Annotated in this window: 38 protein-coding genes (1 of these 38 only partly in view); 20 read left to right on the top strand and 18 right to left on the bottom strand. The window is 70.0% G+C overall.

Annotated elements, in window-relative coordinates:
* Positions 1-171: 171 nt before the first annotated feature.
* The 5 genes from ACGTNG_RS09165 to ACGTNG_RS09145 form a co-directional block, all read right to left on the bottom strand.
* Positions 172-1,911: a hypothetical protein gene (locus ACGTNG_RS09165; protein WP_394576710.1), complete on the bottom strand. Its 1,740-nt coding sequence runs from the start codon at positions 1,909-1,911 to the stop codon at positions 172-174.
* Positions 1,912-2,062: 151 nt separating this feature from the next.
* A complete protein-coding gene (locus ACGTNG_RS09160) occupies positions 2,063-4,909 on the bottom strand; it encodes an FAD-binding and (Fe-S)-binding domain-containing protein (protein WP_394576709.1) in 2,847 nt (948 codons plus the stop codon).
* Positions 4,906-5,595: a LutC/YkgG family protein gene (locus tag ACGTNG_RS09155; RefSeq protein WP_394576708.1), complete on the bottom strand. Its 690-nt coding sequence runs from the start codon at positions 5,593-5,595 to the stop codon at positions 4,906-4,908. Before ACGTNG_RS09155 ends, ACGTNG_RS09160 begins: the two co-directional genes overlap by 4 nt.
* A complete protein-coding gene (locus ACGTNG_RS09150; protein WP_394576707.1) occupies positions 5,592-7,082 on the bottom strand; it encodes a LutB/LldF family L-lactate oxidation iron-sulfur protein in 1,491 nt (496 codons plus the stop codon). The genes ACGTNG_RS09155 and ACGTNG_RS09150 overlap by 4 nt, the downstream gene beginning before the upstream one ends.
* Entirely contained in the window at positions 7,079-7,834 is a 756-nt protein-coding gene (locus ACGTNG_RS09145) for a (Fe-S)-binding protein (RefSeq protein WP_394576706.1), read from the bottom strand. Before ACGTNG_RS09145 ends, ACGTNG_RS09150 begins: the two co-directional genes overlap by 4 nt.
* Before the next feature lie 348 nt (positions 7,835-8,182).
* Between ACGTNG_RS09145 and ACGTNG_RS09140 the strand changes: the two genes are divergently transcribed.
* From ACGTNG_RS09140 to ACGTNG_RS09130, 3 genes are read left to right on the top strand one after another with little or no spacing between them, the layout of a single operon-like run.
* Positions 8,183-8,956, top strand: a complete 774-nt coding sequence (locus ACGTNG_RS09140; protein ID WP_394576705.1) for a GntR family transcriptional regulator — start codon at positions 8,183-8,185, stop codon at positions 8,954-8,956.
* Positions 8,957-8,966: 10 nt separating this feature from the next.
* On the top strand, positions 8,967-10,880 hold the full coding sequence (locus ACGTNG_RS09135) for a sensor histidine kinase (protein WP_394576704.1): 1,914 nt from the start codon (positions 8,967-8,969) through the stop codon (positions 10,878-10,880).
* A complete protein-coding gene (locus ACGTNG_RS09130; protein WP_394576703.1) occupies positions 10,873-12,255 on the top strand; it encodes a sigma-54-dependent transcriptional regulator in 1,383 nt (460 codons plus the stop codon). The genes ACGTNG_RS09135 and ACGTNG_RS09130 overlap by 8 nt, the downstream gene beginning before the upstream one ends.
* Here ACGTNG_RS09130 and ACGTNG_RS09125 read toward each other — a convergent pair.
* From ACGTNG_RS09125 to ACGTNG_RS09115, 3 genes are all read right to left on the bottom strand, one after another.
* Positions 12,231-12,902 carry a metal-dependent hydrolase gene (locus ACGTNG_RS09125; RefSeq protein WP_394576702.1) on the bottom strand — a complete coding sequence of 224 codons (672 nt, stop codon included), beginning with the start codon at positions 12,900-12,902 and terminating at the stop codon, positions 12,231-12,233. The genes ACGTNG_RS09130 and ACGTNG_RS09125 overlap by 25 nt on opposite strands.
* Before the next feature lie 80 nt (positions 12,903-12,982).
* Positions 12,983-13,531: a gamma carbonic anhydrase family protein gene (locus ACGTNG_RS09120; RefSeq protein WP_394576701.1), complete on the bottom strand. Its 549-nt coding sequence runs from the start codon at positions 13,529-13,531 to the stop codon at positions 12,983-12,985.
* Between the two features lie 43 nt (positions 13,532-13,574).
* Complete coding sequence (locus ACGTNG_RS09115; RefSeq protein ID WP_394576700.1) at positions 13,575-14,915, bottom strand: sodium-dependent transporter; 1,341 nt, start codon at positions 14,913-14,915, stop codon at positions 13,575-13,577.
* Positions 14,916-15,021: 106 nt separating this feature from the next.
* Here ACGTNG_RS09115 and prlC point away from each other — a divergent pair, with 106 nt between their 5' ends.
* From prlC to ACGTNG_RS09090, 5 genes are all read left to right on the top strand, one after another.
* Complete coding sequence (prlC, locus tag ACGTNG_RS09110; RefSeq protein WP_394576699.1) at positions 15,022-17,070, top strand: oligopeptidase A; 2,049 nt, start codon at positions 15,022-15,024, stop codon at positions 17,068-17,070.
* Between the two features lie 250 nt (positions 17,071-17,320).
* Positions 17,321-17,566, top strand: coding sequence for a YheV family putative zinc ribbon protein (locus tag ACGTNG_RS09105; RefSeq protein WP_394576698.1), 246 nt, complete (start codon positions 17,321-17,323; stop codon positions 17,564-17,566).
* Between the two features lie 7 nt (positions 17,567-17,573).
* Entirely contained in the window at positions 17,574-19,292 is a 1,719-nt protein-coding gene (locus ACGTNG_RS09100; RefSeq protein ID WP_394576697.1) for a Na/Pi cotransporter family protein, read from the top strand.
* 306 nt (positions 19,293-19,598) lie between these two features.
* The gene (locus tag ACGTNG_RS09095) at positions 19,599-20,600 is read left to right on the top strand and encodes a TAXI family TRAP transporter solute-binding subunit (RefSeq protein ID WP_394576696.1); all 1,002 of its coding nucleotides are present in this window, start codon (positions 19,599-19,601) and stop codon (positions 20,598-20,600) included.
* Between the two features lie 91 nt (positions 20,601-20,691).
* Positions 20,692-22,878: a TRAP transporter permease gene (locus ACGTNG_RS09090; RefSeq protein WP_394576695.1), complete on the top strand. Its 2,187-nt coding sequence runs from the start codon at positions 20,692-20,694 to the stop codon at positions 22,876-22,878.
* Positions 22,879-22,999: 121 nt separating this feature from the next.
* On the opposite strand, the gene metF is transcribed toward ACGTNG_RS09090, so the two are convergent.
* The gene (gene metF, locus ACGTNG_RS09085) at positions 23,000-23,848 is read right to left on the bottom strand and encodes a methylenetetrahydrofolate reductase [NAD(P)H] (RefSeq protein WP_394576694.1); all 849 of its coding nucleotides are present in this window, start codon (positions 23,846-23,848) and stop codon (positions 23,000-23,002) included.
* Positions 23,849-23,989: 141 nt separating this feature from the next.
* Between metF and ACGTNG_RS09080 the strand changes: the two genes are divergently transcribed.
* Entirely contained in the window at positions 23,990-24,925 is a 936-nt protein-coding gene (locus ACGTNG_RS09080; protein WP_394576693.1) for an AEC family transporter, read from the top strand.
* Between the two features lie 191 nt (positions 24,926-25,116).
* Here ACGTNG_RS09080 and ahcY read toward each other — a convergent pair whose 3' ends face one another.
* The 3 genes from ahcY to metK form a co-directional block, all read right to left on the bottom strand.
* On the bottom strand, positions 25,117-26,526 hold the full coding sequence (gene ahcY / locus ACGTNG_RS09075; protein WP_394576692.1) for an adenosylhomocysteinase: 1,410 nt from the start codon (positions 26,524-26,526) through the stop codon (positions 25,117-25,119).
* A 71-nt stretch (positions 26,527-26,597) separates the two neighbouring features.
* Positions 26,598-28,295: an NAD-dependent DNA ligase LigB gene (ligB, locus tag ACGTNG_RS09070; protein WP_394576691.1), complete on the bottom strand. Its 1,698-nt coding sequence runs from the start codon at positions 28,293-28,295 to the stop codon at positions 26,598-26,600.
* A 99-nt stretch (positions 28,296-28,394) separates the two neighbouring features.
* Positions 28,395-29,615 (bottom strand): methionine adenosyltransferase, encoded by a 1,221-nt coding sequence (gene metK / locus ACGTNG_RS09065; RefSeq protein WP_394576690.1) that lies wholly within the window; start codon positions 29,613-29,615, stop codon positions 28,395-28,397.
* A gap of 230 nt (positions 29,616-29,845) precedes the next feature.
* Here metK and tkt point away from each other — a divergent pair, with 230 nt between their 5' ends.
* Complete coding sequence (gene tkt, locus ACGTNG_RS09060; protein WP_394576689.1) at positions 29,846-31,864, top strand: transketolase; 2,019 nt, start codon at positions 29,846-29,848, stop codon at positions 31,862-31,864.
* A gap of 108 nt (positions 31,865-31,972) precedes the next feature.
* On the opposite strand, the gene ACGTNG_RS09055 is transcribed toward tkt, so the two are convergent.
* On the bottom strand, positions 31,973-33,025 hold the full coding sequence (locus ACGTNG_RS09055) for a class I fructose-bisphosphate aldolase (RefSeq protein WP_394576688.1): 1,053 nt from the start codon (positions 33,023-33,025) through the stop codon (positions 31,973-31,975).
* 266 nt (positions 33,026-33,291) lie between these two features.
* On the opposite strand from ACGTNG_RS09055, the gene ACGTNG_RS09050 reads away from it, so the two are divergent.
* The 5 genes from ACGTNG_RS09050 (at position 33,292) to fba (ending at position 37,861) form a co-directional block, all read left to right on the top strand.
* Positions 33,292-33,654 (top strand): CidA/LrgA family protein, encoded by a 363-nt coding sequence (locus ACGTNG_RS09050; protein WP_394576687.1) that lies wholly within the window; start codon positions 33,292-33,294, stop codon positions 33,652-33,654.
* A complete protein-coding gene (locus ACGTNG_RS09045; protein ID WP_394576686.1) occupies positions 33,651-34,361 on the top strand; it encodes an LrgB family protein in 711 nt (236 codons plus the stop codon). The genes ACGTNG_RS09050 and ACGTNG_RS09045 overlap by 4 nt, the downstream gene beginning before the upstream one ends.
* 91 nt (positions 34,362-34,452) lie before the next feature.
* Positions 34,453-35,508: a type I glyceraldehyde-3-phosphate dehydrogenase gene (locus ACGTNG_RS09040; protein WP_394576685.1), complete on the top strand. Its 1,056-nt coding sequence runs from the start codon at positions 34,453-34,455 to the stop codon at positions 35,506-35,508.
* 37 nt (positions 35,509-35,545) lie between these two features.
* Entirely contained in the window at positions 35,546-36,709 is a 1,164-nt protein-coding gene (locus ACGTNG_RS09035) for a phosphoglycerate kinase (RefSeq protein WP_394576684.1), read from the top strand.
* 87 nt (positions 36,710-36,796) lie between these two features.
* Positions 36,797-37,861, top strand: a complete 1,065-nt coding sequence (fba, locus tag ACGTNG_RS09030) for a class II fructose-bisphosphate aldolase (RefSeq protein WP_394576683.1) — start codon at positions 36,797-36,799, stop codon at positions 37,859-37,861.
* Between the two features lie 68 nt (positions 37,862-37,929).
* Here the strand turns inward: fba and ACGTNG_RS09025 are convergent, their stop codons facing one another.
* Complete coding sequence (locus ACGTNG_RS09025) at positions 37,930-38,487, bottom strand: histidine phosphatase family protein (RefSeq protein WP_394576682.1); 558 nt, start codon at positions 38,485-38,487, stop codon at positions 37,930-37,932.
* Between the two features lie 543 nt (positions 38,488-39,030).
* Between ACGTNG_RS09025 and ACGTNG_RS09020 the strand changes: the two genes are divergently transcribed.
* The gene (locus ACGTNG_RS09020; RefSeq protein ID WP_394576681.1) at positions 39,031-39,579 is read left to right on the top strand and encodes a COG4315 family predicted lipoprotein; all 549 of its coding nucleotides are present in this window, start codon (positions 39,031-39,033) and stop codon (positions 39,577-39,579) included.
* On the opposite strand, the gene ACGTNG_RS09015 is transcribed toward ACGTNG_RS09020, so the two are convergent.
* Positions 39,576-39,863, bottom strand: a complete 288-nt coding sequence (locus ACGTNG_RS09015; RefSeq protein ID WP_394576680.1) for a DUF4235 domain-containing protein — start codon at positions 39,861-39,863, stop codon at positions 39,576-39,578. The genes ACGTNG_RS09020 and ACGTNG_RS09015 overlap by 4 nt on opposite strands.
* 186 nt (positions 39,864-40,049) lie before the next feature.
* On the opposite strand from ACGTNG_RS09015, the gene ACGTNG_RS09010 reads away from it, so the two are divergent.
* On the top strand, positions 40,050-41,078 hold the full coding sequence (locus ACGTNG_RS09010; protein WP_394576679.1) for a sodium:calcium antiporter: 1,029 nt from the start codon (positions 40,050-40,052) through the stop codon (positions 41,076-41,078).
* Positions 41,079-41,163: 85 nt separating this feature from the next.
* Here the strand turns inward: ACGTNG_RS09010 and ACGTNG_RS09005 are convergent, their stop codons facing one another.
* Entirely contained in the window at positions 41,164-42,897 is a 1,734-nt protein-coding gene (locus ACGTNG_RS09005) for a potassium channel family protein (RefSeq protein ID WP_394576678.1), read from the bottom strand.
* Between the two features lie 34 nt (positions 42,898-42,931).
* On the bottom strand, positions 42,932-43,315 hold the full coding sequence (locus tag ACGTNG_RS09000) for a DUF6394 family protein (RefSeq protein ID WP_394576677.1): 384 nt from the start codon (positions 43,313-43,315) through the stop codon (positions 42,932-42,934).
* 193 nt (positions 43,316-43,508) lie between these two features.
* On the opposite strand from ACGTNG_RS09000, the gene ACGTNG_RS08995 reads away from it, so the two are divergent.
* Complete coding sequence (locus tag ACGTNG_RS08995) at positions 43,509-44,192, top strand: HAD family hydrolase (RefSeq protein ID WP_394576676.1); 684 nt, start codon at positions 43,509-43,511, stop codon at positions 44,190-44,192.
* Positions 44,193-44,374: 182 nt separating this feature from the next.
* Positions 44,375-44,749, top strand: a complete 375-nt coding sequence (locus ACGTNG_RS08990) for a translation initiation factor Sui1 (RefSeq protein ID WP_394576675.1) — start codon at positions 44,375-44,377, stop codon at positions 44,747-44,749.
* Here the strand turns inward: ACGTNG_RS08990 and ACGTNG_RS08985 are convergent.
* Positions 44,730-45,611: an NAD-dependent protein deacetylase gene (locus tag ACGTNG_RS08985; RefSeq protein ID WP_394576674.1), complete on the bottom strand. Its 882-nt coding sequence runs from the start codon at positions 45,609-45,611 to the stop codon at positions 44,730-44,732. The two genes, ACGTNG_RS08990 and ACGTNG_RS08985, sit on opposite strands and share 20 nt — an antisense overlap.
* Before the next feature lie 113 nt (positions 45,612-45,724).
* On the opposite strand from ACGTNG_RS08985, the gene ACGTNG_RS08980 reads away from it, so the two are divergent.
* Positions 45,725-45,994, top strand: the beginning of a protein-coding gene (locus ACGTNG_RS08980; protein ID WP_394576673.1) for a nuclease-related domain-containing protein. The gene runs 630 nt beyond the window's last position; the window shows 270 of its 900 coding nt (coding positions 1-270); the start codon lies at positions 45,725-45,727; the stop codon falls past the right edge of the window.

Genomic DNA, 45,994 nt, shown 5'->3' with positions numbered 1-45,994 from the left:
AATGACGAAAGCTTATCCACAACGCCTTCGAAAGCACGGCGCGACGACCGGGTGTGGATAGCTTTCCCGCCTTCCAGAGACACGAACGCCCGCGCGAGGCGGGCGTCGTGATGGGAGAAGCATAAAGCCCAAGCGGCCTCGTGGCGAGGCCGCTCCTGGCCGGCAGTGGCCTCAGCCGCCGATGGACAGGCGCACCCGCCCCCCATTGCTACCGTAGGCACTCACCTCGATCTCGTAGGTGCCGGGCTCGAGATAGCGATGGATCCGTGACCCGTAGCCCAGGTCACCGGCGTCGTCGTTCTGTTCACTGACCCCGTTACCCGTCAGGCCGAGGACGGTATCCACCGAGCCCGAGGTGCTTTCGATGACGACGTCCTGGGCCGCCTCCAGGACCAGCTGGTAGGTCAGGCTACGACCGAGACTCAGCTGGCCATAGATCACCTCACCGGGGACCACCTCTCCCCCGTTGCCGATACGCCCCTCGAAGGCACGCTGCTCGGTGCGCAGGCGATAGGCGCCGGTGCCGCTATAGCTCTCCACGTCCAGGCGATACTCGCCGGGCTGGAGCACGGTGGTGATCAGGGAGTTGCGGTCACCGCCGCCGTCGTCGTCGCGCAGGTCGATGCCGTTGCCGTAGAGCCGCAGCACGGGATCGAAGGCGCCGGACTCCAGGGCCAGCTCCACCTCGCTGACCTCGTCGATCTCGAGGCGATAGGTGTTGCTCGTGCCGACCCCGACCAGGTTACCGCCGAGGCTCTCGCCGGGCGCCACCTCCCCGCCGTTGCGCAGCTCACCGTCGAAGGCGCCGAGGGAGACATCCAGCGCGTACTCGCCGTGCTCCTCACCGTAGCCGCTCACCTCGACGCGATACTCGCCGGGCATGAGCACGGTCTGCAGCCGCGAGTCGGTACCGTTGCCGCCGTCGTCGTCGACCAGCTCGCTGCCCTCTCCCGTCACGCGCAGCACGGTATCGAAGGCCGAGGAGCGCAGCGCCAGCGAGATGCTGCTGGGCTCATCGATCCTCAGGGTGTAGGCATTGCCGGAGGCCGACGCGAGAGTGCCGGTGATGCGATCGCCATCGCGCAGCGGCCCGGCGTTGCGACGGCCATCGGCCAGGTCATTGCGCTCGGCCTCGAGACGATGGATGCCGTCGGCGCCCAGCACGCGGCGCTCGCACGCCTCACCCGCGGCCTCGGCCGCCTTCTCGCCCCGCTCGACCTCGACGCGATACTCCCCGGCGTCGAGGTAGGCGTCCAGGCGCAACTCACCGGGGGCACAGGCGCTGGCCCGCCGGCTGACGCCGTCGCCGACCAGGCGCAGGCCCAGGTTGGCGTCACCGGAGAGGGACAGGTCGATCCAGGTGGGCGCCTCCAGGGTCAGGGGGTATTCCGCGCGACCGTCCTGCAGCCGCCCGACCAGCGGCCGACCGGCCTCGAGCTCGGTCGAGAAGGAGACCGGCTCGGCCGCCAGGCGATAGGGCCCGAAGGCGCCGCCGTCCCGGCCGCTGACGGCCACCAGGGTGCACGCCTCGGCGGAGGCCATCAGCACCGGGCGCCCACCGTCGGGCTCGCTCACGACGCTACCCAGCCACTGCCCCTGCTCGTCGAAGGCCGAGAGGCGGGCGGCGAAGGGAGCATCGAGCTCATAGCGCACCAACGAGGGCGCCGCCTCGTCGGCATCGCCGCACAGCCAGTGGGCGGCCACGCGCGTGCCGTCGCTGAGGTTGACCTCGCTCGACGAGGTGAGCTCGCCGGCGATATCGCTACCGAACGTGGCCTCGGGGGCCGAGACGAAGCGCGTCTCTTCCTCGACGCAGCCGGCCAGCAGGACCAGGCCGGCGGCGCCGACCAGCAGACGATGGGGGCGAAGCACCGCATGACCGGACGCCCTCCGGATTGCTTGAACTACCACTCGAAGTCTCCCTACGTAAGTATCACTCTCTGTCGCACCCATGCGACGAGAGGTAATACTTTAGCCGAAAACGGTAGAGAAGGGGGCGCGCCCGAGAGCGGCGAAGAGGCGCAGGGCGACGCTCCCGGCGGGTGCCCGCCGGGAGCGTCTGTCAGGGAGCGGCGCTGGCCCGGTCGAGCAGCGAGAGGATCGAGCGGTAGGGGATGCCGCCGTGCTCGGTCAGGCCGATCTCGCAGGTGCGCGAGTTGGAGTAGCCGGCGCTGCAGTCGGCCACCTGGTCGGCGAGCCCCGCCAGCGCGGAGGCATTGAGCTCCGGCGTATTGAAGCCCTTGTCACCGGCGAAGCCGCAGCAGGTGATCTCGGCCGGCACCACCACCTCCCGGGCGCAGGCCCTGGCCAGGCCGACGAACTTGTCGGCGAGCCCCATGCGGGTGCTCGAGCAGGTCACATGCACGGCGACCCGCTCGTCCACCGGCGTGACGGCGAGCCGCGGCAGCAGGTGATCGTGGGCGAAGGCGACCGGCTCCAGCATCTCGAGTCGCTCGTCGAGGTGCTCCTGCATCTGCAGGGTGCAGGGGCTGGTGTCGCAGAGCACCGGATAGCGGCCGTTGTGGCTCGCCACCAGTAGCTCGCGGTTGAGCTCGCGCCCCTTGTGGGTCGCCTCCTCGAACTGCCCCTTGGACTGGAAGGCCATGCCGCAGCAGAGATGGCCGATCATCTCGGGGAGGATGACCTCGAAGCCCGCCTTGTCGAGCAGCGCCAGGGTGATCTCCATCACCGAGCGCCGCTCGTCCTTGTCGTCATGGTCGGCGCCGAAGATGCGGGTGGCACAGGAGGGCAGGTAGACCACCTTGTCCCGGGAGGCGTCGCCCGACGACACTCGGTCGAGCACCCGAATCGACGCCGCCCTGGGCAGCGCCGGGCTCCACTGGGGCAGGCGATCGCCGCTCAGGCGGCGCGCCCCGCCGCTGGCCCTGGCCATCAGGTCGGTGCCGAGCAGGCTCCGGGCCGCGCCGGCCGCGTTGAGCCCGCCCCGGGCCACGCGGGTCGCCCCCGAGAAGTGGCGCCCGATGCGCCGCGCGACCCCGGCGGTGCCGGCGGCCCGCTCGTGGCGCATCCCGCGCACCAGGTCGCCGGTATTGATGCCCACCGGACACTGGGTGGAGCAGAGGCCGTCGGCGGCGCAGGTCTCGTCCCCCGCATAGCGATAGTCCTCGCGCAGGGTGGCCAGGCGCGCCTCGTCCTCGGCGCCGCGCGACGCGCCCAGCGCCTCGAGCCTCGCCAGCTCCCGGGCGATGACGATGCGCTGGCGCGGGGTGAGCGTCAGGTCCTTCGACGGGCAGACCGCCTCGCAGAAGCCGCACTCGATGCACTTGTCGACGATCGCATCGGCCGCCGGCAGGGGCTTGAGGTTCTCCAGGTGCAGGGTCGGGTTGCGACTGAGGATCACCTCGGGGTTGAGCAGGTTCTGCGGGTCGAAGAGCGCCTTGATCTCCCACATCAGCGCGTAGGCGTCGGGCCCCCACTCCAGCTCCACGTAGGGCGCCATGTTGCGCCCGGTGCCGTGCTCGGCCTTGAGCGAGCCGCCATACTCCACGCCGACCAGCTCGGCCACCTCGTCCATCAGCGCCTGATAGCGCTCCACCTCGCCGGGCTTCTCGAACCCCTGGGGGAAGACGAAGTGCAGGTTCCCCTCCAGGGCGTGGCCGAAGAGGATGGCGTCGCGGTAGCCGTGGCGATGGAAGATGTCGGTCAGCGCCAGCACCCCCTCGTCGAGCCGCTCGATGGGGAAGGCCACGTCCTCGATGATCACCGTGGTGCCGACCTCGCGCACCGCCCCCACCGCGGGGAAGAGTCCCTTGCGGATCTTCCAGTAGAGGGCGTAGGTGTCGGCCTCGCGGGTGAAGGTGACCGGCTCCAGGGTCTGGATGCCCTCGAGGGTCGCCTGCACCGCCTGCATGCGCGCCTCGAGCTCGGCCTCGTCGTTGCCGCGCACGTCGACCAGCAGCGCCGCGGCCCCGTCGGGCAACGTCTTCAGCACCCCGGGCATGCCCGGCTGGCCCTGCACCGAGCGCAGCGCGGCGCGGTCCATCAGCTCCACCGCGGAGACCGGCGCCTGCTTGAGCGCGATGGTCGCGCGGCAGGTCGTCCCCATGTCGGGGAAGAAGGCCAGGGCCGCGGCCTTCAGGGGCTCGTCGACCACGCTGTCGTAGGTGATGGCGCTGATGAAGCCGAGGGTGCCCTCGGAGCCGATCATCAGGTGCTTGAGGATCTCGATGCCGTCCGTGAAGTCGACCAGGCTGTTGAGGGCGTAGCCGGTGGTGTTCTTGAGCCGGTACTTGTGGCGAATCTTCTCGGCCAGCGCCGCGTGGCCCCGGGTCTCGGCAGCGAGACGCTCGAGCCCGGCCAGCAGCTCGCCGTGGGAGGCCCGGAAGTCGGCGACGCTCTCGGCATCGGCGGTGTCGAGCAGGCTGCCGTCGGCCAGGATCACGCGAATGTCACGTACCGTGCGATAGCTGTTCTGGGCGGTGCCGCAGCACATCCCCGAGGCGTTGTTGGCGGCGATGCCGCCGACCATGCAGCTGGCGATCGAGGCCGGGTCGGGGCCGATCTTGCGCCCGAACGGGGCCAGCAGCTGGTTGGCCCGGGCCCCGATCACCCCGGGCTGCAGGCGAATCGCCCGCCCCTCCTCGAGGACCTCGTGGTCGCGCCAGCCACGACCCAGCTGGATCAGCACCGAGTCGGTCACCGCCTGGCCGGAGAGCGAGGTGCCGGCGGCGCGAAAGGTCACCGGCAGCCGGCGCGCCCGGCACTCGGCCAGGGTGCGCTGCAGCTCCGCCTCGCTCTCGGGGCGCACCACGAGCCCCGGGACCAGCCGGTAGAAGCTGGCATCGGTGCCGTAGGCCAGGGTGCGCAGCGGGTCGTCGATCAGCCGCTCGGCGGGGATCGTCGCCGAGAGCGCCGACTTAAGCTCGCGCCAGGGGCTCGCCTCCGTCATGCCGTGGCCCCCGTATCTCCCGGAACAGCGCCGGCATGGCGGACCAGAACGATCAGCTCCCGCGGGCCGTGGACGCCGTAGGCCAGGGTCTGCTCGATATCCGCCGTCTTGCTCGGCCCGGAGATCAGCAGGGCGTTGGTGGGCATGCCGCCGGCCCAGCCGCGGGACTCGATGACGTCGAAGAAGGTGTCCTCGAGGGCGTCGGCCTCCAGCACGGCGATATGCACCGGCGGCACCAGGCTCAGCCGGCGCGGCTCGTCCGGGGTCGGCCAGAGCCACAGGCTGCCGGTCTCGGCGATCGCCCCGCCCACCGAGGTCAGGCCGGCATCGACCCGGTCGAACTGCTCGCGCTGCCAGGTCTCGATGTCGCGATCGACGTCCACCAGCTCGACCTCGGCATCGACCAGGGCCGCGCGCGCCTCGGCGGCCACCGGGTGCTCGCGCCCCAGCGCCAGGCGCGAGACGCCCTTGTCGACCAGCAGTCGCGCCAGCGCCCGGGTCCAGTCGTCCCGGCTGACGTGCACCACCTCGCCATGCACCGAGGTGATCAGCCGCTCGAAACGCGCCAGGCGCTCCTCGTCGCTCCAGCCGCGGCCGGTCACGACGGCGAAGTCGCTCTCGGGGGCGGTGAGCGGGCCGTCGGTGCGCTCGCGCAGCCGCTTCAGGATAGTCTCGCGCGCACTCATGAGCCTTTCTCCCCTGTCGTCGTGCCCGTCGTCTTGCCCGAGGGGTGGTCGGCGTCCTTCCCGGCGCGGTGCCGCTTCACCAGGGCGTGCAGCGAGGTGCCGGCGGGCTTGGGCGCGCTGCGGTGGTCGGTCCAGGGCCCCAGGTGCGACGGCGCCAGCGCCCGCAGCTTGCCGGCCACCGCCGTGCCGCCCCGCCAGGCGGCGGGATGGGTGGCCAGCCACTGGAAGCCCTTCCAGGCCGCGGCCTCCTTGCGGGTGCGCTTCACCCCGGCGCCGGGCACGTTGCCGCGCCCCTCGCCCACCGACTCCTGGCGCAGGCGCACCAGCAGGTCGGGAATCGGGATCTTGACCGGGCAGACCTCGCCGCAGGCGCCGCACAGGCTGGAGGCCGTGGGCAGGTCCTTGGTCTCCTCCAGGCCCATCAGGTGGGGCATCAGGATGCTGCCGATGGGGCCCGGGTAGGTGGTGCCGTAGGTGTGGCCGCCGACCCGGGTGTAGACCGGGCAGTGGTTCATGCAGGCGCCGCAGCGGATGCAGCGCAGGGTGTCGAGCAGCTCGTCGTCCTGGTAGATGTTGGAGCGGCCGTTGTCGACCAGCACCAGGTGCACCTCCTCGGGACCGTCGTGCTCGCCGGCCCGGCGCGGGCCGCTGATCATGTTGAAGTAGGTGGTCACGTGCTGGCCGGTGGCCGAGCGCGAGAGCAGGGCGTAGAGCGGCGGCACGTCGCGCAGCTGCTCGACCACCTTCTCGATGCCGGTCACGGCGATGTGCACCGGGGGCACCGTGGTGGTCATGCGGCCGTTGCCCTCGTTCTCCACCAGGCACAGGGTGCCGGTCTCGGCCACCGCGAAGTTGACCCCCGAGATGCCGACGTCCGCGGACATGAAGCGCTCGCGCAGCTGGGAGCGGGCCGCCGCGGTCATGGTGTCGACGTCCCGGGTGCGCTCGATGCCGGTCTTGTCGTGCATGATGCCGGCGATCTCGTCGGTATTGAGGTGGATCGCCGGCATGATGATGTGCGAGGGGGTCTGCTCGTTGAGCTGCACCAGGTACTCGCCGAGGTCGGACTCCAGCGCCTCGATGCCCGCCGCCTCGAGGTGGGCGTTGAGGTGCATCTCCTCGGTGACCATCGACTTGCCCTTGATCACCGCCTTGGCCTCGCGCGCCTCGCAGAGCTCGCGGATGATCCGGCAGGCCTGCTCGCCGTCCTCGGCCCAGTGCACGCGAATGCCGTTGGCCTGGCAGTTGGCCTCCAGCTGCTCGAGCAGGTCGGGCAGCTTCGAGAGCGCCCGCAGGCGGATATTGGCGCCCAGCTCGCGCAGGGTCTCCAGGTCCCAGTCGCCGAAAACGTCGCGGCGCTTGTCCATCAGCCCATCCATGGCCTTGCGGAAGTTGGCCCGGATCTGGGGGTTGCCCAGGGCATCGTGGGCCTGGCGATGGAATTCGCGGGGGCTATAGGTCTGAACACCCGGTGTCGGTACGCTCATGAGGTCCTCCGCCACAGGTAGCTGGCGATGTGCTCGCCGGTCACGGCCTTCTGCCGGTGCGCGAAGCGCCCGCCGATGTTCATCAGGCAGCCGCAGTCGGAGGTGACGAAGCGCTCGGCCCCGGCCGCCTCGATGGCCTGGGTCTTGTCCTCGACCATCGCCGCGGAGACCTCGGGATGGCGCACGGCGAAGGTGCCGCCGAAGCCGCAGCACTCGGCGGGGCGCGCCTGCTCGACCAGCTCGACCTCGCCCAGTTGGGCGAGCAACGCAGGGCCGGTCTCGGCCAGCCCCATCTCGCGCCGCGCGCTGCAGGAGGTGTGCATGGCCACCTTCTCCGGCGCGCCGCGATCAGCGAGCTTCAGATGGCAGACATGCACCAGGAACTCGGTCAGCTCGAAGACCCGCCCGGCGACCTCGTTGGCCTTCGCCTCCTCGCCGCTACCGGCAAAGAGCTGGGGGTAGTGGGTGCGCATCATGCCGCCGCAGGAGCCGGAGGGCACCACGATCGGCCAGGGCTCGGGGAAGAGGTCGAGCTGGGCCGCCGCCACGGCGCGCGCCTCGTGCTGGTAGCCGGAGGTGTAAGCCGGCTGGCCGCAGCAGGTCTGGTCCTCGGGGAAGAGCACCTCGATGCCCTCGCGTTCGAGCAGGCGAATGCCGTCGAGGCCGGCCTCAGGATAGAAGAGGTCGATCAGGCAGGTACCAAAGAAGTAGACCTTCTCGGGCTTCGGCGGGTATAGCTTGACTGGCGTCATGGGCAGGGTCCTGGGCAGCGCACGCATCGTGGCAGCGCCGCGCTGAGCTCGTTGATCCAGACGGTGGCCATCCAGACGTTGGTAAATTGGTAAAACCAATTGACTCGAAGGTACTGGCGCACAGTATGAGGCTCCGATCACAGTGTCAAACCTGACACCCCCACTGGACAGCTCAAGCCCCCTATACTTTGGTATACCCCTTTCAACGCGCGATCTAAGCCTTTGACGAAGCGCAAGAAATCTCACGCCGTCGAGATGCTTGCCGGCGACGTTGATCGCCACGTTTGGTAATACCAATTCGTCCCCTTTACCATGCCGTTTCTCGCCACGTTTCATGGAGCGCCCACCATGGCCTACCAACCCGTCCAGCAGCCGCGCCTCGCCGACGTCATCACCGAGCGTCTGGAGGCCCTGATCCTCGAGGGCAGCCTGCGGCCCGGCCAGCGCCTGCCGCCGGAGCGCGAGCTGGCCGAGCGCTTCGGCGTCTCGCGGCCCTCGCTGCGCGAGGCCATCCAGAAGCTCTCGGCCCGGGGGCTCTTGACCAGCCGACAGGGCGGCGGCACCTTCATCAGCGAGGAGCTCAACAGCGGCTACAGCGATCCGCTGCTGGAGATGCTCGCCCGTCACGGCGAGTTCCACCTCGACCTGCTGGAGTTCCGCGACGCCATGGAGGGCATCTCCGCCTACTACGCCGCGCTGCGCTCCACGCCCACCGACAAGGCGCTGTTGATCTCGCGCTTCGAGGAGCTCGAGGCCTGCTTCAAGGGCCACGACCCGGTGCTCGAGGCGCGCGCCGACGCGGCCTTCCACATGGCCATCGCCGAATCGGCCCACAATGTCCTGCTGCTGCACACCATCCGCGGGATCTTCCACCTGCTGGAGAAGAGCATCGTCGACAACCTGGCCCACCTGTTCGAGAAGGCCGAGTCGCGCCCGCGGCTGATGGAGCAGCACCGCGCCCTGCTCGACGCCATCCTCGAGGGGCGCGCCGAGGACGCCCGGGCCCGGGCCCACGAGCACCTGGTGTTCGTCGAGGAGAGCCTGCTCGAGGTCGAGCGCGCCGAGACCCGGGCCCAGCGCGCCCTGCGCCGCTCCCAGGTCATGCCCGCCGACTCCCACTGAGGCCCCGGTCATGCCGACATCGCCTCGCGGCCGCGGCGTCCGCCGCCTGCTCTGGGTGCTGGCCCCGCTGGGGCTGGTGCTCGCCATGTGGCAGGCCGCCCAGCTGGCCCGCGACCAGGCCCTAGAGCAGCTGCGCCAGGACGCCGAGAACGAGCTGCGCCTCTCCGCCGAGGGCCTGGTCGGTCACCTGTCGCGCCACGACTACCTGCCTGAGCTGCTCGCCTCCCGCGAGATGGTCAGGCGCTTCCTGGCCGCCCCCGACACCCAGGACGCGATGCCGCTCAACCGCCTGCTGGACCGCTTCCGCGCCACGGCCGGGGTCTCCGACATCTACCTGATCGACCGCCACGGCGACACCCTGGCGGCCAGCAACTGGCATCGCCCCAAGACCTTCATCGGCCAGAACTACGCCTTTCGCCGCTATTTCCAGGAGGCGATCGCCGGCCGTCCCGGGCGCTTCTATGGCCTCGGCGTGCAGTCCCGCGAGCGCGGCTACTACTTCTCGGCCCCGGTGTGGCTGGACGAGACCGATCCCGACGCCACCGCCGATGGCGTCATGGTGGTGAAGGTGCTGCTCGACACCGTGGAGGCGGGCTGGGCCGAGCAGGACGCCGAGCTGCTGGTCATCGACGGCGACGACATCATCTTCATGGCCAGCCGCCCGGAGCTGCGCATGAAGGCCCTGCGGCCGCTCTCCGGCGAGGAGCGCCAGGCGCTGCTGGCGACCCGCCGCTACGCCGACGAGCCCCTCGACGCCTCCGGCATCGCCTTCCTGGGCCCCCTCGAGGAGCACGGCCAGCGAATCGGCTTCCAGCACGGGCCGCTGGCCGATGCCGAGTACCTCGGGCTGTCGCGCGCCATGCCGGACTTCGGCTGGCGGATGCAGATCCTCACCTCGCTGGCGCCGGTGACCCAGGCCCAGTGGCTGGCCGCGCTGCTGGCCGGCGGCCTCTATGGCGTGGTGGTGCTGGCCGGCGGCATCGGCTGGCAGCGCCTGCGACTGCGCCGCGAACGCGAGCAGTTCGCCGAGCGCGAGCGCCTCACCCTGGCCCAAGCCCGGGACGAGCTGGAGCGCAACGTCCAGCGCCGCACCCGCGACCTGGTCGAGACCAATGAGCGGCTCTCCGGGGAGATCGAGGAGCGCCGGCTGGCCGAGGAGCGCCTTCGCCAGACCCGCGACGAGCTCATCCAGGCCGCCAAGCTGGCCGTGCTCGGCCAGCTCGCCGCGGGCATCAACCACGAGCTCAACCAGCCCCTGGCGGCGATCCGCGCCTATGCCGAGAACGCCAGCGCCTTCCTCGAGCGCGGCCGCACCGAGGCGACCAGCGGCAACCTGGCGCAGATCATCGAGCTCACCGAGCGCATGGCCGAGATCAGCGCCCAGCTGCGCCAGTTCTCGCGCAAGAGCGGCGACCGGCCCACCGCCGTGTCGGTCCCGGCCTGCTTCGACTACGCCCTGCGCCTCTTCCAGTCTCGGCTGCGCGAGAGTGGCGTCGCGGTCGAGCGCGACTGGCCCGAGGCCGAGGCCTGGGTGCGCGCCGACCTGGTGCGCCTGGAGCAGGTACTGGTCAACCTGATCGGCAACGCCCTGCAGGCCATGAGCCAGACGCCCGAGCCGCGCCTGGACCTGGTCATCGAGCCAGACGAGGAGACGGTGCGCATCCGGGTGGTCGACAACGGCCCCGGCATCGCGGATGAGCACCTCGGGCGAATCTTCGAGCCCTTCTTCACCACCAAGTCGCCGGGCAGCGGCCTGGGGCTGGGTCTCTCGATCTCGGCGCGTATCATCGACGACCTGGACGGCGAGCTGACGGCGGACCGAGCCCCCGGCGGTGGCGCCCGCTTCACCATTACCCTGCCCCGCGCTGCCGGCCCCGACGGCACCGGCGAGCCGCGGACCAAGGAGCACGATACCCATGCATGACCCGGCGACCCTCCCGGTGATGATCATCGACGACGAGGCGCACCTGCGCATCACCGCCGGCCAGACCCTCGAGCTGGCCGGCTACGCCCCCCAGGCCTTCGACAGTGCCGAGGCCGCCCTGGCGGCCCTCACCCCGGACTTCCACGGGGTGGTGGTCAGCGACATCCGCATGCCCGGCATGGACGGCATGGCGCTGCTGCGCGAGGTGAGAAGCCGCGACCCCGACCTGCCGGTGATCCTGATCACCGGCCACGGCGATATCTCCACCGCCGTGGAGGCGATGCGCGAGGGCGCCTGGGACTTCCTCGAGAAGCCCTTCCCCGGCGAACGGCTGGTGGAGATGGTGCGCCGCGGCGTCGACAAGCGCCGCCTGAGCCTGGAGAACCGCGCCCTCAAGGCCGAGCTCGAGGCCCAGCAGTCGGCGCCGGGGCCGCGCCTGGTGGGCCGCACCCCGGCCATCCAGCGTCTCGCCTCGATGGTCCAGCGCATCAGCCAGGTCGAGACCGACGTGCTACTGTTCGGCGAGACCGGGGCCGGCAAGGACCTGGTGGCGCGGGCCATCCACGAGCGCAGCCAGCGCGGCGGCCGCCCCTTCGTGGCCATCAACTGCGGCGCCGTGCCCGAGAGCATCATCGAGTCGGAGCTGTTCGGCCATGAGAAGGGCGCCTTCACCGGGGCCGTGGAGCGGCGCATCGGCAAGTTCGAGCACGCCGAGGGTGGCACGGTGTTCCTCGACGAGATCGAGTCGATGCCGCTGGCCCTGCAGGTCAAGCTGCTGCGCGTGCTGCAGGAGCGCTCCGTCGAGCGCCTCGGCGCCAACGTGCCGGTGCCGCTGGACCTGCGGGTGATCGCCGCCACCAAGGTCGATCTCAAGGCCGCGGCCGAGGCGGGCCGCTTCCGCGAGGACCTCTACTACCGGCTCGAGGTGGTCACCCTGCCGATCCCGCCGCTGCGCGAACGCCGCGAGGACATCCCGCTGCTGTTCCAGCATTTCGCGGTAGTGGCCGCCAACCGCAGCGGGCTGGAGGCGCCGCCGCTGGATGCCGGCGGCGTCTCGGCGCTGCTCGCCCACGACTGGCCGGGCAACGTGCGTGAGCTCAGGAACCTCGCCGAGCGCTACGTGCTGCTCGGCGCCACCTGCGACTATCGCCTCGACGCCCTGCTGCGAGGCGTGGACAACGCGAGCGGCGACCTGGCCCTGCCCCGGCAGGTGGAGCTGTTCGAGAAGAGCCTGATCGACCAGGCGCTGGCCCGCCATCGCGGCCGGGTCAGTGAGGCCTGCGAGCAGCTCGGCCTGCCGCGCAAGACCCTCTACGACAAGCTCCGCAAGTACGACCTCAAGGCCGAGGACTATCGCCAGAGCGAGGCGCTCTGACGCAGCAGCTCGCGCAGCGGCCCCCAGGGCGGCAGCCAGGGGGCGAGGCTCACCGCCACTATCAGCATCGCCAGGGAGTTGCCCGGCTCGCGCCAGTCGAAGGGCTTGAAGGCGGTGCCGAAGGAGCGCTTCAGGCGCGCGCCGGTGAGATCGACGCTGTAGAGCTCGTCGAGCAGCAGGTGGATGATGAAACCGAGCGCCACGGCGGCGCCCTGGGCCCAGGCCAGGTGGTCGGGCTGGTCGAACAGCCGGTGGCTCAGCGCGGTGGTGGAGAGCCCGCACAGCCCGGCCGCCAGCAGCGAGTGCCAGAGGCCGCGATGCACGGTGAAGCGGGCGAACAGCGCCCCGGCCAGGAAGCGCACGGCGAGGTAGATCGCCCCGCAGGCCATCAGCAGGGTGCCGACGGGCAGCCGGGCCTGCAGCAGCAGGGCGCTGACCACCACCGCGGGCACGGCCAGCAGGTGGAAGATCAGGCGGATCGCCTTGGAGCGGTCGGCGTCGATGTCGGGCAGGATGCCGCCGAGGGTCACCAGCGCCAGCAGCGGCAGGCTCTCCATGGCGCCCCACAGGCCCGCCTGCCAGCCGCCGTGGGCCAGCAGGGCGCCGCCGGCGGCGGCCACGCCGAGGTGGGTGCGAAAGTTGGCCATGCCGGGGCGCGCGCCTCGATTACTGGATAAATGACCAGATTATCGCGCGCCCCGACAATGGAAAACAATGGGTTAGAGAATCATTCCGCGGCGGCCAGGTACTCATCCTTCAACTTTACATAGTTGCCGGCGGTGTAGGGGAAGAAGGCGCGCTCCTTCTCCTTGATCGGCCGCAAGGCCTTGGCCGGGTTGCCGGCGTAGACGTGGCCGCTTTCCAGGTGCTTGCCGGGGGTCACCACGGCCCCGGCGGCGATGATCACCTCGTCCTCGACCACGGCGCCATCCATGACGATGGCCCCCATGCCGACCAGGATACGACTGCCCAGGGTGGCCCCGTGCAGGATCGCCTTGTGGCCGATGGTCACGTCATCGCCGATGGTCAGCGGGAAGCCGTCGGGATTGAAGTCGCTGGCGTGGGTGATATGCAGCACGCTGCCGTCCTGGACGCTGACCCGCGCGCCGATGCGGATGCGGTGCATGTCGCCGCGGATCACCGTCATCGGCCACACCGAGCAGTCGTCGCCCAGCACCACGTCGCCCAGCACCATGCAGGCCGGGTCGATGTAGACCCGCTCGCCCAGCTGCGGCTCATGGCCCTGCCAGGGCCGCAGGCACTTTGCCTCGCTCATCATTCACCTCTTGTTGTCGGGGCCTGTTGTCAGGTCAGGCTGGTCAGATCAGTCCCGCTCCCAATACTACCAGCGTCAGCGGGATCGACACCCAGCGCAGCAGCGCGCGCCAGAAGCGGAAGCCGTTGGGACCGGCATCCAGCGCCCGCAGGGCCTCCTGCTCGGGCATCACCCAGGCGGCGAACACCGCGATCAGCAGTCCGCCCAGCGGCAGGAAGATCTCCGGCGGGATGGTGCTGACCAGCTCGAAGGGGTTCATGCCGAACAGCACCCGGGTCTCGGCCAGGCTCGAGAAGGAGAGCACCGAGAGCATGCCCAGCCCCCAGACCGCGACTCCCACCGCGGCCGAGGCCTGGCCGCGCTTGAGCCCCCAGCCCTGCAGGGTGGCGACCATCGGCTCGGCGAGGTTGATCGAGGAGGTCCAGGTGGCCAGCAGCAGCAGCAGGAAGAACAGCGACAGCCACAGCGGGCCGCCGGGCAGCTCGGCGAAGGCCACCGGCAGCGTCACGAACATCAGCCCCGGCCCCTCGCCCGGGTCCATGCCCTGGGCGAACACCACCGAGAAGATGGCGATGCCGGCGAGCAGGGCCACCGCCACGTCGAGCACCGCCACCGCCGCGGCGGCGCGCGGCAGGCTCTGGTGGTCGGGCATGTAGGCGCCGTAGGCCATCAACGCGCAGGCGCCCACCGCCAGGGTGAAGAAGGCATGGCCCATGGCCTGCAGCATCACCAGGGGGGTGACCGCCGAGAGATCGGGCAGGAACAGCCAGGCGAGCGCCGGGCCGAAGCCCTCGGTGGTGGCGGCATAGCCCGCCAGCACCAGCAGCAGCACGTAGAGCATCGGCATCAGCAGGTTGTTGAGCTTCTCGAGCCCCTTGGTCACCCCGGCGGCGACCACCAGCATGGTCATCACCAGGAACAGGGTGTGGTTGAAGGTCAGCCGCCCGGGGTCGGCGAGGAAGGCATCGAAGGAGGCGCCGATCTCGGCCGCGCTGCGCCCGACGAAGTCGCCGTTGATGGCGGCCACCAGGAATTCGATGGACCAGCCCGACACGACCGAGTAGAAGGAGAGGATGCAGAAGACCGTGAAGGCGCCGAACAGCCCCAGCCAGCGCCAGTGACGCGAGGCACCGGCCTGGGCGGCCAGGTGGCCGATCGACTGCATGGGACTGCGCCGCCCGGCCCGGCCGACCAGGATCTCGGCCATCATCATCGGCAGCCCCAGCAGCAGCACGAAGGCCACGTAGAGCAGCAGGAAGACGGCGCCGCCGTTCTCTCCGGTGATGTAGGGGAAGCGCCAGATGTTGCCCAGCCCCACCGCCGCTCCGGTCACCGCCAGGATAAAGGCGCGCCGCGTGCCCCAGCGTTCCAGCGTCTCGTTCATCGGTCCCACCCTGCGAGCCTGAAAAGGGCGCAAGCCTAGCATATTGAAAGCCGACGCGACCGCCCGCATCTAGGACACATCCTTACATTCCCGATTCGAGGTGCGCATGCCCCGCAACCCCTTGCTCGACTCCCACGACCTGCCTCCCTTCGACGCGATCCGGCCCGAGCACGTGGTACCGGCCGTGGAGGAGCTGCTGGCCGAGAATCGCGCCGCCATCGAAGCGCTCGTGGCAGATGCCGAACAGACGCCCCCGACCTGGGAGAGCCTGGCCGCCCCGCTGGAGGCCCTCAACGACCGCCTGGCCCGCGCCTGGTCGCCGGTCTCGCACCTCAACGGCACCATGAACAGCCCCGAGCTGCGCGAGGCCTACCAGGCCTGCCTGGGCAAGCTCTCCGACTACAGCACCTGGATCGGCCAGCACGAGGGGCTCTTCCGCGCCTGGCAGGCCCTGAAGGACGGCCCGGCCTGGGCCGCGCTCGACGAGGGCCAGCGCCGCACCGTGGAGAACGCGCTGCGCGACTTCCGCCTGGCCGGCGTCGACCTCCCCGCCGAACAGAAGCAGCGCTACGGCGAGATCAAGGCGCGCCTCTCCGAGCTCTCCAACACCTTCTCCAACCAGCTGCTGGACGCCACCCAGGCCTGGCACCGGGACCTCGCCGATGACAGCCGCCTGGCCGGGCTGCCCGAGAGCGCCCTGGCGACCCTCAAGGCCAACGCCGAGGCCAAGGGGCTCGCCGGCTATCGCATCACCCTGGACTTCCCGAGCTTCTTCCCGGTGATGACCTATGCCGAGGATCGCGCGCTGCGCCGCGAGGTCTACACCGCCTTCGTCACCCGCGCATCAAACCAGGGCCCCAACGCCGGCGAATACGACAACGCCCCGGTGATGGAGGAAATCCTCGCCCTGCGTCACGAGCTCGCCGAGCTGCTGGGCTTCGCCGACTACGCCGACTACTCGCTCTCCACCAAGATGGCCGAGTCCCCCGAGCAGGTGATCACCTTCCTCGAGGACCTGGCCGCGCGCGCCGTGCCCCAGGCCCGCGAGGAGTACGCCGAGCTCGCCGCCTTCGCCCGCGACGAGCTGGGCATGGACGCGCTCGAGCCATGGGACGTGGGCTTCGCCAGCGAGAAACTGCGCGAGGCGCGCTACGCCATCTCCGACGAGCAGCTGCGTCCCTACTTCCCGGCGCCCCAGGTGGTCGACGGCCTGTTCCGGGTGGTCGAGCGGCTCTACGCGGTCAGCTTCGTGGAGGACGAGACAGCACCCCGCTATCACCCCGACGTGCGCTACTTCCAGATCCTCGAGCAGGGCACGCCCATCGCCGGCTTCTACCTCGACCTCTACGCCCGCGAGGGCAAGCGCGGCGGCGCCTGGATGGACGAGTGCCGGGTGCGGCGCCTGGAGGCCGGCGAGGTCCAGCTGCCGGTGGCCTACCTGACCTGCAACTTCACCCGACCGGTGGGCGACGCCCCGGCGCTGCTGACCCACGACGAGGTCACCACCCTCTTCCACGAGTTCGGCCACGGCCTGCACCACATGCTGACGCGCCAGACCGTCGCCGACATCTCCGGCATCAACGGGGTGGCCTGGGACGCCGTGGAGCTGCCCAGCCAGTTCATGGAGAACTTCTGCTGGGAGCGCGAGGGCCTGGACCTGATCGCCGCCCATGTCGACACCGGCGAGCCGCTGCCCGAGGCGCTGTTCGAGAAGCTGATCGCGGCCAAGAACTTCCAGTCCGCCATGGGCATGGTGCGCCAGCTGGAGTTCTCGCTGTTCGACTTCCGCCTGCACCGTGAGCATGCCGCCCCCTCGGCCGCCGAAATCCAGGCGCTGCTCGACGCGGTGCGCGACGCCGTCTCGGTGGTGCCGCGGGCCGACTTCAACCGCTTCCAGAACGGCTTCGGGCACATCTTCGCCGGCGGCTATGCGGCGGGCTACTACAGCTACAAGTGGGCCGAGGTGCTCTCGGCGGATGCCTGGAGCGCCTTCGAGGAGGCCGGCATCTTCGACCCCGAGACCGGGCGGCGTTTCCGCACCGAGATCCTCGAGCGCGGCGGCTCCCGCGACGCCGCCGAGCTGTTCCGCGCCTTCCGCGGCCGCGAGCCCAGCGTCGAGCCGCTGCTGCGCCACAGCGGCATCAGGGCTGCCTGAGAAAGCCGCTTGGGCCCACCGCCATGAACCAGTGCGCCGGGGTATCTTCCCGGCGCCCCGCGTCGAGGTAGAATGACGGCATCGCCGCGTCGTCCTGCCCCGACGCCTCAACACGCCCTACCGCATCTTTCAGGAGGCCTCATGGCCACCCCGAAACGCTGTATCGCCGGCGCCATCTGCCCGCGCTGCGCCGAGGTAGACGGGTATCGCACCCGCGCCGCCTGAACGCCCCCATCAATCGGAGCCCCTCATGACCGCCCAGAAACGCTTTATCGCCGGCGCCATCTGCCCACGCTGCGCCGAGATGGATCGCATCCGCGCCTGGGAGCAGAACGGCGTGCGCTACCGCGACTGCGTCAGCTGCGATTTCTTCGAACAGCAGCCCATCGAGGACGAGGCGCTCCCCGAGCTCGAGACCCGGGTCAACCGCGAGCGCGAGGAGCAGCAGACCTCCGACCTGCAGACCGTCAAGATCCTCGACCCCAAGGGACGCTGAGCCGCCCATGGTGCTGGGAGCGAGCGCGGCCCTCACCGCCCGGCGCCCCACGCTGGAACTGCTGGGGCTCGCCACCGCGGCGGCCCTGCTGGTCGCGCGACTGGATATCGCCACCCTGGCCGCCGGACTGGGGCTCTTCCTGTGGGGCATGACCCATTTGGAGGACGCCATCAAGCGGCTCTCGGGCGGCACCCTGGACCGTTGGCTGCATGCCGCCACCCGGCGCACCTCGCGGGCCATCGGCGTCGGCGCCCTGGCCACCGCCCTGGTACAGTCCAGCTCGCTGGTCACCCTGCTGGCGATGTCCTTCGTCGGCGCGGGCCTGGTGGCGCTGCCGGCCGGCATCGCCCTGCTGTTCGGCGCCAACCTCGGCACCACCACCGGCGCCTGGCTGATCGCCGGCTTCGGCCTCAAGGCGAGCCTCGCCCAGTACGCCATGCCGCTGCTGGCCCTGGGGCTGCTGGGCTCGCGGCTGTTGCAGGGCAGTCGTGCTGGCCTCGCCGGCCTGCTGCTCGGCGTGGGCCTGCTGCTGCTCGGCATCGACTTCATGAAGCTCGGCTTCGAGACCTGGCAGGACGGCCTGTCGCTCGACGGCCTGGCCGGCGAGCGCCTCTGGCACTGGCCGCTGCTGGTGCTGTTCGGCGTCACGGCCACCGTGGTCATGCAGTCCAGCCACGCCACCCTGCTGATCACCCTCACCGCCCTGGCCTCCGGCCAGCTGCCCTACCTGCCGGCGCTGGCCATCGCCATCGGCGCCAACATCGGCACCACCGTGACCGCGGTGATCGGCGCCTTCGGCGCCAGCACCGCCGGCCGCCGCCTGGCCGGGGCCCATGTGATCTTCAACCTGGTCACCGCGGCCGTGGCCCTGGCGCTGCTGCTGCCGATGGCCGGGCTGGTGGATCGGATCGCCCAGCTGATCGGGCTCGCTCCCGACGCCTGGCCGCTTAAGCTGGCGCTCTTTCATACGCTCTTCAACGGGCTGGGCATCGCGCTGATGCTGCCCTTCATCCCGCGGCTCGCGGCCTACCTGGAGCGCCTCTTCCCCGAACCGGCGCGACTGGCCCCGTCCCAGGCGCGCTACCTGGACACCACGGCCCTGCAGCACGCCGACACGGCGCTGTCGGCCATCGAGCAGGAGTGCCGACGCCTGGAGCGGCGCACCTACCACCTGCTCGCCTCGGCGCTGCTGGTGCCGAGCAGCGAGGTGATCGGCCATCCGCCCAGCCGCGCCGTAATCGCCGCGCCCATCGATCCCGAGGCCTGGCCGCCGGTGAACACGCGCTACCACGAGCGCATCAAGCCGCTGATGGCGGAGATCCTCGACTTCTACTCGCGCATCGACATGCCCCTCACCGACGACCAGCAGGCGCACCTCGAGGCCCTCTATGCCCGTACGCTGCGCCTGGTCGAGGCGGTGCGCTTCGGCGAGGTGCTGCAGCGCAGCCTGCTGCGCCATGCCGCGGCCGCAAGCCCCCTGCGCGAGGCCCACGACGACCTGCGCCTGGCCGTCGCCGAGGGCCTCAACCGGCTGGCCAACGACCCCACCGCCGCCGATATCGGCGCGCCCCTCGAGGAGGTGCGCCGCCACTGGCAGCACGAGATGGCGGAACGGCTGCGCCACCAGCGCCTGGATCCCTGGCTTGCCTCCTCGCTGATGAACGACCTCCACCAGGCCAGCCGCCTGACCGCGGCACTGGCCTCCCCCCCCGCCGCCGAGGCCTGACGCCCACCGCACCCCCCTCCCCCGTGCGGATATCCGCACACCCCGACCCAGGCTGCGTGCGGAACCCCGGCCCCGACACGCCTGCCTCGCTTCGACCAAGGTCGAGCAGCATCTTCGTAAAAAGCTGAATTTAAAGAAAAAAATACGTAAGGGCATGGCGCTTGCTGCTGTAGGGGCGTTGATGCCAGTACGGCCTGGATCACGGCAGGTCACCCGACCGGCGACCATACTGGGGCCGATGGCATGCAGCACCGGGACCGAGCGCCCGGGCACTCAACAAGAGCAACGCATAACAGGAGATACGCCATGCGCAACGCAACCTCAAGGATCCTCGTCGGTACACTGGCCGGCACGCTGGCCGGCACCCTGCTGGTCGCCGCCTCGGCCTCGGCCTCGGCCCAGGACCGCAGCGACTGGCCGGAGAGCTTCACCGTGGGCACCGCCAGTCAGGGCGGCACCTACTTCGTCTACGGCTCCGGCTGGGCCAACCTGATCGCCGACGAGCTCGGCATCTCCGGCGGCGGCGAGGTCACCGGCGGCCCGACCCAGAACATGGCGCTGGTGCACGGCGGCGACGTCGCCCTGGGCCTGACCACCATGGGACCGGCGGCCGAGGCGCTGGCCGGCGAGAGCCCGCTCGCCCCCGGCATGTCCATGGACAACGTCTGTGCGCTCTTCCCGATGTACGAGACGCCCTTCTCGATCACCGCCCTGGCCGACAGCGGCATCACCTCGATCGAGGAGATCCCGGACGGCGCGCGCATCGGCTTCGGCCCGGCGGCCTCGACGTCCGACACCTACTTCCCCGCCATCCTGGAGGACCTGGGGGTGGAGTTCGATCGCCGCAACGGCGGCTGGTCCGACCTCGGCGGCCAGCTGCAGGACGGCCTGATCGACGTCATCGCCTTCGCCGCCGGCATCCCGATCCCCGCCGTCAGCCAGCTCGAGGTGCAGACCGACGTGAACATCATCGAGTTCACCGAGGAGGAGCAGCAGAAGGTGCTCGAGGACTTCCCGGTCTCCGCGTTCCAGATCCCGGCCAGCACCTACCAGACCCTCGAGGAGGATGCCCGCGCCGTCTCCATGTGGAACTTCACCATCGCCAACTGCGACCTGCCGGAGGACTTCGTCTACGAGGTCACCAAGCTGAGCCTGGAGAACAACGACCGCATGCGCGACATCCACCGCAGCGCCGCGACCAGCATCCCGGAGAACATCAAGTACAACAAGGTACTGCCGTTCCACCCGGGTGCCGTGCGCTGGTACGAGGAGAACGGATACGAGATCCCGGACGATCTGAAGCTCTGATCCGTTGACCCGACCGCCCCCCGCCACGGCCAGTGGGCCCGGCGGGGGGCCGTTTCCGTGCCCCTCCGACAACCCCTCTAGGGTGCTTTCCATGTCCCATACCCCCGAATCCCGTGACGACGCGCCGCATGACGACGTCGTCGAGACGGTCAACGCCGAGGGCGTCGACGACGCCGCCGTGGAGTCCAACCGGCGACTCTATACCGGCTGGCAGTGGCTGCTCTTCGGTGCCTTGGCCATCGTCTACTCCAGCTTTCACCTGATCTCGTTGAACGTCTATCCGCTGGAGACCTGGTCGTTTCGCATCGTGCACATCGCCGGCGCGCTGATCCTCGGCTACGGCCTCTACGCCGGCACGCGCTTCGCCGACGAGGAGCATCGTCGCTCCCCCGTCTGGCTCGCCTGGGTGAGCTATGCGCTGCTGATCCCGGCCGTCTATGCCCTGGTGCGGGTGGTGATGATGTACCAGGCGATGAGCGGCGGTGCCATGCGCATCGACCCGGCGATCGAGACCTGGCACTTCGGCTACCCGCTAATCCTGGCCACCGTGGCCGGCATCCTGCTCTCCTGGAGCTATCGCCAGTACCGCCACCGCCTGTCCCCGGCCGATCTGGTGCTGATGGTCTGCTCCCTGGGCGTGGCCGGCTACCTGCTGGTGATGTTCAACAGCCCCCTGCGCGCCGCCACCGGCACCTCCTTCGCGCCCATGGGCATCTCCTACGCCGCCATCGCGGGCTCGCTGCTGATCCTCGAGCTGACCCGCCGCGTCGCCGGCCTGGCGCTGGTGGTGATCTCCGCGATCTTCCTGGTCTACGTCTTCGCCGGCCCCTGGCTGCCGGGCTTCCTCGGCTACCCCGGGCTCTCGGTGGGCCGCTTCTTCAGCCAGGTCTACACCGACGCCGGCATCCTCGGGCCGACCACCGCGGTCTCCTCGACCTACATCATCCTGTTCATCATCTTCGCCGCCTTCCTGCAGGCCTCGAAGGTCGGTGACTACTTCGTCAACTTCGCCTTCGCCGCCGCCGGGCGGGCCCGTGGCGGCCCCGCCAAGGTGTCGATCTTCGCCTCGGGGCTGATGGGCATGATCAACGGCACCAGCGCCGGCAACGTGGTCTCCACCGGCTCGCTGACCATCCCGCTGATGAAGAAGGTCGGCTACCCGGCCAGAAGCGCCGGCGCCATCGAGGCCGCCGCCTCCACCGGCGGGCAGATCATGCCGCCGATCATGGGCGCCGGCGCCTTCATCATGGCCGAGATCACCGGCATCCCCTACACCGAGATCGCCGTGGCGGCGCTGATCCCCGCCATCCTCTACTTCCTGTCGATCTACTGCATGGTCGACTTCGAGGCGGCCCGCAAGGGCATGCGCGGGATGCGCAAGGAGGAGATCCCGCTGTTCTCCAAGCTGATCAAGCAGGTCTACCTGTTCGCGCCGATCATCATCCTGATCGCCGCGCTGTTCATGGGCTACTCGGTGATCCGTGCCGGCACCCTGGCTACCGCCTCGGCCGCCGTAGTGAGCTGGTTCTCGCCCCACAAGATGGGCATCCCGGCGATCCTCAGGGCGCTGCAGCTGGCCGGCACCATGGCCATCCAGATCATCGCCGTGTGCGCCTGCGCCGGCCTGATCGTCGGCGTGATCTCGCTGACCGGGGTCGGTGCGCGCTTCTCCTCGCTGCTGCTGGGCCTCGCCGGCGTCAGCCAGCTGCTGGCGCTGGTCTTCGCGATGCTGATCTCGATCCTGCTGGGCATGGGCATGCCGACCACGGCCGCCTATGCGGTGGCCGCCTCGGTGGTCGCCCCGGGCCTGATCAACATCGGCATCCAGCCGCTGGTGGCGCACTTCTTCGTGTTCTACTTCGCGGTGGTCTCGGCGATCACCCCGCCGGTGGCACTGGCCTCCTACGCGGCGGCGGGCATCTCCGGCGACAACGCCATGGGCACCTCGGTGGCCTCGTTCAAGATCGGCCTGGCGGCCTTCATCGTGCCCTTCATGTTCTTCTACAGCCCGGCGATGCTGATGGAGGGCTCCTGGATGCAGATCCTGCGCGTGGGCGTGACCGCCACACTCGGCATCGTGATGCTGGCCGCCACCGTCCAGGCCTGGTTCTTCGGGCCGGTCAAGGCCTGGCAGCGGCTGGTGATGCTGATCGGCGCCGTCTGCATGATCTATGGCGGCATCTACTCCGACGTCGCTGGGCTGGCCATCGGCGCGCTGATGTTCTTCCTGCAGCGCGGCCGCCACGGCGGGGGCGACAAGGCCGTCGCCACCGGCTGAACACTGAGACGCAGAGCCTGGAACGCAACGGGCCCCGCCACTGGCGGGGCCCGTTGCGTTCCAGGCGGAGGACATATCGGTCGGCCGGCGTTCCGTCGGACGGCGTTCCGTCGGGCTGCGTTCAGCCAGTAATGTTATCGAGGATGCGCAGGCAGGGGGTCGCCTGGTTGAGGGTATAGAAGTGCAGGCCCGGCGCGCCGCCGTCGAGCAGCCGCTGGCAGAGCCGCGAGTTCACTTCCTCACCGAAGGCGGCGATCGCCTCGCTGTCGTCGCCGTAGGCCTCGAGCTGCTTGCGGATCCAGCGCGGGATCTCGGCGCCGCAGGCATCCGAGAAGCGCGCCAGCTTGGTATAGTTGGTGATCGGCATGATGCCCGGCACGATGGGCGCCTCGACGCCCAGGGCACGCGCCCGCTCGACGAAGTGGAAGTAGGCGTCGGCGGTGAAGAAGTACTGGGTGATGGCGAGGTTGGCGCCGGCCTTCATCTTGCGGGCGAAGTTCTCCAAGTCGCGCTCGAAGGTGGGGGCCTGGGGATGGGACTCGGGGTAGGCGGCCACGGCGATCTCGAAGTGATCGCCGGTCTCCTCGCGGATGAACTCGACCAGCTCGTTGGCATAGCGCAGCTGGCCGACGCCGCTCCCGCCCATGCCGGAGGGCAGGTCGCCACGCAGCGCCACCAGGCTGTCGATGCCGTCCTCCCGGTAGCGGGCCAGCAGCTCGCGCAGCTCACCCTTGTCGCTGCCGATGCAGGAGAGGTGCGGCGCGGTGGTGAAGCCCGACTCGCGCACCATGTGCACGGTGTTCAGGGTGCGCGCCTGGGTGGAGCCCCCGGCGCCGTAGGTGACCGAGAAGAAGCGCGGCGCGCGGGCGGCCAGGGCATCGCGGACGCCGACCAGCTTCTCGCGCCCGGCGTCGGTGTTGGGCGGAAAGAACTCGAAGCTGATCCCCAGCGGGTGTTCCTGCGTGCTCATCGGCTGACCTCATGAAAGCGGTGCATATTGCGGCTATTCTGCCCCCTGGCTTATCCGCCGACTAATGAAAGATACGCGACGCATCATCAATCCTTTTCATACAGAGACGCGCAAGCGCCCCCCCATGAGCCAAGGAAGGACATGACCCCGATCGACCCCGGCACCCTGATGGGCCCGCTCTGGACCCTGCTCGCCTATATCGGCCTGGGCTGGCTCGCCGCCCGCCGCCTGGCGGTGGACCCGCGCCCCGTCGCCACCCTGCTGATCTACCTGATCGCCCCGCTGACCTTCTTCCGCGGCCTGGTGCAGGGCGGCCCCACCCCCGACTACCTGCTGCTGACCGCGGCGCTGTTCGCGGTGGCGAGCCTGATCGCCGTGATCGTCCACCGGCTGGCGAGACACGGCTTCGCCCCCCAGGAGAGCGCCCTGCTGGCCTTCTCCTCCGGCACCGGCAACACCGGTTACTTCGGCCTGCCGGTGGCGCTGGTGCTGCTGCCGCCCCAGGGGGTGACGCTCTATCTCTTCGGCGTGCTGGGGGTGACCCTCTACGAGTTCACGGTGGGCTTCTACCTGAGCGCCCGGGGGCAGTTCTCGGTGCGCCAGAGCCTGGCCAAGATCGTCCGGCTGCCGCTGATCTACGCCTTCCTCGCCGCGCTGCTGGTGAGCGGGGCACAGATCACCCTGCCCGGCGCGGTGATGGAGGGCCTGGCGGCCTTTCCCGCGACCTACACCCTTCTTGGCATGATGATCATCGGCATGACGCTCGGTCGGGTCACCATTCGTGAGCTCGACTGGCGCTTCATCGGCGCCTGCCTGGCGATCCGCTATGCCTTCTGGCCGCTGCTGGCGCTCGCCGGGGTGCTGGGGCTCCAGGCGCTCGTCCCGCTCTCGGGCGAGCTGGCCCTGGCGCTGCTGCTGATCGGCGTGGTGCCCATGGCCGCCAACGTGGTGGTGGTGGCCATGGAGCTCGGCATCGCCCCGGAGAAGGGCGCCGTGGCGGTGCTGATCACGACCCTCGCCGCCCCGCTTGTGATCCCGCTCTACCTGACGCTGATGATGCGCGTCGCCGGGGTCTAACGAATGCAACTTGGCAATGCACAACGAGAGGCGCCGGAGGCAGGCCGAAGAGGGGGTCCTATGCCAGGGATGGCATCGGTAGCGCCCAGGGAAGGGTACACAGCGCCCCCTCGCCGGTCCGGCGCTCCGGGGCCTGTCGCCGGATCAGCCTCGAGTAATGTCCCATGCGTTAAACAAGGCTGTATCAGAAATCAGTATCGGTAGGCGTCGGGCTTGTAGGGGCCGTCGACGGGGACGCCGGTGTAGTCGGCCTGTTCCTCGGTGAGGCGGGTGACCATGCCGCCGAAGCCCTCGACCATGTAGCGCGCCACCTCCTCGTCGAGGTGGCGAGGCAGCACCGAGACACCCAGGGCATCGCGGCGATCCCCCTCGGGAAGCTCGGCGAAGCGCCCGTCGTAGAGATGGATCTGCGCCAGCACCTGATTGGCGAAGGAGCCGTCCATCACCCGTGAGGGGTGGCCGGTGGCGTTGCCCAGGTTCACCAGGCGCCCCTCGGCGAGCAGGATCAGGTAGTCGCGGCTGTCGGGATCGAAGTTCCCCGGCTTGCTGTCGCGATAGATCTGGTGCACCTGGGGCTTCACCTCCTCCCAGTGCCAGTGGCGGCGCATGTAGGCGGTATCGATCTCGCTGTCGAAGTGGCCGATGTTGCAGACCACCGCGCCTCGCTTGAGGGCCTGGAGCATGGCCGCGTCGCAGGCGTGGATATTGCCGGTGGCGGTCACCACCAGGTCGATGCGCGAGAGCAGCTCGCCATCGATGCTCGCCTCGCCCCGGTTGATCCCCTCCCGGTAGGGCGAGACCACCTCGAAGCCGTCCATGCAGGCCTGCATGGCGCAGATCGGGTCGATCTCGACGATACGCACGATCATGCCTTCCTGGCGCAGCGAGGCCGCCGAGCCCTTGCCCACGTCGCCGTAGCCCACCACCAGCGCCTGCTTGCCGGCCAGCAGGTGGTCGGTGGCGCGCTTGATGGCGTCGTTGAGGGAGTGGCGACAGCCGTACTTGTTGTCGTTCTTGGACTTGGTGACGGCATCGTTGACGTTGATCGCCGGCACCCTGAGCAGGCCGTCGCGCAGCATCTCCTGCAGGCGATGCACGCCGGTGGTGGTCTCCTCGGAGATGCCGTGGACGGCGTCCAGCAGCTCCGGGCGCTTCTCGTGGAGCAGCGCCGTCAGGTCGCCGCCGTCGTCGAGCACCAGGTTGGGCGTCCAGCCGTCGGGGCCCTCCACGGTCTGCTCGATGCACCACCAGAATTCCTCCTCGGTCTCGCCCTTCCAGGCGAACACCGGGATGCCGGCGGCGGCGATGGCGGCGGCGGCATGATCCTGGGTAGAGAAGATGTTGCACGAGGACCAGCGCACCGTGGCGCCCAGGTCGACCAGGGTCTCGATCAGCACCGCGGTCTGGATGGTCATGTGGATGCAGCCGGCGATGCGCGCGCCGGCCAGCGGCTGCCGGTCGCGGTACTGCTCGCGCAGGGTCATCAGGGCCGGCATCTCGGTCTCGGCGATGCGGATCTCGCGGCGCCCCCAGTCGGCAAGCGAAAGATCGGCGACCTTGCAGTCGGTGGCCAGCGGAGCGGATACGGCGGCTTGGTTCATGCGTCACCTCTTTCCCGGGGAAAAGCGTGACCTTCACTATAGGCAGTGGGCGCAATCCCGGACAAGCCGCCCTAGAAACCATCGATGCCGGCAGCGCCCAGCCGCCGCGCCAGCGCCCGCACCTCGCGGTGGGCGAAGAAGTCGACCAGTGCCGCGGCGCGGTCTGGGCCCACGCCAGGCAGCGCTCGCCAGTCGCGACGGCCCCGCTCGGCAAGCGTCGCCCAGTCCTCCGGCAGGGCGGCTTCGACGCCGGGCGGCGCCCCCAGCGCCTGGAGCCAGCGGGGAAACGGCGCCGCATTCGTGTCCGCGAAGGCGGCCACCAGGGCCGCGGCCCGCGCCTCGCCGATGCCGTGGGCGCGGCGCAGGGCCGGCGCCTCCAGGGCCTGCCAGTCGAGCAGGCCGGTGACGAGCCCCGCCTCGACCAAAGCGGCCCAGGTGCCGGGCCCGACGCCCGGCACGTCGAGCCCCTCGGGACCGCCGAGCCAGGCCAGGCGCTCGAGGAACTGCGCCTCGCAGCCCGGCGTGAGCCGCAGGCAGCTCAGCGCATGGAAGTCCGCCGCGGCGGGCGGGACGAGGCTCGGGCGCTTGGTGGCGCGCCACACCACGCCCTCGAGCCGGGGGATGGTCAGGCCGGCCAGGGCGATGGCCACCCGATCCCCGGGGCGGATGTCGAGCGCCTCCCAGCGCTCCAGCGAGCCGACGCTGACCCGGCGGATCGTGCGCGCCTCCAGGACGACGGGGTGCAGGTGCAGCAGCGGGGTGATGCGCCCGGTGCGCCCGATGCGAAACTCCACGCCGCGCACCTCGGCCAGGGCCTCCCGGGGCGGGTGCTTCCAGGCCGCGGCCCACTCCGGCGGCTCGGCTCGCCACTCTTCGCCCGCCGGGCGGCCGCCCTGGCGCAGCACCACTCCGTCGGTGGCGAAGGGCAGCGCCCCGCGATACCAGCGCTCGCGCCAGCGCTTCACCTCCTCAAGCGTCGCGACCCGGTGCGTCAGCGCGGCGCTGTCGGCAAACCCCAGGCGTGTGAGCCCCGCGAGGCGCCCCTCCATGGCGGGCGGCCCATCCGGCCAGTCCCAGACGAAGAGCCCGATGCGCGCCGCGGCCTGAGTGGACAGCGCCTCCCGGGCCAGCAGCCCGACCACCTCGCTGCGCGCCCCGACGCCGCCCGCCTCGGCCTGGACATGGCCCTCGAGGCGCCGATAGAGCTCGCCCTGCAGCAGCGCATCGGCCGCATCCGGCAGCCGCGCGGGCACGGCGGCCATGTGCCGTGCCGCCGCCGTCCAGTCCTGGCCCTGATGCCCATCGCCGCGGCTGATCGCCTGGACCAGCCGGCCGTCGCGGTAGACCAAGGTCACCGCCACGCCGTCCACCTTGGGCTGCACCCAGACCTCGTCGCGACGCGACAGCCAGCGGTCCACCGCGGCCGCGTCCTCGAGCTTGGCGAGCCCGGTCTGGGGGATCGGATGGCGGACCTCGCCGACGGGATGGCTCGGCACCGCGGCCTCGGGTATCCGGCCGGGAAGGCAGCGCCGCCACGCCTCGTACTGACGGCGGGCCTGATCGTAGAGGGCATCGCTGACCGGAGACTCGCCGCGGCGGTAGTAGGCGTCGTCCCACTCGGCCAGCCGCTGGGCCAGGGCATTGAGCTCGGCCTCGGCGGGTGCCTCGGCCATGGCAGGGCAAGTCGCCGCTCGAACCGGCAGGCTCGACAACAGCAGGCAGAACAGCAGGAGGAGGGCCGGCAGACCGGCCGATGCTCGAAGGGCCATGGCGGCTCCTGCGCAGGGACTGCCTTGACCATAGCACCCGAAACGCAACGGGCCCCGCCGGCAGCGCCGGCGGGGCCCGTCCTCGTCTCAGGCGATCGCCTAGAGGCCGGCGGCCTGGCGCAGGGCGGCGGCCCGGTCGGTCTTCTCCCAGGGGAAGGCCGTGAAGGTCTCGGTGTGCTCGCGGCCCTCGGTGTCGGTCCAGGTGTAGCTGGACTCGAAGGGCTCGCGGCCGAAGTGGCCGTAGGCAGCGGTCAGCTGGTACATGGGATGCAGCAGGTCGAGCATGCGGGTGATGGCATTGGGCCGCAGGTCGAAGTGCTCGCGCACCAGCTCGATGATCCGGGCGTCGTCCACCTTGCCGGTGCCGAAGGTGTTGATCGAGACCGAGGTCGGCTCGGCCACGCCGATGGCGTAGGAGACCTGGATCTCGCACTTGTCGGCGAGCCCGGCGGCGACCAGGTTCTTGGCCACGTAGCGGCCGGCATAGGCGGCGCTGCGGTCGACCTTGGAGGGGTCCTTGCCGGAGAAGGCGCCGCCGCCGTGGCGGGCCATGCCGCCGTAGGTGTCGACGATGATCTTGCGTCCGGTCAGGCCGCAGTCGCCCACCGGCCCGCCGATCACGAAGGTGCCGGTGGGGTTGATGTGGTAGCGCGTGCTCGCGGTCAGCCACTCGGCGGGGATCACCTGCTCGATGATCTCGCGCTTGACCATCTCGCGCAGCTCCTCCTGATCGACCTCCGGGTCGTGCTGGGTGGAGAGCACCACCGCGTCCACGGCGCAGGGCTTGCCCGCCTCGTCGTAGCGAAAGGTGAGCTGGCTCTTGGCGTCCGGACGCAGCCAGGGCAGCAGGCCGTGGCGGCGCAGCTCGGCCTGGCGCTCCACCAGCCGGTGGGCGTAGTGGATCGGCGCCGGCATGTAGGAGTCGGTCTCGTTGGTGGCGTAGCCGAACATCAGGCCCTGATCGCCGGCGCCCTGGTCCTCGGGCTTGGCGCGATCGACGCCCTGGGCGATGTCGACGCTCTGCTTGCCGATCAGGTTGAGCACGCCGCAGGTCATGCCGTCGAAGCCGACGTCCGACGAGGTATAGCCGATGCCGGTGATCACCTCGCGCACCAGCGCCTCGAGATCGACCCAGGCCGAGGTGGTGATCTCGCCGGCGACGATGGCCACGCCGGTCTTGACCAGCGTCTCGCAGGCCACCCGGGCGTTCTTGTCGCGGGCGATGATGGCATCGAGCACCGCGTCGGAGATCTGGTCGGCGATCTTGTCCGGATGTCCCTCGGAGACGGATTCGGAGGTGAACAGGGAGTATTCGCTCATGGCGTCCTCGACCCTCTTGGTATCGGCAATAGGCAGTCGCGGAGTCTACACGCTGCGGCCTCCCCGGGCATCCGCGATTTGATGCAGGGCGGCAAGTCGGCGACAATAGGCGCCCGAATTTGACCGCGCCGCCCCGTCCCGCGGCGTCACCAGCCAGAAGCCACGTCCGGCCACTCCCCCTGGCCCGACCGTGTCGTGGCCTTCATTCTGCCGCAGGCGAGGAGCTTCCCATGCCGTCCCGTTTCGAACTGGCCAATGCCGTACGTGCCCTGTCCATGGATGCCGTCCAGAAGGCCAATTCCGGCCACCCCGGCGCGCCCATGGGCATGGCCGACATCGCCGAGGTGCTGTGGAACGACTATCTCGTCCACAACCCGGCCGACCCGCAGTGGGCCAACCGCGACCGCTTCGTGCTCTCCAACGGCCACGGCTCGATGCTGCTCTACTCGCTGCTGCACCTGACCGGCTACGAGCTGGGCCTCGAGGAGCTGCAGAACTTCCGTCAGCTGCACGCCAAGACCGCCGGCCACCCGGAGTACGGCTATGCGCCGGGCATCGAGACCACCACCGGCCCGCTGGGCCAGGGCCTGGCCAACGCCGTGGGCATGGCGCTCGCCGAGCGCACCCTGGCGGCCCAGTTCAACCGCCCCGGCCACAGCGTCATCGACCACCACACCTGGTGCTTCGTCGGCGACGGCTGCCTGATGGAGGGCATCTCCCACGAGGTCGCCTCATTGGCCGGCACCCAGGGCCTGGGCAAGCTGATCACCTTCTATGATGACAACGGCATCTCCATCGACGGCGAGGTGGAAGGCTGGTTCACCGACGACACCGCCAAACGCTTCGAGGCCTACGGCTGGCACGTGGTGCCCAACGTCGACGGCCACAAGCCCGAGGAGATCAAGGCCGCCATCGAACTGGCCAAGAGCCACGACGACAAGCCGAGCCTGATCATCTGCAAGACCATCATCGGCTTCGGCGCGCCCAATAAGCAGGGCAAGGAGGAGTGCCACGGCGCGGCGCTCGGCGATGAGGAAGTGGCCGCCGCCCGCAAGCAGCTCGACTGGCCCCACGCGCCCTTCCACGTCCCCGAGGAGATCTACCGCGGCTGGGATGCCACCGAGAGCGGCCAGAGCCGCCAGGCCGCCTGGGACGAGCGCTTCGCACGCTATGCCGAGGCCTACCCCGAGGAGGCTCGCGAGCTGCAGCGCCGCCTCAAGGGCGAGCTGCCGGCGGAACTGACCAGCGAGGCGATGGTTGAGGAGGCCCAGGCCAAGGGCGAGAGCGTCGCCAGCCGCAAGGCCTCGCTCGCCTGCCTCAACGAGCTCGGCCCGCAGCTGCCGGAGCTGCTCGGCGGCAGCGCCGACCTCGCCCCCTCCAACCTGACCTTCTGGAAGGGCGCCCAGGCGATCAGCCCCGCCGCACCCGGCGGCAACTACCTGCACTACGGCGTGCGCGAGTTCGGCATGGCCGCGATCATGAACGGCATCGCCCTGCACGGCGGCTTCGTGCCCTACGGCGCCACCTTCCTGATCTTCTCCGAGTACATGCGCAACGCCGTGCGCATGGCCGCGCTGATGAAGCAGCAGGCCATCCACGTCTTCACCCACGACTCCATCGGCCTGGGCGAGGACGGCCCCACCCACCAGCCGATCGAGCAGCTGACCACCCTGCGCTCGACGCCCAACCTGGCCACCTGGCGTCCCTGTGACGCCGTGGAGACCGCGGCGGCCTGGAACGCCGCGCTCAAGCGTCGCTCCGGCCCCACCGCGCTGGTCTTCTCGCGCCAGGGCCTGCCCCACCAGGCGCGCAGCAAGCAGCAGCTGGCCGACATCCAGCGCGGTGGTTATGTACTGAAAGAGAGCATCCTCAAGGACGAGGTGGTGACACCTGACCTTATCCTGATCGCCACCGGCTCCGAGGTCGGCCTGGCCATGGACGCCGCCGCCCGGCTCGAGGCCGAGGGTCGCGCGGTGCGCGTGGTCTCCATGCCCTCCACCGACGCCTTCGATCGCCAGGACGCCGCCTACCGCCAGCAGGTACTGCCGGCGGAGGTGGGCAACCGCATCGCCGTCGAGGCCGGCCACCGCGACTTCTGGTACAAGTACGTGGGCCTCGAGGGTCGCATCCTCGGCATGACCACCTTCGGCGAGTCCGCCCCGGCCGGCGACCTGTTCAAGCACTTCGGCTTCACCGTGGAGAACCTGGTGGCCGAGGCCGAGCAGCTGCTGGACGACGCCGAGGACTGATCGCGGCGCCAGCGCAGGACGAGAAAAGGGCACGGCATACGCCGTGCCCTTTTTCGTGGGCTAGTCATCGCGTCTGAGCGGCCGCCCGGCCCCTCCGGGCCGGCGCCCTCAGGCGAGGGTGACGGCCTCGTCCAGGTAGACGTCCTGGATGGCATTGAGCAGCGCGATGCCCTCGTCGGTGGGCTTCTGGAAGGCCTTGCGCCCGGAGATCAGCCCCATGCCGCCGGCGCGCTTGTTGATCACCGCGGTGCGCACCGCCTCGCCGAGGTCGGAGGCGCCCTTGGACCCGCCGCCGGAGTTGATCAGCCCGGCGCGCCCCAGGTAGCAGTTGGCCACCTGGTAGCGCGCCAGGTCGATGGGATGGTCCGAGGTGAGGTCGCTGTAGACCCGCCCGTGGGTATGGCCGAAGCCGATGTCACGGTAGCCGGCGTTGGTCTCGGGCAGTTTCTGCTTGACGATGTCCGCCTTGAGCGTGGCCGCCAGGTGGTTGGCCTGGCCGGTGAGGTCGGCGGCCACGTGGTAGTCGGTCCCCTCGTGCTTGAAGGCCGGGTTGCGCAGGTAGGCCCATAGCACGGTGACCAGGCCCAGTTCATGGGCGCGCTCGAAGGCCGCGCTGATCTCCTGGATCTGGCGACGGCTCTCCGGCGAACCGAAGTAGATCGTCGCCCCCACCGCCACGCAGCCCATCTCGAAGGCCTGATCGACCTGGGCGAACGGCGTCTGGTCGTAGATCGCCGGGTAGCTCAGCGTCTCGTTGTGGTTGAGCTTGAGGATCATCGGGATCCGGTGGGCATAGCGGCGCGCCACCGAGGCGAGCCCGCCGAGGGTCGAGGCCACGGCGTTGCAGCCGCCCTCGATGGCCAGCTCGACGATGTTGGCCGGATCGAAATAGCGCGGGTTGGGCGCGAAGGAGGCCCCCGCCGAGTGCTCGATGCCCTGATCCACCGGCAGGATGCTCAGGTAGCCGGTGCCGGCCAGGCGGCCGTGGTCGAAGAGCGCCTGCATGTTGCGCAGCACGTGGGGGCGGCGATCGCCCTGGGCCATCACCCGGTCGATGAAGTCCGGGCCGGGGGGATGGATCGTCTCGGCGGGCACGCCGCGGCAGACGTGCCCCAGCAGGTCGTCGGCCTCGGCACCCAGATGCGTGATGATATCGTTCATGTCGTTCCTCTCCGTGGTACTGGAAGACGCCATTCCTAGCGTAGCGGAAGACCCTAGCGACAAGTTGCCGCGCTTGCAAAGCCCCCTCATCGCCCGGGGCAACACCGTTTCGGGGTCAGTGCCCGCTCACGCCGCCCGTTGTGACGTGGCGCGGCGGCTGACGTCGCCTCGCGAATCTGCACGGGATCTGCACAATAGGAGCGCCGGCGCACCTCGGTGCGCCTTACCCGAGCCCCTTCACGCTTCCCTTCACGAGAGGACCTGTCATGCCCGCACTGCGCGGTTTCCTGTGGCTGCTCGGCTTCCTGCTGCTCGGCGAGACCCTGGTGATGTTCACCGGCCTGCCGGTCTCCGCCGGGGTGGTCGGCCTGCTGCTGCTCACCGCCTGGCTGCGGCTTCACGGCGGGGGCCTGGCCGATATCGCCGCTGCCGCCCAGCCGCTGATCGCGGTGCTGGCGCTGCTGATCATGCCCGGGGTGGTCGGCGCCTTCTTCATCCTCGATGCGCTCGAGGGACAGTGGACGGCGATCCTCGCCGCCCTGATCGGCGGCACCCTGCTCAGCGTGCTGACGACCCTAGCGCTGATGCGTCGCCTGATGGTCGCCCCTGACGAGGGCGCCTCCCAATGACGGCGCTGCTCGATCACCTGCTGGCCACCCCGCTGCTGGCCATCGCCCTGACGCTCGCCGCCCATGCGGCCGGCGGCCGGCTGCTCAAGGCCGTCGGCGCCCCCGCCTGGTGCCCGTCGATCCTCGCCGCCGCGCTGCTGCTCGCCGGGGTGCTCGCCCTGCTCTCCATCGACTACGCGGACTACCGTCGCGGCGCCGCCTGGCTGATGCTGCTGCTGGGGCCGGCCACCGTGGCCCTCGGCCTGCCGCTGCATCAGCAGATGCCGCGGATCGTCGCCCTGTGGCGCCCGCTGCTGGCCTGCCTGCCGGTGGCGGTGGCGCTCGCCGCCGCCTATGCCGTGGGCATCGCCTGGTGGCTGGGCGCCCCGCCCGAGATCCTTGCCGCGCTCGCCCCCAAGTCGGTCACCGCGCCCATCGCGCTGGGCATCAATGCGCAGATCGGCGGTCCGGTCTCCTTGATGATGGGAGGGCTCCTGATCACCGGGGTGGCGGCCGTCGGCTTCGTGAGCCTGGGGGCCCGGCTGCTCGGCATCCGCGACGAGCGCATCATCGGCCTCGCCCTGGGGCTCAACGGGCACGCCATCGGCACCGTGCGCGCCTTCGAGATCGGCCCGGTGGCCGGCGCCTTCGCCTCGCTGGGCATGAGCCTGACCGGCATCCTGAGCGCGCTCTTCCTGCCGCTGGCCTGGCGCCTGGTGGGCGCCTGAGCGCCGGTCGGCCGGCATAGCAGACGCTCGGGGGCCAGATGCGCTAGAATCGCCGTTTCGGTTTCCCGGCTTCGGAGTCCCTCGTCCCCTCATGGCCCTTCGCATCGCCATCAACGGTTACGGCCGCATCGGCCAATGCGTGCTGCGCGCCCTGATCGAGGGGGAGGCGGCCCGCCACGACGGCCCGGCCCTGGAGGTCGTGGCGATCAACGAGCTTTCCGATCTCGCCACCATCGCCTATCTGACCCGCTACGACACCACCCACGGCCGCTTCCCGGGCAGCGTCGAGGTCGACGGCGAGCGGCTGGTGATCAACGGCCAGCCGATCCGCGTGCTCTGCGAGCCCGACCCGACGCGGCTGCCCTGGGCCGAGCTCGGCGTCGACCTGGTGCTGGAGTGCTCCGGCAGCTTCAAGGATCGCGCCACCGCCGAGGCCCACCTGACCTCCGGCGCCGGGCGGCTGCTGTTCTCGCAGCCCGCCGAGAGCGACGTCGACGCCACCATCGTCACCGGCATCAACGATGACGACCTGACGGCCGCGTGCCGCATCGTCTCCGCGGCCTCCTGCACCACCAACTGCCTGGTGCCGGTACTCACCGTGCTCGACGAGGCGCTGGGCATCGAACATGGCGTCACCACCACCATCCACTCGGCGATGAACGACCAGCCGGTGATCGACGCCTACCACCAGACCGACCTGCGCCTGACCCGCTCGGCGATGCACTCCATCGTGCCGGTCGACACCGGGCTCGCGCGCGGCATCAATCGCCTGATGCCCCACCTGGCCGGGCGCTTCGAGTGCCTGCACGTGCGGGTACCGACGATCAACGTCTCGACCATGGACCTGTCGATCTGCGTGCGCCGCGACACCTCGGCCGAGGCGGTCAACGCCCTGCTGCGCGAGGCGAGCCGCGGGCGGCTCTCGGGGCTGCTCGGCTACACCGAGGAGCCGGTGGCCTCGGTCGACTTCAACCACGATCCGCGCTCCGGTATCGTGGACGCCACCCAGACCCGGGTGGCCGGCGGCCACCTGATCAAGCTGCTGTGCTGGTTCGACAACGAGTGGGGCTTCGCCAGCCGCATGCTCGACGTCACCCGGCGGCTGGCCCGCCTTCCCCCGGTCCCGACCGGTTCCCCCGACAGATGACATCCCTTCGGCTTTTCCAGACGAGGAACCTGCTTCCATGAACGTGCGCAAGATGACCGACCTCGACCTCAGCGGCCAGCGGGTGCTGATCCGCGAGGACCTGAACGTGCCCGTCAAGCACGGCAAGGTGACCAGCGACGCCCGCCTGCGGGCCAGCCTGCCGACCATCCAGGCGGCGCTCGAGGCCGGCGCCAAGGTGCTGCTGATGAGCCACCTGGGCCGCCCCACCGAGGGCGAGCCCGCCGAGGAGTTCTCCCTGGCCCCGGTGGCCGATCACCTGGGCGAGCTGCTGGGCCGTCCGGTGCGCCTGGTCGCGGACTACCTGGACGGCGGGCTCGAGGTGGCCGACGGCGAGGTGGTGCTGCTCGAGAACGTGCGCTTCAACCGCGGCGAGAAGAAGGACGACGAGGCCCTGGCCCAGCGCTACGCCGCGCTGTGCGACGTCTTCGTGATGGACGCCTTCGGCACCGCCCACCGCGCCCAGGCCTCCACCCACGGCGTGGCGCGCTTCGCGCCGACCGCCTGTGCCGGCCCGCTGCTGGCCGCCGAGCTCGATGCCCTGGAGCAGGCGCTGGCCACACCGAAGCGGCCGATGGCGGCGATCGTCGGCGGCTCCAAGGTCTCCACCAAGCTCGAGGTGCTCAACGCCCTCTCCGAGAAGTGCGACCAGCTGATCGTCGGCGGCGGCATCGCCAACACCTTCATCGCCGCGGCCGGCTACAACGTCGGCAAGTCGCTGCACGAGGCCGACCTGCTCGAGGCGGCCAAGGCGCTGATGGCCAAGGTCGAGATCCCGCTGCCCACCGACGTGGTGGTGGCCACCGAGTTCTCCGAGCACGCCGAGGCGGTGGTCAAGCCCGTCGACCAGGTGAGCGATGACGAGATGATCCTCGACATCGGTCCCGAGACCGCCGGACGCCTGGGCGGCCTGCTCAAGGATGCCGGCACCATCCTCTGGAACGGTCCGGTCGGTGTGTTCGAGATCGACCAGTTCGGCCACGGCACCGAAGCGCTGTCGCGGGCCATCGCCGAGAGCGACGGCTTCTCCATCGCCGGCGGCGGCGACACCCTGGCGGCCATCGACAAGTACGGCATCGAGGACCGCGTCTCCTACATCTCCACCGGCGGCGGCGCCTTCCTCGAGTACGTGGAAGGCAAGACCCTGCCCGCGGTGGCCGCCCTGGAAGACGCCGCCCGCTAAGGCGCCGCCCGCTAAGGCGCCGCCCCCGCTATCCGGCGCGGTCCGAGCCGCCGCGCCGTCACGACCCGACAGACAACAGGAGCCCCCATGGCACTGATCAGCATGCGTCAGATGCTGGACCACGCCGCCGAATACGGCTACGGCGTACCGGCCTTCAACGTCAACAACCTCGAGCAGATGCGCGCCATCATGGAGGCCGCCGACGAGACCGACTCTCCGGTGATCGTCCAGGCCTCCGCCGGCGCTCGCAAGTACGCCGGCGCGCCCTTCCTGCGCCACCTGATCCTGGCCGCCGTCGAGGAGTTCCCGCATATCCCGGTGGTCATGCACCAGGACCACGGCACCAGCCCCGCGGTGTGCCAGCGCTCCATCCAGCTGGGCTTCTCCTCGGTGATGATGGACGGCTCGCTCAAGGAAGACGGCAAGACCCCGGCCGACTACGCCTACAACGTCGACGTCACCCGTCGCACCGTCGAGATGGCGCACGCCTGCGGCGTCTCCGTCGAGGGTGAGCTGGGCTGCCTGGGCAGCCTCGAGACCGGTATGGCCGGCGAGGAAGACGGCGTGGGCGCCGAGGGCAAGCTCGACATGGAGCAGCTGCTCACCGATCCGGAAGAGGCCGCCGAGTTCGTCAAGGCGACCCAGGTGGACGCCCTGGCCATCGCCATCGGCACCAGCCACGGCGCCTACAAGTTCACCCAGCCGCCCACCGGCGACACCCTCTCCATCCAGCGCATCAAGGAGATCCACGCCCGCATCCCCGAGACCCACCTGGTGATGCACGGCTCCTCCTCGGTGCCCCAGGAGTGGCTGGCGATCATCAACGAGTTCGGCGGCGCCATCCCCGAGACCTACGGCGTGCCGGTCGAGGAGATCGTCGAGGGCATCAAGCACGGCGTGCGCAAGGTCAACATCGACACCGACCTGCGCCTGGCCTCCACCGGCGCGGTGCGTCGCTTCCTGGCCGAGAACCCGGCCGAGTTCGACCCGCGCAAGTTCCTCAAGGTCAGCACCGCGGCCATGAAGGAGGTCTGCAAGGCCCGCTACGAGGCCTTCGGCACCGCCGGCAACGCCTCCAGGATCAAGCCGATCAACCTCGAGGAGATGTTCCTGCGCTACGAGCGCGGCGAGCTCGACCCGCGGGTGAAGTGATCACGGCGGAGTGATCGAAGAGGGGCGGCCACGGGCCGCCCCTGTCGTTTCCGGCGTCGGTGACGCCCTCAGCGCAGGCTGCCGACCCGTACCAGGCCCGCCTCGTCCGCACGGACCACGATGATCTCCCCGGAGCCGACGCCGCCCCCGACCAAGGCGGTGATGTTCACCTGATGGGTGACCAGTACCAGGTTGCCCTCGCCGCTCCAGCCTCGTATCAGGGCACGGGCCGCGTCGGTCTGGCGCTCGGCCGTCGAGCGATCGCGGAAGAAGGAGTCCAGCGCCGGGGTGAGGGTGACGTCGCCAAGCCCCAGCAGCCGGGCGGTCTCCCGGCAGCGGCACCAGCGGCTGGAGCGCACCTCACCGACCTCGATCCCCCGTTCGCGAAACCGCTCACCGATCCGGCGCGCCTGCTCACGCCCGGCCTCCGAGAGGTTACGCTGGGTCGTGCAGTCGCCCAGGCGGAAGTCGTCCGGGTCCCCGATGCCGGGCGCCAGGGCGTGGCGCATCAGCACGACATGACCACCTCGGGCAAGCGCCGCCCAGGCGGCGTCCTGCGCCGCGGCTGGGCGGGGGCCGGCCAGCCAGGCCACGGTCAGCAGCAGGCCGATAACCAGTGACAGCATGGATCTCCGACGAGGCATCGCCACCTCCTGGAATGGACGACACTGACGGCAATCGCACCGACTCGTTCAGCCTAGACCAGCGACAGACCGGCATGCGCTCGAGGCGCGCGGAAGTGCTAACCCTCGTCGCCGACGGCGTTGAGGCTCGCCGCGACCATTTCGGGATCGAGGGCTGACTTGTCCCCGACACATAAATCGTAGCGAGCCAGCACCGGATGCGGCCAACCATCTCGCCGAGTCCTTCTGCCCCCCGCTCGCCACTGGGCACTCGCTCGCTGCTGTCGGCCACGCCCAGCTTGAGGCCAGTAGGCCGGGAAATGAGACGCTTGAAGAGGGGGAAGATGATGGCCTGGCTGACCTCGTGGCCGCCCGGGAAGAGGCGGCCGGTCAGCAGTAGCTTCCCCCTGGCTCGCGATAGTGGCAGATCCGCCCGTCGCGCCCGAGCAGACGACAGCGTGGAAACTGTCCTAGAGTGGGGAGGGCAGAGCCCAGATACGGGAGGATGAGATGAAGGCACGAGTATCGAACCGAAACTCAGTCCGGATGACGGCCGCACTGCTGATGGCGGCCCCTCTCACCCTGCTGGCGGCAGCGGATTCGTCGACGGATGGGGCGGTGCCGGGCCAGGAAGCCGCGGAGGCCAGCAAGGACCTGGAGAGCGTGCCCGAGCCGATCGAGCAGGCCCGGGTAGAGCAGCGGCAACAGGACGACTACGGCGCCTACCTCACCGATCGCGAGGGCATGAGCCTGTACATGTTCGCCATGGACGAGCCGGGCAGTGGCAGCCACTGCGAGCAATCCTGCGCCATCGCCTGGCCGCCTTACACCTCTCGTCAGTCCCCCCAGGCCGGCGAAGGGGTCGATGCCGACCAGCTAGGCACCATCGAGCGCGAGGACGGCACCCGACAAGTGACCTATGCCGGCTGGCCGCTCTACTACTTCAGCGGCGACAAGGAGGCCGGGGACGCCCTCGGCCAGGATGTCCTGCACCTCGATGCGCCCTGGTACCTGGTCTCGCCGGCAGGCGAGAAGATCGAGCAGGGTCAGCGTCAATCGGCGCCCGGCGAGCCCGACACGGGCGCCGAGGACTAGTCCTTCAGGCGCTTCAGGACACGCCGGGAACGCTGGCGCTCCTGCCGGCGGCGCGCCTCGTCGCCCAGGCGCTGGCCGACGACCCTGGCCACCCCGACCAGGGCGCCACTCGCCGTGCCCCAGAGGAGGGCCTCGCGCCACCGGGTATCGCGGCGCCCTGGGTTCTCCGGCGGGGCGGCACCAGCCGTCTTGCGATAGGCTTCCCTGGCCGCGTGTCGCGTCAGCAGGCTGGCGCCGATGACGGCCGTGTAGCCGACCACTGACCAGAGCAGGTTCGGTTTCATGGCTTGACGACCTCCGAGTGAAGCGGTGGACTGGCGAATCGGTGTCGCCCCACCCTGAGTATCACGGCAGGGCGGCGCCTTCATAGCCTAGTGCCTCTCAGCAGGAGCCGACATGCCCGTTCCCCACACCCCACGGATGGCATACGCCGACGCCTCGCCCCTCCCCCTCGACACGGGAGCGTCCCCTTGCTGAACGACCTGACCCTGGTCACGGCCCTCGCGCTGTTCGCCGGCTGCGCCCTGGTGATCGGCGTGGTCGGCACCCGGCTGACCGGCATCGTCGACGACCTGGCCGATCGCACCGGCCTCGGCGAGGCCATCGCCGGCACGCTGCTGCTGGGCATGGCCACCTCGCTGTCGGGGCTGATGGTCTCGGCCTCGGCGGCCCTGGCCGACCGGCCGACCCTGGCGATGAGCAATGCGCTGGGCGGCATCGCCGTGCAGACGCTGTTCCTGACCGTCGCCGACATCACCCATCGGCGCGCCAACCTGGAGCACGCCGCCGCCTCGCTTAGCAACCTGATGCAGGGGGGCCTGCTGCTGTGCCTGCTGTCGCTGGTGCTGGTCGGTCGCTTCGCCCCCGACTGGACCCTCTGGCAGGTGCACCCCGTCACCCTGCTGCTATTGATCGTCTACCTGTTCGGGCTGCGCCTGGTGAGCCAGAGCCGCGACAACCCCATGTGGCGCCCCGCCCAGACCCGTGACACCCAGCCCGACGTGCCCGATGAGCAGGCCATGGGGCGCTCGGCGACGCGCCTGTGGCTCGCCTTCGCGGGGCTCGCGGCGCTACTCGGCGTGAGCGGCTGGCTGCTGGAGCGCTGCGCGGCGGTGATCGCCGAGCAGACCGGTCTCGGACAGTCGGTGGTGGGGGCGCTGATGACCGCAGTGGTCACCTCGCTGCCGGAGCTGGTCACCTCGATCGCGGCGGTGCGACGCGGCGCCCTGACCCTGGCCGTGGCGGGGATCATCGGCGGCAACGCCTTCGACACCCTGTTCGTGGCGGCCTCGGACATCGCCTACCGCGGCGGCTCGATCTACCACGCCATTCCCGACGCGGTCTCGCTGTGGGTCGCCCTGTCGATGCTGATGACCGCCATCCTGATGGTCGGGATGCTGCATCGCGAGCGCCGGGGCCCCGCGCGCATCGGCTTCGAGAGCGTCGGCATCATCGCCTGCTACCTGGCCGGGGCGCTGGCCCTGCTGCTGGCGTCCTGAGGGGCAAGGTGCTCCGAGAAAGCAGGTTCCCCGCTTCCCCCGGCCGATGCTCGCATGGTCGTTCATGGCGGGGCCGACGACCGCACTAGGAGGGAGCGCCGCGACGCCGGCGGCGCGCGTCGAGCCAGGCGAAGAGATAGCCGCGCGGCGCATCGACGCCGGTGACGACGTAGCGAAGCGTGTAGGGGTTGTGGAGGGTCGCCCGGAGCATCGACTCCGACCTGGGAGTGCCGCAGAAGAGGACCTCGTCGCCGGCACCAAGCGCCAACTCGGCGTCCGGCAGCATGATCGACGCCCCTTCCCGATGCACGGCGAGTGCCTCGCAGGGCAGCCGTGCCGGGAACGCGCCCGGATCGACGCACAGTGCCCCCAGGGCCAGGTGCTCACCGGCCATCAGGTGGTCGGTCACCGCCGGCGCGTCGCCGGGGACCAGCCGGATCGACCAGAGGTGAGGCGGCTGATCCCCCACGGCCGCCTTGAGACGCGCCACCAGGGCCTGCGTCTCGGCCGGGTCGCGCTCTGCGAGCCAGTCGATCAGCTCCTGGACCAGGGGCGAGATCAGCAGCTTCAGGATCCGGCGCGCCGTGGTCAGGCTGTGCTGGAGGACGAGATCGGCCCGGGCGGCATCGAACGCCACCTGATTCTCGTGGCTGTTCTGGCGCACGATGCGAAACGCCTGGGGATTGAGCTCGGTGACCGACAGCAGCGTACTGAGGTTATCGGCGTCGCGGTTCGTCGCGGCGATGACCCCGGCGACGTCCTCGATCGCCGCGGTCGTCAGGGCCGCATGATCGGCGTGCTCCCGGACGATGAGTGTGCCCTCGTCGACCTGGCTTTCGTCCACCTCCGGATCGATGATCCGCACGTCGAGGCCGTGGTCCTGGAGATGGCGATGGATCCAGCGCCCCATCCGTCCGTACCCGCACAGGATCCAGTTGCCCCGCGGCACCCGAACCGGCACCCCGAGCTCGACCCCGCGCGTCCCCACGAACCACGCATTGAGGTTGTGCAGTTCGGAGCGCGCGATCGCCCGGGAGACGAGCTGGGCGAAGATCTCGAACGGATCGACGACCGTGACGTTGTCCAGCGAGCGCAGGTTGGCCTCGTGGCGCGCCGACGTCGAGCGACAGATGACCCGCAGCCGCGGGTTGAGGTGGCGGGCCATCACCGCGATCTTGAGGTTGACGTCGTCGTCGTTGGTCAGCGCGACCAGGGCCCGGCAGGCCGGGTGTTCCACCCCCGCGGCCAGCAGGTGCTTCGGCGCGCTAGCATCGGCGTGGAGGCCCGGCATCGGCACCGTGTAGTCGCGCACGCCCAGGGCCTTGATCCGCTCCGGGTCGGCATCGAGGATCACCGCCCGCATGCGGTGATCGCTCAGGCCCCGGGCCAACAGGCTGCCGGCATCACCGAACCCGCAGAGGATGACGAAGGGCTCCGCGTTGCCCTTGACCTTGCGGGCGAACCGGAAGCCGTCCATGGCCTGGATGAAGTGGGGGTTCTGCACCAGCTTGATCAGCGAGCCGATTGCATAGAACCACGCGATGACGCCGGTATAGAGGCAGAAGATCGTCCACAGGCGCTGCTCCTCGCTGAACCCGTTGGGCAGCTCGCCGAACCCGGTCGTGGTCGCCGTGTAGGTGAAAAAATAGAAGGCATGGAAGAGATTCATGTGGGTCGTCTCGCCCTCGACGACCCGGCCCGGCATCAGGGCCATGCCCATGATGCCCACCGAATAGACGAACAGCAGCACGAACAGCGGCCGGCGCATGTAGCGCAGCACGATCATCGCCACGCGGTCGAGATCGGAGGTCGGCGTCATGGGCGCGATCCTTTCTGTGCCTGTCCGCGACGTGTCAGCGCCGCGAGAGCAGCGTATCGCCGACCAGGATCACCGTGGCGATGACGTTCGCGACCAGCGCCCCCATGGCGATCGAGACGATATCGGCCATCTCGCCCGGTCCCGGCCCGCTCCCGCCCTCGGGGTCCGCGACGATCCAGACGATGCGCGCCGTGATCAGCAGCAGGCCGGCCACCAGGCCGGAGGCCAGCAGCAAGGCCCCGGTCTGGGAGCGATCCCCCAGCTTCAGGCCGATGGCGACCAGGTTGACGATGATGGTGAAGGTGAGGATCCAGACATTGTGGTGGGCGGCCGTCTCGACGCCCCCCGCCACGAAGGCGGCATTGAGGCTCAGGGTGAGGATGATGAAGAAACCGAAGACGACGCGTTCGAGGTTCATGAGCCTGCTCCTGGCCGGGACGCGCCGTCAGTATAGGCACGACTGCTCATATACCGCGACCACCAGCGGCCGGCCTGCGAAATTCGAGAACAGTGTTCACAAAATGCGGAAACTGGGCTTTACTAATGGGCAGCACATCATGATATCTGTAACAATGATGTTATAACTTTATGGTTCCACACGAGGCCCGGTGATGGCACGCCCCCTCTGCCTGCTCTTCGATTGCGACGGCACCCTGGTCGACAGCGAACCGCTGCTCGCCGACGAGATGTCCTCGAGCCTCACCGAGGCCGGCCTGCCGTTTCGCACCAGCGACTACATGGGAGAGTTTCGTGGCGCCCGCTTTCGCCGCATCGTCGCCGCGCTGGAGCAGCGCTACGGCAGCGTCGACCCCGAGCGGCTCGACGCCCTCGAGGCCCGCATGCGCGCCAACCTCAACCGGCGCCTGGCCAGCGAGCTGATCGCCATCGACGGCGCCGCCGAGGCGCTGGCCGTGCTGACCCATCACCCCATGGGCGTGGTCTCCAACGGTCCGGAGAACAAGATCCGCACCTCGCTCGACGCCACCGGCCTCGCCGCGGTGTTCGGCGATCGCCTGTTCAGCGCCTATACCGCCCAGTGCTGGAAGCCCGACCCCTGCCTCTTCCACCATGCCGCGAGCCGGATGGGCTTCGCCGCGGAAGAGTGCGTGGTCATCGACGATGCGCTGGTCGGCGTCAGGGGCGCCCTGGCCGCCGGCATGACGGTAATCCACCTCAACCGCTTCCCCGACGTCGAGCAGACCCCCGACGGGGCGATCATGATCAGCAACATGTTCCAGCTGCCCACGGTCATCGCCCACCTGGAAACGAGCCGCGCCCTGGCCGCCCACGCCTGATCGCCACGCCACGCCCGTCACGACGTCGATCCACATCGACGATTTCCCCTCCCCTGTCCACACCGGTCATCCAAGCCTGGCGCGCTTCATGCCTCGCCGGCGGAGGTGGCTAGCCTGGTGGATGCAGCCCGCCGCCGGTATGGCTATCATCGCAGCGACATACGACAGCGCGAGGAGGCCCCATGGCATCCCTGAAGGAGCAGCTCGGCGGGCTGGTCTATTCCACCGAACACGGCGATACCTGCCCGGAGTGCCGCCGCCCCCTGGCCGAGTGCGCCTGCGCCGAGGCCGCCGAGGAAGACCGCCTGGCAGGCCTCGACGGGATCGTGCGGCTGCGCCGCGAGACCAAGGGGCGCAAGGGCAAGGGGGTGACCCTCGTCGAGGGCGTACCCCTCAAGGCCGACGAGCTCAAGACCCTGGCCAAGGCGCTCAAGAAGCGCTGCGGCACCGGCGGCGCCGTCAAGGAGGGGGTGATCGAGATCCAGGGCGACCAGCGCGAGGTGCTCAAGGCCGAGCTCGAGCAGCGCGGCTACCGGGTCAAGCTGGCCGGCGGGTGAGCGAGGCGCCCGGGCCGTCGTCCAGCGCCTCGCAGAGCCCCGCCAGGGCGTCGGCGGAGGCCTCGACCTTGAGGGCGTAGAGGTCGTCGGCGCGGGTCCGGCCCAGGTTGAGGCAGGCAATGGGGCGCGCCGCCTTGGCCGCGGCCCGGGCGAAGCGGAACCCGGAGAAGACCATCAGCGACGAGCCCACCACCAGCAGGGCGTCGCTCTCGTCGAGCAGGGCGAAGGCGGCCTCCACGGTGGCGCGCGGCACGCTGTCACCGAAGAACACCACGTCGGGCTTGTAGATGCCGTCGCCGCAGCGCGTGCAGCCGGGCACCCGGAAATCGGCGAAGTCGGCCTCGAGATCGGCGTCGCCGTCGGGGCCCGCCCGGGCACCGACCTCCCGCCAGTGGGGATTGCGCTCGGCCAGCTCGGCGTGCAGGTCGTGGCGCATGCGCCGGGCGCCGCAGCCCATGCAGCGCACCCGATCGGCCCGGCCATGCAGGTCGATCACCCGCCGCGAGCCGGCCCGCTGGTGCAGGCCATCGACGTTCTGGGTGATCACGCCGTTCACGTGGCCCAGGGCCTCGAGCCGGGCCAACGCCGCATGGGCGACGTTGGGCGTGGCCTCCTGCAGGGCGCGAAAGCCGATCAGCGCCCGTGCCCAGTAGCGCTGACGAGCCGCGTGGCTGCCCATGAACGCCTGGTGCTGCATCGGCGGCGGGCGCTTCCAGTCGCCCTGGTCGTCGCGATAGTCGGGGATGCCGCTGGCCGTGCTGATGCCGGCGCCCGTGAGCACGGCCAGCCGCGGATGCCGGCGGACGAAGGCCGCCAGGGCCTCCAGGTCAGGGTCGTTGCCTGTCACGCTGCGATGCCTCACCTCTGCCTCCTCGCGGCCACGTCTCGTGCCTCGCCGGTCACGACGAATGAGCATGGCCCCCCGGGGGGCAGGTTGTCTAGAATGGAACCTCTCCCTCAGGGCAAGGACTCCCGATGGCCTGGCTGGAATACCTGCTGCCGCTGATCTTCCTGTTTCCACTGGCGGCCACCGCCGTGATCGTGCTGGCGCTGCGCAACCTGCACGATGCCCGGGTGCACTCGCCCTTCGACGCCCACCCGCTGAAGGAGCCCGGCCAGAACCTGCGCGATCGCCTCGATCGCGCCTTCGCCGGCCTGTTCCTCGACGGCGCCCTGGGCCCCATCGTCGTGCTGGCACCGCTGGTCTACGGCATGGGCCGCATGCTCTTCGCCAACGAGCAGAAC

Origin of the sequence: Halomonas sp. B23F22_3, from assembly GCF_043496965.1 — a bacterium.
GTDB lineage: Bacteria > Pseudomonadota > Gammaproteobacteria > Pseudomonadales > Halomonadaceae > Halomonas.
Note: the sequence above shows the minus strand (reverse complement) of the source record. Positions and strands in the feature narration are given on the sequence as shown.

What these genes read in the sequence shown, in the direction of transcription:
- ACGTNG_RS09120 (WP_394576701.1), bottom strand. Translation starts at nt 13,531, where the DNA reads ATGAGCGAGGCAAAGTGCCTGCGGCCCTGGCAGGGCCATGAGCCGCAG.
- ligB (WP_394576691.1), bottom strand. Translation starts at nt 28,295, where the DNA reads ATGGCCCTTCGAGCATCGGCCGGTCTGCCGGCCCTCCTCCTGCTGTTC.
- ACGTNG_RS08995 (WP_394576676.1), top strand. Translation starts at nt 43,509, where the DNA reads ATGGCACGCCCCCTCTGCCTGCTCTTCGATTGCGACGGCACCCTGGTC.
- ACGTNG_RS09135 (WP_394576704.1), top strand. Translation starts at nt 8,967, where the DNA reads ATGCCGACATCGCCTCGCGGCCGCGGCGTCCGCCGCCTGCTCTGGGTG.
- ACGTNG_RS08990 (WP_394576675.1), top strand. Translation starts at nt 44,375, where the DNA reads ATGGCATCCCTGAAGGAGCAGCTCGGCGGGCTGGTCTATTCCACCGAA.
- ACGTNG_RS09015 (WP_394576680.1), bottom strand. Translation starts at nt 39,863, where the DNA reads ATGAAACCGAACCTGCTCTGGTCAGTGGTCGGCTACACGGCCGTCATC.
- fba (WP_394576683.1), top strand. Translation starts at nt 36,797, where the DNA reads ATGGCACTGATCAGCATGCGTCAGATGCTGGACCACGCCGCCGAATAC.
- ACGTNG_RS09050 (WP_394576687.1), top strand. Translation starts at nt 33,292, where the DNA reads ATGCCCGCACTGCGCGGTTTCCTGTGGCTGCTCGGCTTCCTGCTGCTC.
- ahcY (WP_394576692.1), bottom strand. Translation starts at nt 26,526, where the DNA reads ATGAACCAAGCCGCCGTATCCGCTCCGCTGGCCACCGACTGCAAGGTC.
- ACGTNG_RS09035 (WP_394576684.1), top strand. Translation starts at nt 35,546, where the DNA reads ATGAACGTGCGCAAGATGACCGACCTCGACCTCAGCGGCCAGCGGGTG.
- ACGTNG_RS09055 (WP_394576688.1), bottom strand. Translation starts at nt 33,025, where the DNA reads ATGAACGATATCATCACGCATCTGGGTGCCGAGGCCGACGACCTGCTG.
- prlC (WP_394576699.1), top strand. Translation starts at nt 15,022, where the DNA reads ATGCCCCGCAACCCCTTGCTCGACTCCCACGACCTGCCTCCCTTCGAC.
- ACGTNG_RS09115 (WP_394576700.1), bottom strand. Translation starts at nt 14,915, where the DNA reads ATGAACGAGACGCTGGAACGCTGGGGCACGCGGCGCGCCTTTATCCTG.
- ACGTNG_RS09100 (WP_394576697.1), top strand. Translation starts at nt 17,574, where the DNA reads ATGGTGCTGGGAGCGAGCGCGGCCCTCACCGCCCGGCGCCCCACGCTG.
- ACGTNG_RS09155 (WP_394576708.1), bottom strand. Translation starts at nt 5,595, where the DNA reads ATGAGTGCGCGCGAGACTATCCTGAAGCGGCTGCGCGAGCGCACCGAC.
- ACGTNG_RS09080 (WP_394576693.1), top strand. Translation starts at nt 23,990, where the DNA reads ATGACCCCGATCGACCCCGGCACCCTGATGGGCCCGCTCTGGACCCTG.
- metF (WP_394576694.1), bottom strand. Translation starts at nt 23,848, where the DNA reads ATGAGCACGCAGGAACACCCGCTGGGGATCAGCTTCGAGTTCTTTCCG.
- ACGTNG_RS09140 (WP_394576705.1), top strand. Translation starts at nt 8,183, where the DNA reads ATGGCCTACCAACCCGTCCAGCAGCCGCGCCTCGCCGACGTCATCACC.
- tkt (WP_394576689.1), top strand. Translation starts at nt 29,846, where the DNA reads ATGCCGTCCCGTTTCGAACTGGCCAATGCCGTACGTGCCCTGTCCATG.
- ACGTNG_RS09025 (WP_394576682.1), bottom strand. Translation starts at nt 38,487, where the DNA reads ATGCTGTCACTGGTTATCGGCCTGCTGCTGACCGTGGCCTGGCTGGCC.
- ACGTNG_RS09095 (WP_394576696.1), top strand. Translation starts at nt 19,599, where the DNA reads ATGCGCAACGCAACCTCAAGGATCCTCGTCGGTACACTGGCCGGCACG.
- metK (WP_394576690.1), bottom strand. Translation starts at nt 29,615, where the DNA reads ATGAGCGAATACTCCCTGTTCACCTCCGAATCCGTCTCCGAGGGACAT.
- ACGTNG_RS09150 (WP_394576707.1), bottom strand. Translation starts at nt 7,082, where the DNA reads ATGAGCGTACCGACACCGGGTGTTCAGACCTATAGCCCCCGCGAATTC.
- ACGTNG_RS09145 (WP_394576706.1), bottom strand. Translation starts at nt 7,834, where the DNA reads ATGACGCCAGTCAAGCTATACCCGCCGAAGCCCGAGAAGGTCTACTTC.
- ACGTNG_RS09000 (WP_394576677.1), bottom strand. Translation starts at nt 43,315, where the DNA reads ATGAACCTCGAACGCGTCGTCTTCGGTTTCTTCATCATCCTCACCCTG.
- ACGTNG_RS09125 (WP_394576702.1), bottom strand. Translation starts at nt 12,902, where the DNA reads ATGGCCAACTTTCGCACCCACCTCGGCGTGGCCGCCGCCGGCGGCGCC.
- ACGTNG_RS09045 (WP_394576686.1), top strand. Translation starts at nt 33,651, where the DNA reads ATGACGGCGCTGCTCGATCACCTGCTGGCCACCCCGCTGCTGGCCATC.
- ACGTNG_RS09105 (WP_394576698.1), top strand. Translation starts at nt 17,321, where the DNA reads ATGACCGCCCAGAAACGCTTTATCGCCGGCGCCATCTGCCCACGCTGC.
- ACGTNG_RS09160 (WP_394576709.1), bottom strand. Translation starts at nt 4,909, where the DNA reads ATGACGGAGGCGAGCCCCTGGCGCGAGCTTAAGTCGGCGCTCTCGGCG.
- ACGTNG_RS09040 (WP_394576685.1), top strand. Translation starts at nt 34,453, where the DNA reads ATGGCCCTTCGCATCGCCATCAACGGTTACGGCCGCATCGGCCAATGC.
- ACGTNG_RS09130 (WP_394576703.1), top strand. Translation starts at nt 10,873, where the DNA reads ATGCATGACCCGGCGACCCTCCCGGTGATGATCATCGACGACGAGGCG.
- ACGTNG_RS09020 (WP_394576681.1), top strand. Translation starts at nt 39,031, where the DNA reads ATGACGGCCGCACTGCTGATGGCGGCCCCTCTCACCCTGCTGGCGGCA.
- ACGTNG_RS09090 (WP_394576695.1), top strand. Translation starts at nt 20,692, where the DNA reads ATGTCCCATACCCCCGAATCCCGTGACGACGCGCCGCATGACGACGTC.
- ACGTNG_RS09005 (WP_394576678.1), bottom strand. Translation starts at nt 42,897, where the DNA reads ATGACGCCGACCTCCGATCTCGACCGCGTGGCGATGATCGTGCTGCGC.